At 55.0% G+C, this 51,502-nt stretch carries 48 protein-coding genes and 1 riboswitch; of the genes, 20 read left to right on the top strand and 28 right to left on the bottom strand.

The features are described from left to right. Positions 1-15: 15 nt before the first annotated feature. Together AC2LB6_RS19880 and soxR are read right to left on the bottom strand one after the other, a co-directional pair. Positions 16-681 carry a glutathione S-transferase family protein gene (locus AC2LB6_RS19880; RefSeq protein WP_490094829.1) on the bottom strand — a complete coding sequence of 222 codons (666 nt, stop codon included), beginning with the start codon at positions 679-681 and terminating at the stop codon, positions 16-18. Positions 682-720: 39 nt separating this feature from the next. After that, positions 721-1,206 carry a redox-sensitive transcriptional activator SoxR gene (soxR, locus tag AC2LB6_RS19875; RefSeq protein WP_090963716.1) on the bottom strand — a complete coding sequence of 162 codons (486 nt, stop codon included), beginning with the start codon at positions 1,204-1,206 and terminating at the stop codon, positions 721-723. 100 nt (positions 1,207-1,306) lie between these two features. Here soxR and soxS point away from each other — a divergent pair, with 100 nt between their 5' ends. Next, positions 1,307-1,732, top strand: coding sequence for a superoxide response transcriptional regulator SoxS (gene soxS, locus AC2LB6_RS19870; RefSeq protein ID WP_490094825.1), 426 nt, complete (start codon positions 1,307-1,309; stop codon positions 1,730-1,732). A 253-nt stretch (positions 1,733-1,985) separates the two neighbouring features. Then, entirely contained in the window at positions 1,986-2,267 is a 282-nt protein-coding gene (locus AC2LB6_RS19865; RefSeq protein WP_136197508.1) for a YjcB family protein, read from the top strand. A gap of 66 nt (positions 2,268-2,333) precedes the next feature. On the opposite strand, the gene AC2LB6_RS19860 is transcribed toward AC2LB6_RS19865, so the two are convergent. Next, the gene (locus AC2LB6_RS19860) at positions 2,334-3,284 is read right to left on the bottom strand and encodes an ATP-grasp fold amidoligase family protein (RefSeq protein WP_031591771.1); all 951 of its coding nucleotides are present in this window, start codon (positions 3,282-3,284) and stop codon (positions 2,334-2,336) included. Between the two features lie 8 nt (positions 3,285-3,292). After that, the gene (locus AC2LB6_RS19855; protein ID WP_090963709.1) at positions 3,293-4,549 is read right to left on the bottom strand and encodes an oligosaccharide flippase family protein; all 1,257 of its coding nucleotides are present in this window, start codon (positions 4,547-4,549) and stop codon (positions 3,293-3,295) included. A gap of 526 nt (positions 4,550-5,075) precedes the next feature. Here AC2LB6_RS19855 and AC2LB6_RS19850 point away from each other — a divergent pair. Further along, positions 5,076-5,471, top strand: a complete 396-nt coding sequence (locus AC2LB6_RS19850; protein ID WP_090963707.1) for a transposase — start codon at positions 5,076-5,078, stop codon at positions 5,469-5,471. Between the two features lie 922 nt (positions 5,472-6,393). Here the strand turns inward: AC2LB6_RS19850 and AC2LB6_RS19845 are convergent. Both AC2LB6_RS19845 and AC2LB6_RS19840 read right to left on the bottom strand, forming a co-directional pair. After that, positions 6,394-7,353: a DMT family transporter gene (locus tag AC2LB6_RS19845; protein WP_490094824.1), complete on the bottom strand. Its 960-nt coding sequence runs from the start codon at positions 7,351-7,353 to the stop codon at positions 6,394-6,396. A 78-nt stretch (positions 7,354-7,431) separates the two neighbouring features. Further along, positions 7,432-8,259, bottom strand: a complete 828-nt coding sequence (locus tag AC2LB6_RS19840; protein ID WP_490094823.1) for an AraC family transcriptional regulator — start codon at positions 8,257-8,259, stop codon at positions 7,432-7,434. Positions 8,260-8,382: 123 nt separating this feature from the next. Here AC2LB6_RS19840 and AC2LB6_RS19835 point away from each other — a divergent pair, with 123 nt between their 5' ends. Next, the gene (locus tag AC2LB6_RS19835) at positions 8,383-8,904 is read left to right on the top strand and encodes an isochorismatase family protein (RefSeq protein WP_490094822.1); all 522 of its coding nucleotides are present in this window, start codon (positions 8,383-8,385) and stop codon (positions 8,902-8,904) included. A 70-nt stretch (positions 8,905-8,974) separates the two neighbouring features. On the opposite strand, the gene ssb1 is transcribed toward AC2LB6_RS19835, so the two are convergent. After that, positions 8,975-9,535: a single-stranded DNA-binding protein SSB1 gene (ssb1, locus tag AC2LB6_RS19830; RefSeq protein ID WP_090963699.1), complete on the bottom strand. Its 561-nt coding sequence runs from the start codon at positions 9,533-9,535 to the stop codon at positions 8,975-8,977. Positions 9,536-9,759: 224 nt separating this feature from the next. Here ssb1 and uvrA point away from each other — a divergent pair, with 224 nt between their 5' ends. Then, positions 9,760-12,588 carry an excinuclease ABC subunit UvrA gene (gene uvrA, locus AC2LB6_RS19825; protein ID WP_490094821.1) on the top strand — a complete coding sequence of 943 codons (2,829 nt, stop codon included), beginning with the start codon at positions 9,760-9,762 and terminating at the stop codon, positions 12,586-12,588. A gap of 233 nt (positions 12,589-12,821) precedes the next feature. Continuing rightward, entirely contained in the window at positions 12,822-13,886 is a 1,065-nt protein-coding gene (locus tag AC2LB6_RS19820; RefSeq protein ID WP_490094820.1) for an NAD(P)-dependent alcohol dehydrogenase, read from the top strand. A gap of 51 nt (positions 13,887-13,937) precedes the next feature. Here the strand turns inward: AC2LB6_RS19820 and AC2LB6_RS19815 are convergent, their stop codons facing one another. The 6 genes from AC2LB6_RS19815 to dnaB form a co-directional block, all read right to left on the bottom strand. Next, positions 13,938-14,261, bottom strand: coding sequence for an MmcQ/YjbR family DNA-binding protein (locus AC2LB6_RS19815; RefSeq protein WP_490094819.1), 324 nt, complete (start codon positions 14,259-14,261; stop codon positions 13,938-13,940). Next, a complete protein-coding gene (locus tag AC2LB6_RS19810; protein WP_490094818.1) occupies positions 14,261-14,680 on the bottom strand; it encodes a secondary thiamine-phosphate synthase enzyme YjbQ in 420 nt (139 codons plus the stop codon). The genes AC2LB6_RS19815 and AC2LB6_RS19810 overlap by 1 nt, the downstream gene beginning before the upstream one ends. Before the next feature lie 120 nt (positions 14,681-14,800). After that, entirely contained in the window at positions 14,801-15,994 is a 1,194-nt protein-coding gene (locus AC2LB6_RS19805; protein ID WP_490094828.1) for an amino acid aminotransferase, read from the bottom strand. A gap of 39 nt (positions 15,995-16,033) precedes the next feature. Beyond that, on the bottom strand, positions 16,034-16,648 hold the full coding sequence (locus AC2LB6_RS19800) for a YitT family protein (protein ID WP_490094817.1): 615 nt from the start codon (positions 16,646-16,648) through the stop codon (positions 16,034-16,036). Between the two features lie 241 nt (positions 16,649-16,889). Then, entirely contained in the window at positions 16,890-17,369 is a 480-nt protein-coding gene (locus tag AC2LB6_RS19795) for an Lrp/AsnC family transcriptional regulator (RefSeq protein WP_490094816.1), read from the bottom strand. 129 nt (positions 17,370-17,498) lie between these two features. Beyond that, positions 17,499-18,905 carry a replicative DNA helicase gene (dnaB, locus tag AC2LB6_RS19790; protein ID WP_003855755.1) on the bottom strand — a complete coding sequence of 469 codons (1,407 nt, stop codon included), beginning with the start codon at positions 18,903-18,905 and terminating at the stop codon, positions 17,499-17,501. Between the two features lie 96 nt (positions 18,906-19,001). Here dnaB and AC2LB6_RS19785 point away from each other — a divergent pair, with 96 nt between their 5' ends. Continuing rightward, complete coding sequence (locus AC2LB6_RS19785) at positions 19,002-19,985, top strand: quinone oxidoreductase (RefSeq protein WP_490094815.1); 984 nt, start codon at positions 19,002-19,004, stop codon at positions 19,983-19,985. 211 nt (positions 19,986-20,196) lie between these two features. On the opposite strand, the gene pspG is transcribed toward AC2LB6_RS19785, so the two are convergent. The 3 genes from pspG to AC2LB6_RS19770 form a co-directional block, all read right to left on the bottom strand. Next, positions 20,197-20,463: an envelope stress response protein PspG gene (pspG, locus tag AC2LB6_RS19780; RefSeq protein ID WP_490094814.1), complete on the bottom strand. Its 267-nt coding sequence runs from the start codon at positions 20,461-20,463 to the stop codon at positions 20,197-20,199. 180 nt (positions 20,464-20,643) lie between these two features. Continuing rightward, on the bottom strand, positions 20,644-21,636 hold the full coding sequence (gene dusA / locus AC2LB6_RS19775; RefSeq protein WP_490094813.1) for a tRNA dihydrouridine(20/20a) synthase DusA: 993 nt from the start codon (positions 21,634-21,636) through the stop codon (positions 20,644-20,646). Between the two features lie 106 nt (positions 21,637-21,742). Further along, complete coding sequence (locus AC2LB6_RS19770; protein ID WP_490094812.1) at positions 21,743-22,990, bottom strand: conjugal transfer protein TraF; 1,248 nt, start codon at positions 22,988-22,990, stop codon at positions 21,743-21,745. Between the two features lie 450 nt (positions 22,991-23,440). Between AC2LB6_RS19770 and zur the strand changes: the two genes are divergently transcribed. Further along, positions 23,441-23,962 (top strand): zinc uptake transcriptional repressor Zur, encoded by a 522-nt coding sequence (gene zur, locus AC2LB6_RS19765; protein ID WP_090963681.1) that lies wholly within the window; start codon positions 23,441-23,443, stop codon positions 23,960-23,962. Between the two features lie 86 nt (positions 23,963-24,048). On the opposite strand, the gene AC2LB6_RS19760 is transcribed toward zur, so the two are convergent. From AC2LB6_RS19760 to AC2LB6_RS19745, 4 genes are all read right to left on the bottom strand, one after another. Next, positions 24,049-24,261 (bottom strand): CsbD family protein, encoded by a 213-nt coding sequence (locus AC2LB6_RS19760; RefSeq protein ID WP_090963679.1) that lies wholly within the window; start codon positions 24,259-24,261, stop codon positions 24,049-24,051. Between the two features lie 165 nt (positions 24,262-24,426). Next, entirely contained in the window at positions 24,427-25,749 is a 1,323-nt protein-coding gene (gene dinF / locus AC2LB6_RS19755; RefSeq protein ID WP_490094811.1) for an MATE family efflux transporter DinF, read from the bottom strand. A gap of 98 nt (positions 25,750-25,847) precedes the next feature. Further along, a complete protein-coding gene (lexA, locus tag AC2LB6_RS19750) occupies positions 25,848-26,462 on the bottom strand; it encodes a transcriptional repressor LexA (protein ID WP_010252231.1) in 615 nt (204 codons plus the stop codon). A 105-nt stretch (positions 26,463-26,567) separates the two neighbouring features. Further along, positions 26,568-26,936 (bottom strand): diacylglycerol kinase, encoded by a 369-nt coding sequence (locus AC2LB6_RS19745; protein ID WP_490094810.1) that lies wholly within the window; start codon positions 26,934-26,936, stop codon positions 26,568-26,570. A gap of 128 nt (positions 26,937-27,064) precedes the next feature. On the opposite strand from AC2LB6_RS19745, the gene plsB reads away from it, so the two are divergent. Then, entirely contained in the window at positions 27,065-29,488 is a 2,424-nt protein-coding gene (gene plsB / locus AC2LB6_RS19740) for a glycerol-3-phosphate 1-O-acyltransferase PlsB (protein ID WP_490094827.1), read from the top strand. Between the two features lie 105 nt (positions 29,489-29,593). Here plsB and ubiA read toward each other — a convergent pair whose 3' ends face one another. From ubiA to AC2LB6_RS19720, 4 genes are all read right to left on the bottom strand, one after another. Further along, a complete protein-coding gene (gene ubiA, locus AC2LB6_RS19735; RefSeq protein ID WP_090963672.1) occupies positions 29,594-30,478 on the bottom strand; it encodes a 4-hydroxybenzoate octaprenyltransferase in 885 nt (294 codons plus the stop codon). Between the two features lie 10 nt (positions 30,479-30,488). Then, entirely contained in the window at positions 30,489-31,001 is a 513-nt protein-coding gene (gene ubiC / locus AC2LB6_RS19730) for a chorismate lyase (protein ID WP_490094809.1), read from the bottom strand. 86 nt (positions 31,002-31,087) lie between these two features. Continuing rightward, entirely contained in the window at positions 31,088-31,498 is a 411-nt protein-coding gene (gene psiE / locus AC2LB6_RS19725) for a phosphate-starvation-inducible protein PsiE (protein WP_090963668.1), read from the bottom strand. A gap of 70 nt (positions 31,499-31,568) precedes the next feature. Then, positions 31,569-32,276: a UTRA domain-containing protein gene (locus tag AC2LB6_RS19720; protein ID WP_490094826.1), complete on the bottom strand. Its 708-nt coding sequence runs from the start codon at positions 32,274-32,276 to the stop codon at positions 31,569-31,571. 206 nt (positions 32,277-32,482) lie between these two features. Here AC2LB6_RS19720 and AC2LB6_RS19715 point away from each other — a divergent pair, with 206 nt between their 5' ends. The 6 genes from AC2LB6_RS19715 (at position 32,483) to AC2LB6_RS19690 (ending at position 38,747) form a co-directional block, all read left to right on the top strand. Continuing rightward, complete coding sequence (locus AC2LB6_RS19715; protein WP_490094808.1) at positions 32,483-33,544, top strand: ABC transporter substrate-binding protein; 1,062 nt, start codon at positions 32,483-32,485, stop codon at positions 33,542-33,544. A 20-nt stretch (positions 33,545-33,564) separates the two neighbouring features. Then, a complete protein-coding gene (locus AC2LB6_RS19710; RefSeq protein WP_490094807.1) occupies positions 33,565-34,377 on the top strand; it encodes an alkaline phosphatase family protein in 813 nt (270 codons plus the stop codon). Next, entirely contained in the window at positions 34,374-35,219 is an 846-nt protein-coding gene (locus AC2LB6_RS19705; protein WP_490094806.1) for an ABC transporter permease, read from the top strand. The genes AC2LB6_RS19710 and AC2LB6_RS19705 overlap by 4 nt, the downstream gene beginning before the upstream one ends. Positions 35,220-35,230: 11 nt before the next feature. Continuing rightward, the gene (locus tag AC2LB6_RS19700; RefSeq protein WP_490094805.1) at positions 35,231-36,016 is read left to right on the top strand and encodes an ABC transporter permease; all 786 of its coding nucleotides are present in this window, start codon (positions 35,231-35,233) and stop codon (positions 36,014-36,016) included. Between the two features lie 2 nt (positions 36,017-36,018). Continuing rightward, complete coding sequence (locus AC2LB6_RS19695; protein ID WP_490094804.1) at positions 36,019-37,011, top strand: ABC transporter ATP-binding protein; 993 nt, start codon at positions 36,019-36,021, stop codon at positions 37,009-37,011. A 110-nt stretch (positions 37,012-37,121) separates the two neighbouring features. Continuing rightward, positions 37,122-38,747 (top strand): Na/Pi cotransporter family protein, encoded by a 1,626-nt coding sequence (locus AC2LB6_RS19690; RefSeq protein ID WP_490094803.1) that lies wholly within the window; start codon positions 37,122-37,124, stop codon positions 38,745-38,747. Positions 38,748-38,835: 88 nt separating this feature from the next. Here AC2LB6_RS19690 and panS read toward each other — a convergent pair whose 3' ends face one another. From panS to lysC, 3 genes are all read right to left on the bottom strand, one after another. Next, positions 38,836-39,753, bottom strand: a complete 918-nt coding sequence (gene panS / locus AC2LB6_RS19685; RefSeq protein WP_003855809.1) for a ketopantoate/pantoate/pantothenate transporter PanS — start codon at positions 39,751-39,753, stop codon at positions 38,836-38,838. Positions 39,754-39,936: 183 nt separating this feature from the next. After that, positions 39,937-40,629 carry an aquaporin Z gene (gene aqpZ / locus AC2LB6_RS19680; protein ID WP_490094802.1) on the bottom strand — a complete coding sequence of 231 codons (693 nt, stop codon included), beginning with the start codon at positions 40,627-40,629 and terminating at the stop codon, positions 39,937-39,939. 239 nt (positions 40,630-40,868) lie between these two features. After that, entirely contained in the window at positions 40,869-42,221 is a 1,353-nt protein-coding gene (gene lysC / locus AC2LB6_RS19675) for a lysine-sensitive aspartokinase 3 (protein WP_490094801.1), read from the bottom strand. A gap of 113 nt (positions 42,222-42,334) precedes the next feature. Beyond that, positions 42,335-42,527: riboswitch (Lysine riboswitch) on the bottom strand. Between the two features lie 391 nt (positions 42,528-42,918). On the opposite strand from lysC, the gene pgi reads away from it, so the two are divergent. The 5 genes from pgi (at position 42,919) to AC2LB6_RS19650 (ending at position 49,059) form a co-directional block, all read left to right on the top strand. Next, entirely contained in the window at positions 42,919-44,565 is a 1,647-nt protein-coding gene (gene pgi / locus AC2LB6_RS19670; RefSeq protein WP_090963648.1) for a glucose-6-phosphate isomerase, read from the top strand. Between the two features lie 566 nt (positions 44,566-45,131). Then, entirely contained in the window at positions 45,132-45,389 is a 258-nt protein-coding gene (gene yjbE, locus AC2LB6_RS19665) for an exopolysaccharide production protein YjbE (RefSeq protein ID WP_090963646.1), read from the top strand. Positions 45,390-45,581: 192 nt separating this feature from the next. Then, positions 45,582-46,229, top strand: a complete 648-nt coding sequence (locus tag AC2LB6_RS19660) for a YjbF family lipoprotein (protein WP_490094800.1) — start codon at positions 45,582-45,584, stop codon at positions 46,227-46,229. Beyond that, on the top strand, positions 46,226-46,969 hold the full coding sequence (locus AC2LB6_RS19655; RefSeq protein ID WP_490094799.1) for a capsule biosynthesis GfcC family protein: 744 nt from the start codon (positions 46,226-46,228) through the stop codon (positions 46,967-46,969). The genes AC2LB6_RS19660 and AC2LB6_RS19655 overlap by 4 nt, the downstream gene beginning before the upstream one ends. After that, positions 46,969-49,059 carry a YjbH domain-containing protein gene (locus tag AC2LB6_RS19650; protein ID WP_490094798.1) on the top strand — a complete coding sequence of 697 codons (2,091 nt, stop codon included), beginning with the start codon at positions 46,969-46,971 and terminating at the stop codon, positions 49,057-49,059. Before AC2LB6_RS19655 ends, AC2LB6_RS19650 begins: the two co-directional genes overlap by 1 nt. A gap of 150 nt (positions 49,060-49,209) precedes the next feature. Here the strand turns inward: AC2LB6_RS19650 and metH are convergent. After that, positions 49,210-51,502: methionine synthase (metH, locus tag AC2LB6_RS19645; protein ID WP_490094797.1), on the bottom strand; the 2,293-nt coding region annotated here is incomplete at its 5' end.

The raw sequence follows: 51,502 nt of genomic DNA, 5'->3' as shown, positions 1-51,502 counted from the left end.
CGATAAATGAGGGCATTAGCCAGGCAGCGAAAGCTCACCACCCTGTGCAATCGCGCGTTGCCAGGCGGCACGCTGCTGCACAGTCTGCAGCCATTGCCCGGTGGCGGGCATCTGATCCAGTCCGGCACGTTGCGCCAGCGCCAGCAGCGGAAAGCTCATCTGGATATCCGCAATCGAGAAACGCTGGCCAGCAAACCAGGGATTGGCCGCCAGATGCTGTTCGATCATCTGCATGTGCGGCTTCAGCTGTTTATCAAGGAACGCCTTCTGCACCCCTTTACCGAATGCCGCCCCGACCGGACGCAGCAGCCACGGCACAGGCGCTTTGCCCATCTGACCGAAGATCAGCTTCATCACCAGCAGCGGCATCAGCGAGCCTTCAGCATAGTGCAGCCAGTAACGGCACTGCAGCCGTGAAGCCTCATCACTGACTTTCAGCCGGAACTCGTGATCATATTTCTCTTCGAGGTATTCGAGAATGGCCCCTGATTCTGCCACTACCTGGTTGCCATCGGTAATGACTGGCGATTTCCCCAGCGGATGTACTTTTTTCAGCGCCTCCGGGGCCAGCATGGTCGGTTCGCGTTGATAGCGTTTCATCTGGTACGGCACTTCCAGCTCTTCCAGCAGCCACAGCACCCGATGCGAGCGCGATTTCTCAAGATGGTGAACGGTGATCATCATGATTCCCTGTGTTTTGACCTTCACCAAGTATAGACGTCACTCCACATCCGGATGTTTATCATCCTGTTCCGGGTCGAGCAGCACCGCACCCGAGCCCTGCTGACCCAGCCGGTCACCGGGATTGCGCAGTGGGCAGTCGCGCATCGACAGGCAGCCGCAACCGATGCAGCCATCCAGGTCATTACGCAGGCGGGTCAGGGTTTCAATGCGCTTATCCAGCTCTTCACGCCAGTGCTGAGTCAGCGCATCCCACTCCGGTGCCGACATGCGCTTATTCGCCGGAATATGATCCAGACTGTCACTGACAGTCGCCAGCGGAATGCCGATGCGCTGCGCAATCTTGATAATCGCGACGCGTCGCAGCACATCACGGCTATATCGACGCTGATTGCCGCTGTTACGGGTGCTGGAGATCAGCCCTTTGGTCTCATAGAAATGCAGCGCCGAGACCGCCACACCGCTGCGGCGCGCCACTTCACCCGGTGTTAAAACCGGTTTTGGATAGTTGCGTTCTTTTTTCATCAGGCTCTTTACCTCAAGTTAACTTGAGGAATTATACTCGCTCTCCATCGAAACCCCTAAACTCCCATTACCGCTTATTAAGCACCAGAAGGATGAGGCCATGATGCAAGAAGAGATCATTCATTCCCTGACGCACTGGATTGACCAGCACCTGGATAAGAGCCTGTCTATCGATGAAGTTGCGGCGAAATCGGGCTATTCGAAATGGCATCTGCAGCGTATGTTCCGTTCCGTAACGAAACAGACGCTGGGTGGCTATATTCGTGAGCGTCGCCTGACGCTGGCAGCGGAAGCCCTGTCGCAGACACAGCGCCCGGTGTTTGATATTGCGATGCAGTATGGCTATGACTCGCAGCAGACCTTCTCACGGGTGTTTCGTCGTCAGTTTGCTCAGACGCCTACTGCATACCGCCAAACTATGCGTCGCCAGGCGATTCAGCGTCCTCGCCTGCTGAGTTTTGGCTATAACGATCCGATCAATAGCTTTACCCAGCGTACCACCGGCGAGTGCTGCCCGATTCGCTAATTCTCCGTTGCGCCCGTTCCGGGCGCATCTGACTGATTTTCCCGCCGTTCTTCTTCTGCTGCTTACCCTTCCTTCGTACCATTGCCATAGCCGTGTAAATTTTGTTCAAAATTTAAAATCGAGTGATATAATGTGACCCAAGTCACACTTTGAACCTGGTTTGACGGCGAATAAGTCTCCCCTGACACACTTTTTCGCCGCCGGTGATGTCTGCAGATTGTCAGGATTACCTGTTGATATTGAGGTCCGGCCGATGGCTACGTTAACCACCAGTTTTCTTGTTATGCGTTGGGAATTGCTGAGCGCAATCATGATGTTTTTTGCCAGCACCCTGAAAACTAAACTTCGTCAGGATAGCCGTCATGTGATGGCATTCATGTGTGGCGGAATTGGTTTAGGCATGACCTGCTGGTTTGTTACCGGTCTGATGGGCATTACCCTGAGCATGGAAAACGTGCATAACTTCGTAGAGATCTCAAAGCATGCCTTTATCGATGCGATGAGCCAGGCGCCTGCTGACTGGCCGATGCCCTGAGTGATTCTCTGAATTTTGCGCATAAAAAACCCCGCTAAGCGGGGTTTTTTATATTGCTGTGTGTGCTTAAATTTTCTTTAACATGGCAGGGATATTTACATCCTGCACTGTAACGCCCGGGCTCTGCGTTCCGCGGCGATCCTGAATCCACATATCTCCCATCATCTGATTTAAACCACGATCTAAGCCGGTGACCAGTCCTGCACCTGGGGTGAAGGTCAGTTCGCCAAAGTAGATGCGTTCGTCATGGATATACCAGTCCACACGCACGTAGTCGAAATCGCTGGCCAGCTTCTTGCTCAGTTCGAGCGCATGTTCCAGTGACGGCATAATCGGTGACACATCCAGACCGGTATCGCGAATCTTGTGATAGGCCTCATTGAGGTTATTCACGTAGAAGTTCATCGACAGCAACGGCTGGCAGCGGTTGTAGATCACCTGCAGCACATATTCGAACTTGCCATCACGCTTGTTGAACATATGGAACTTGTAATCAATCGGCGCGCTCTTGCCATCACCAATGTACTTCTCAACCAGGATACGTGGCTTGATGTAACGATAGTGAATCTCACGCGCTTCGTTGGCAAAGTCGGTCTTCAGCCAGCGATAGCAGTCATGAATGATCTGCTGCTTGCGCAGTGCGTCCGGTTCTTCCAGCAGAATCTCAACCATGTTGGAGGCGTGGTTCGGCTTAATCACCGTCCCCTTCCAGCAGGGTAAGCTGTTCAGCGTTGTCGGGTCAGTGGTTTCGTGTACCAGCGGAATCAGGTATTCATTACCGATTTTTTCAGCAATGAATTCGCGCACCGAGTACTTATCTGACAGACGACCGTAATTCTGGTAATCGCCGAAGATAAACTTACGGTACAACACCTTCTCGTTGAACACTTTTGGCTGACGCAGATTGGGCAGCTTTCTGAACTTGTGGAAGTAGTAAATGCGGTCCTGATAAGCCCAGGGCATCTTCTTAATAAAGTACTGCACACTTCTTCTGAGTTCTTCTTTCAACTTGAGCATATCTGACCTCATTTGTATGTTTTGTAGTTGAGTGAGGAAACCTGAATCTTTTGAATGACGCCGTTTTTAAAGAAGTAATTCATTACGGTCAGGGACAAAAGTTCTGAAAGGAAAACGCTCCACGCGGCCCCCATGATGCCGTGACCCTGGATCAACCACCAGGAGAGCGGCAAACTGATGACCATCAGGCAGATGATTTTCCTCAGCAAGTAGTTAAATCCTCCCTCTTTGACCATGTAGCGATACGCTACGGTCCCCATTGCCGAAAAGCTGGTCGCTATCGACAGCAACGTAATGAGACTTCCTGACTGTGTGTATTCCGGTCCGTACAACGCAATGATGATCCGCTCGCCGTACAGCGAAATGACGAGCAGCATCACCAATGAAACACCCATAACGTAACCATTAAGCCGCGCCGCCAGCTTAATGGCGACCTCGCCGCGCTCCCTGAAGATCTCAGTGAAGCAGGAGGTAATGAGCGCCACCGGGATAAAAATCCAGGAGGCGGAAATCGTATTCGCCGCCGCAAACAGGCCAAGGTCGCGGGCAGGAGCCGTGCCTGCCAGGAACATCTGCGCTGCCTTGACCTGCACCGAGATGAAGATGCTGGAGATCGCCAGCGGCAGTCCGGCATACATCAGATAGCGCAGATAAGCGGTGCGCTTTTCGCGCGGCGGCATCTGATCCTGATGGTCCTGATAAAAGTTGTGACGCTTAATCAGGTAAGGCACCAGGGTCACAGCAACAATCGACAGCGTCAGCCACAGCGGATTAAGACGCAGCCAGGCAACGGTGAAGCTGATGCCGAAACTCAGCAGCATGCCCACAGCGTTAGCGATGGTGTTAAGACGCGAGGCAAGACGCGCGTTGTTATAAACGCTGAAGGTGTCCTGGGTGACAAAAACCGAGGCAATAAATGAGGCCAGTGCAAATGCCAGGAAGTTTTCCTGCATGTTGTACCAGACCCAGATTAAGACTGGCACCGAAGTGACCAGCAATAACACCATGCGCATCGTGCGGGCGATGGTCATCAGGCGCAGGCCTTTTGACGCATTTTTGCTGACGCGCTTAAACAGAATGGTTTCGGTGCCAAAGATTGCAACGGTTTGCACCATCGCAAATAGTGAGGTAGAAAACGCCATCTGGCCAAACACCGTTGGGCCAAAGGATTTCGCCACGTAAGACGTCACAAAAATGACGCCAAAAACGGAGATGATCTTCTCAGACATCATCCAGGCGGCATTAGACATTACGCTCAATTTCATCGACTCTTCCTTAGTATTACTCAACTACAACCGCTTCGGTACAACATCCCTGTAACGAATTAATAAGCGCTCAGTGGGCCTGGCGAAAACGTAAGACTTCAGACCAAGCTGGTCCGAAAATTGAGATGCAAATCATAATCCGGAGAGTGAATTCAGGATAATTCTTATTATAAATGGCGCGAATCACTTCAAATGGAAACGATTTCAGGCTGAAAATAAAAACAACCTCAAAGAGCCCTACCCGGCATATTAATCACGTCGGTCAGGCTAAATATCCAGTGCACGGAGTATTTTTTCGTATTTTGGATGCGATGAATTTATAACAAAAATCCCCCTCCAGGAAGGCGCGCCCCCCGGATAAGAATAAAATAAGATTTATCCCATGATGATATTTCTTCTAAATATCTTAATTTAGGCTTCGCAATTCAATTCGCGCACTTTAATACTGCCTTAATAAAATCTTACAGTGCCAGAAATTATTAAAGTCATTCTCATCCATTAATCGATAAGAAAGGTAAGAGCATTTATGAGAAAGTCACGATACAGCGAAGATCAAATCACAAATGCCATTAAAGCTTCTGAATCGGGCGTGAAAGTCAGAGAGATCTGTGAAGAGTTAGGTATCTCTGAAGCCACGTTCTATAGCTGGAAGAAGAAGTTTTCTGGGTTGTCTTCGGAAGAAGGCAGAAAAATCAAGGAGCTGGAAGAAAAACTGCAAAACATCACACGTGAATTGCAGACGCTCAACTCGGATAAAGAGATGCTGCAGAGCGTTCTGAAGCACTTCTTTACGACTAATGAAAAACGTCAGGCTGTGGATTTTCTGCAGACTACCTTCGACATCGGTACCCGTCGTAGCTGCCGCTTATTAGATATCAGCCGCAGCGTATACCATTATCCGTCAGGCACGGAGAACCGCTAAACCCAATGCTACCGCGCTTTTTAGACTTAACGCTGAGATTTGTTCTTACCAGAAGAGATGAAGATCATTTAACAGGACAATTGCGGCACCCTTTTCCGCTCCATTTATAACTAATGAATGGCTTCACGGCTAAGCTTCTTTTTTTGCGGTAAAATTGATTCACAACAGCAAAAGTCTCTCATTATACGGCTATTCTTCCCCTCCCAATCTCGTTTACGCGGGATTGGGCCCTTCATTTTTACGTAAGCCCAGCTAATCGTCGGAACTAATCCCCTTCAATTCTATTAAGCCACTTTAATCATCGCGCGAAAAACAACCATCATACTTTTCAGTTAATGGTGGCACTAACTCAAATTTTACGGCTTCGTTTTAATTCCCGGCTATGGGCTTATTGCATTAACTTACTCCAGGATTAATCCGGGATAGATAGTTTATTACTCCTTATCACTAACGTTAAGTGTCTATCTTGTCACTCTCTTCATTGCGCATCATTGATGCCAGAGATTAATCTTTAATTAATAACGCAGCGGCGGAATTTTCTTACTCATTTATCACTGAGTGAAGTTAATAGTGGTTTCTGGTCTCTCTTTCTCAGGGCCATACCGCATTAAATAGCCGCTGATAAAAGCGTAACGTCCATAATGCTGCGCTATTTTTCCTGATTAATGACGGATATCTGAGCAGTAACTCCCTCCCAGGACTGAAAAGGGCTGCGCTTAGCAGACCCTGAGTGCCGTTTTTTCACTGAAGAATGGGGGATGAGAGAGACAATTGGGGGTGGCGGTACAATCACGCAGCGGTATGAAATCGATTTCGCGGCACAAATCTGCCGGAGAGCGAGCAAATCGGGGTAGGGTTTAATCTTAAAAAGCCGCGCGGCGTGTTATCCGCGCGGCAGAGGTCTTTTGGCGATCTTCGCGGTTTACTCTTTAATCGCGACGACGAGAGGCTGCGGTTTGATACGCATCGCCCACAGGACTCCGGCCATCAGACAAACAATGCCCGTCACGGTGAGCAGGGGTGGCCAGCTTTGATACCAGAGAAAAGTCCACAACAGGCCGAAAAGAATCTCAAAAACAATCAGTGGCCCCATCAGTACGGTGGGCAGACGCTGGCTGGCTGCGTTCCAGCATAAGGTCCCCAGCCAGGAACAGAGCAGACCAATCGCCAGCATCAGGGAGATAAACACCCCAGGACGCGGCCCAAACGGGAGCGAAAAAGTCGGCTGTAGCCAGGCGAGCTGCGCGCTGACCAGCGCGTACATGATGAGCGCCATCGGCAGCGTCACAACTCCCTGTGCTGTTGCCCAGGTCGAGGGTCGCAGTTCGGGATGTGTGCGCAGCCAGCGGGCATTGCGTAGCGGATACCAGGTCCAGCAGACCACAGCCAGCAGCGCCAGTACGATACCGGTCAGATAACGGCTGAGATCAAGCGTGTGGCCCTGACTCTGTAGCTCCGCCGCATTCACGCAGAGTAATCCGGCCGCCATCATGATCAGTGCCGGAAACAGCCGCCGCCACGGCAGGCGTCCTTCAAGATGGCCGTAACAGAGATTGGCAGTGACGGCGATCACCACCGGCAGCGTGCCGATAATCATAGTGGAGACCGGCCCGCCAGTGCGCTGAATGGCATTCGCCAGAAACGCATAGTAGAAGAGGTTTCCCACCAGCGAGAGCTTTACCGCCTCACACCAGTCAGCCCGGGCCAGCTTGCGCAGGCGATGACGACCGTGCCAGGCCAGCGGCAGCGCAATCAGCCCAAACGCAACATAACGTCCCGCCGATTGCAGCGCGCCAGGATAGTCAGGCACCAGCAGCGGCCCGACAAAGATCAGCCCCCACAGCAGCCCGGCGGTGATGGCATACATGACACCAGCAAACATGATTTCTTCCTTAATAGGGTGTTTTAGCGCAGTGTGGCGGGTTCGGTCGGGAAATGCTTGTAGCAGATTGCGGTTGTGTCAGGGCTGGCGCACCTGTTTTTGATAGCGGCCCGGCGTGACGCCATAACGGTTAGCAAAGGCGCGCGTCAGATGGGCCTGATCGGTTAATCCCACCGCCGCCGCAACGCTGGCGGCCGCTTCCCCCTGTGCCAGCCTTTGCTTGGCGTCGTAAAGCCGGAAAGCCATCAGCATCTGATGCGGCGTAACGTGATAGTGCTGGCGAAAGGCGCGTAAGAAGTGCCACGGCGAAAGCGATGCCAGCGCCGCCAGCTCATTCAGCCGCACCGGTTCTGCGAGGTTTGCGCGCAGAAAATCTTTTACCTGATCAAAACGATGCCGGGCATCGGGTCTGCCCTGTGAGGACATGCGTGCCAGCGGACGAATCTGCAACAGCAGTTCAGCGAGCAGGCTCTGCCGCGCCAGTTCAGACTCCGCCTGCCAGAGTGTGGCAAGCAGACGGGAAAGCGGCCGCGCCACGCGTGGATCGGTCAGCAACGCCTCGTTGAACCACCAGCCGCGATCGCCGGTCAGTTCATCCATCAGTTGCGGCTGAATGTAGATCATCTGGTAGCGCCAGCCCTCTTCGCACGCTGACTCACCGGTATGTAGCTCGTCCGGGTTCATCATGACCAGCGAGTTCTCCGGCGCAGTATATTCGGTGCCGCGATAGCGAAAACGCTGCGCGCCGGCTTCGATAGTGCCGATCCCAAAGGCTTCATGGGTATGAGGTTCAAAAGCATAGCGGGAGATGTGGGCCTGATAGAGTTCCACACCGGGCAGCTCAGCGAGTTGCTGAAACCGGGCGCGATCTTTTTCACAGGGGAAACTAGCCGGAACACCTTCCACTTCTCTCTCCTTAATTTAAACGATGGCCTATTTAGCATGCCTGCGACTTGGGTGAAAATGCAAAAGATTGCTATCCGTAGCGCCTCAGGTAACACTGTTTTTTTCTGATTGATGGGATTAAGCATGGCACAGCGCGTGGTATTGGTTATCGATATGCAGAATGGAGTCTTCAGCTCACCACGCTTCGACAAGGCGGGACGGATTGCGCAGATTAACCGGCTGACTGAACGCGCCGATATCACAATATTTGTCCAGCACCGCGAAGGCGTGATGTATGAGGGTAATGACGCTTTTAATCTGCTGCCGGAAATCGCTCAGCCTGATGGCGCGCACTATGTCACTAAAACCGCCTGCGACAGCTTCTGGCAAACTGAGCTGGCCGCGCTGTTAAAGAGGCTGGCAGTTGAGGAATTTGTGGTGTGCGGTTGTGCCACTGACTACTGCCTGGATACCACGATAAAAGTCGGGGCCAGTGCGGGCTATGCCATTACCGTTGCCGCTGATGCGCACACCACGGCAGATCGCCGCTGGGTCAGCGCCGAAGCGCTGATTAACCAGCACAATGAGGTGTGGGCCTCACTGCTGATCCCCGACAACGTGCCACGGGTACTGAACACAGACGAGATTGTGGCTGAATGGTCGTAACCGACAGCGAAAGCCGCGCATAAAAAAAGCCCGCATAAGCGGGCTTTTTTGCACTCTCTGGTCAACGGAATCAGAATGGAATATCGTCGTCGAAATCCATTGGTGGTTCGTTGTTGTTGCTGGCCGGAGCGCTCTGTGGCTGCTGCTGCGGACGAGACTGCGCGCCGCCACTGAACTGGTTGTTGTTGCCCTGCGGCTGCTGCGGCTGACCCCAGCCATTGTTGCCGCCGCCCTGCGCGCCGCCACCTGCTGGTGCACCCGCACCGGCGTTACCGCCCTGCTGACGGCCACCCAGCATCTGCATGGTGCCACCAACGTTAACCACGACTTCGGTGGTGTAACGTTCCTGGCCACCCTGATCCTGCCATTTACGGGTGCGTAGCTGGCCTTCGATGTAGACCTGCGACCCTTTTTTCAGGTATTCGCCTGCGACTTCAGCCAGTTTGCCAAACAGCACCACACGGTGCCACTCAGTGATCTCTTTGTTTTCACCGGTCTGCTTGTCGCGCCAGCTTTCAGAAGTAGCCAGCGTAATGTTGGCAACAGCGCCACCATTTGGCATGTAACGTACTTCCGGATCCTGACCCAGATTCCCGACAAGAATCACTTTGTTAACGCCACGACTGGCCATGTTGCTGTCTCCCGATGAGTTAATGCATACAGTCTAATCTATCAATTCTAACACGTCCTGCGGTCTGTTTCCCACTTTCGAGCGGGGTTCCAGTTTTAATCCTCTGCGCTCCCGAGGCCGAGAGTACTGGATATTTATTCAGTCTATTTTTTGTGCCATAATGACACGTTTATTCTGGCCGTGTCGGCAAGGCGCGGTGAGTGCTGCTAATCCGGGAAAGGTGAATGGATAAGATCGAAGTTCGTGGTGCCCGCACCCATAATTTGAAAAACATCAACCTGACCATCCCACGCGACAAACTCATTGTGGTGACCGGCCTGTCAGGTTCAGGTAAATCCTCACTGGCGTTTGATACGCTGTATGCGGAAGGTCAGCGCCGCTATGTAGAGTCGCTCTCTGCGTATGCGCGCCAGTTTCTTTCGTTAATGGAGAAGCCGGACGTCGATCATATCGAAGGTTTGTCGCCCGCCATTTCCATCGAACAGAAATCCACCTCGCATAACCCACGTTCGACCGTGGGAACCATCACTGAGATCCACGATTATCTGCGTTTGCTGTTTGCCCGCGTAGGCGAACCGCGCTGCCCGGATCATGATGTGCCGCTGGCGGCGCAGACCGTGAGCCAGATGGTGGATCAGGTACTTTCCCAGCCTGAAGGCCGTCGCCTGATGCTGCTGGCACCGGTGGTGAAAGATCGTAAGGGTGAGCACACAAAGACGCTGGAGAATCTGGCGACGCAGGGCTATATCCGTGCGCGTATCGATGGCGAAGTGTGTGACCTCTCCGATCCGCCAAAACTTGAACTGCAGAAGAAGCACACCATTGAAGTGGTCATTGACCGCTTTAAAGTGCGTGAAGATCTGGCGACCCGTCTGGCGGAATCGTTTGAAACCACGCTGGAGCTCTCCGGCGGCACGGCTATCGTGGCGGACATGGATGACAGCGCTGCAGAAGAGCTGCTCTTCTCGGCTAACTTCGCCTGCCCAATCTGTGGTTACAGCATGAGCGAGCTGGAGCCGCGCCTGTTCTCGTTTAACAACCCAGCGGGTGCCTGTCCAACCTGCGATGGTCTGGGCGTGCAGCAATATTTTGATCCTGACCGCGTGGTGCAGAATCCCGAGCTTTCGCTGGCGGGCGGTGCAATTCGCGGCTGGGATCGCCGCAACTTCTACTACTTCCAGATGCTGCGTTCGCTGGCGGAACACCTCGATTTTGACATCGAAGCGTCGTTCGGCAGCCTGCCAGAAAACGTGCAGAAAGTGATTCTGTACGGTTCAGGCAAAGAGAGTATCGAATTTAAGTACATCAACGATCGCGGCGATACGTCGGTTCGCCGTCATCCGTTTGAAGGCGTGCTCAATAACATGGAGCGCCGCTACAAAGAGACCGAATCCTCAGCGGTACGCGAAGAGCTGGCGAAATTTATCAGCAACCGCGCCTGTGCCAGCTGTGAAGGTACCCGTCTGCGTCGTGAAGCGCGCCACGTTTTCGTAGAGAACACCACGCTGCCGACCATCTCTGAGATGAGCATCGGCCATGCAATGTCCTTCTTTGAAAACATGAAACTCAGCGGCCAGCGTGCGCAGATCGCCGAGAAAATCCTGAAAGAGATTGGCGATCGCCTGAGCTTCCTGGTCAACGTCGGCCTGAACTACCTGTCGATGTCACGCTCTGCTGAAACCCTGTCCGGCGGTGAAGCACAACGTATCCGTCTGGCCAGTCAGATCGGTGCCGGTCTGGTTGGAGTAATGTATGTGCTGGATGAGCCTTCAATCGGCCTGCATCAGCGCGACAACGAACGTCTGCTTGGTACCCTGATTCATCTGCGCGACCTCGGTAACACGGTGATCGTGGTTGAGCATGATGAAGACGCGATTCGTGCCGCTGACCATGTGATCGACATCGGTCCGGGTGCAGGTGTGCATGGCGGACAGGTCGTCGCTGAAGGAACTGTTGATCAGATTATGGCGGAAGACGCGTCTCTGACCGGCCAGTTCCTGAGCGGCAAGCGCGGCATTGTGGTGCCAGAGGAACGCGTCAAAGGCGATCCGGCCAAAGTGCTGAAGATTACCGGCGCACGTGGCAACAACCTCAAAGATGTCACGCTGACGCTACCGGTCGGGCTGTTCACCTGTATTACCGGGGTTTCAGGCTCGGGTAAATCCACCCTGATCAACGATACGCTCTTCCCGATTGCCCAGCGGGCGCTGAACGGCGCGACTATCGCCGAACCGGCACCTTACCGTGAGGTGATGGGACTGGAGCACTTCGACAAAGTGATCGACATCGACCAGAGCCCGATTGGCCGTACACCACGCTCCAACCCGGCCACCTACACCGGCATCTTCACCCCGGTGCGTGAACTGTTTGCGGGCGTGCCGGAAGCGCGTTCGCGCGGCTACAATCCGGGCCGCTTCAGCTTTAACGTACGTGGCGGACGCTGTGAAGCCTGTCAGGGCGATGGTGTGCTGAAAGTCGAGATGCACTTCCTGCCGGACATTTATGTGCCGTGCGACCAGTGCAAAGGCAAACGCTATAACCGTGAAACGCTGGAAGTGAAATACAAAGGCAAGAGCATTCACGAAGTGCTGGAAATGACCATTGAAGAGGCACGTGAGTTCTTCGATGCGGTGCCAGCGCTGGCGCGTAAGTTGCAGACGCTGATCGATGTGGGTCTCACCTACATTCGCCTCGGTCAGTCCGCCACTACCCTTTCCGGCGGTGAAGCCCAGCGTGTGAAGCTGGCGCGTGAGCTGTCGAAGCGTGGCACTGGTCAGACGCTCTACATTCTGGATGAGCCGACCACTGGCCTGCACTTTGCCGATATCGAGCAGCTGCTGGAAGTGCTGCATAAGCTGCGCGATCAGGGCAACACCATCGTAGTGATTGAGCACAACCTCGATGTGGTCAAAACTGCAGACTGGATTGTGGATCTCGGTCCGGAAGGCGGCAGCGGCGGCGGTGAAATCCTGGTGGCGGGTACGCCAGAAACCGTGGCGGATTGTGAGAAATCACATACCGCACGCTTCCTGAAACCTCTGTTACAGAAGTAATTTTTTCAGGCCCGCCACGTGCGGGCCTTTTACTCTCCTCTGCCGATTCAGCCAGAAAAATGCAGAATCAGGCAAGATTCAGACATGTATAGGCATATACGCTTTTCCCCACGCTGACTATCCTTAAGCGGTTCCTCTTCGGCACGCCCGTGGCGTCGCCCTGTTTTCGCAGCACATCAACGCTGCTGCACATCATCGAATAACACTCACGACACATCGAAACTGGAGACACCATGAATATTACGCATGCGTATGCTGCTCAGGATGCAAAATCCAAACTGGCACCGTTCGATTTTAAGCCGCGTGAGCTGCGCGCCCATGACGTTCAGCTTGAAGTGCTGTTCTGTGGCGTTTGCCACTCAGACCTGCACCAGGCCCGAAATGAATGGAAAAACACCATTTTCCCTGTGGTTCCGGGTCATGAAATCGTCGGTCGCGTGACTGCCGTTGGTCCGCAGACGCAGAAATACAAAGTCGGCGATCTGGTCGGCGTTGGCTGCATGGTCGATTCATGCCGCGGCTGTCCGAGCTGTCAGCAGGGTCTGGAGCAGTATTGCGAAAACGGCTTTGTCGGCACCTATAACGGCGAAGATCGCGAAACCGGCGCCATTACCTACGGCGGATACTCAACGTCGATGGTGGTTGATGAAGGTTTTGTACTGCGCATTCCGGAGAACCTGGAGCTGGCAGGCGTGGCACCGCTGCTGTGTGCCGGTATCACCACCTATTCGCCGCTGCGTCACTGGAATGTCGGTCCTGGCAAGAAAGTAGGTATCGTAGGCTTAGGCGGCCTGGGCCATATGGGCGTGAAGATTGCGCATGCCATGGGCGCGCATGTGGTGCTGTTCACCACCTCACCATCCAAAATTGAAGATGGCAAACGTCTGGGTGCCGATGAAGTCGTGATCTCCAAAGATCCGGAGCAGATGGCGCAGCACGCAAACAGCTTTGACTTCATTCTGAATACCGTGGCGGCTCAGCACGATCTCAACCCGTTCATCACCCTGCTGAAGCTGGATGGCAACATGACGCTGGTGGGTGCACCGGAACACGATCACCCGGCACCGCAGGTATTTAACCTGATCTTTAAACGTCGCAGCCTTGCCGGTTCACTGATCGGCGGCATCGCAGAGACCCAGGAGATGCTCGATTTCTGTGGTGAGCACGGCATTACGTCAGACATTGAACTGATCGCGATAGACCAGATCAATGAAGCCTATGAACGCATGCTGAAAAGCGATGTGAAATACCGCTTCGTTATCGACATCAATACCCTGCGCGAGCAGCCTGCCGCGTAACCCACTGCCTCTGAACCCTCTTACCCAGGTAAGAGGGTTTTTTATTGCCGTTTAGCGGGCAGCTGCAACCTGCTGGAATGAGGCATCCACCAGATAGTAAATCTGCGAATCTTTCAGCGAACCGTCCAGGAACAGCGTGCTCCAGTGTGACTTGTTCAGATGCTCGCTGGGAATGATGTCGCTATGCTCTTCGCGCAGTAATTCGGCCAGCGCAGGCGTCGATTTCAGCGAGACCGCTGGCCGCCCTTTGACTTCATGTACCATTGCAAACAGCACACCGTTGCTTTTGATCTGCGTGGCTTTCCAGTCACTATGGACGCTCTGCTCCGCGCCCGGCTTGCTCATGCAATAGGTCAGTAAGTCTGAGTTATTCATTACGATTCCCCTTGTAAAGTGGCGACAATCCGCCTGGCACCGCCCTCAATGCGATGCTCGCCCAGCCAGATACCCTGCCAGGTGCCCAGCACCAGACGTCCCCGCTGAACCGGTAATAACAACGAAACCCCTAAGGTCGACGATTTGATGTGCGCCGGCATATCATCCCGCCCTTCGTAGTCGTGCTGATAAGGCGCATTCTCCGGCACGTGCCGCATGAAATGCTGTTCCATGTCGCTGCGCACTGTCGGGTCGCAATTCTCATTTAAGGTTAACGACGCCGAGGTGTGCTGCAACAGCAGATGCAGCAGACCGGTTTTGATATCATGCAGTCCGGAGAGCGCGTTCACGATCTCATCGGTGACCAGATGAAACCCGCGCGGCTTCGCGCTCAGCGTAATAGTTTGTTGATGCCACATAGCTTATTCCTGAAACGGTTACCCCGTTTAAGTGTGCAGCATGTCGCCGAAAGGTAAACCCTGACCCATAAAAAAACCGCCAGAGATAACCCTGACGGTTTTTTAACAGCCTGGCTGCCTTTACATCACGGCGGCAAAGGCTTCAGCGACCTGATGCACATTTTTGCTGTTCAGACCGGCCACACACATGCGGCCGCTGCCCACCAGATAGATGCCAAATTCGTTACGCAGACGATCGACCTGCTGCACACTCAGGCCGGTATAGCTGAACATGCCACGCTGCTTCAGCAGGTAGTCGAAGTTTTTACCTGGTAGTGCGGTGCTCAGCACGTCCACCAGCGACTGACGCATGTCCAGAATGCGTAAGCGCATCGCTTCCACTTCAGCCAGCCAGCTGGCTTTCAGCTCGTCATCGTTGAGTACGCGCGCGACAACCTGCGCACCGAAATTCGGCGGACTGGAGTAGTTGCGGCGAACCGTAGCTTTTAACTGGCCCAGCACACGCGCTGACTCTTCGGCGCTGTCACAGACGATAGAGAGACCGCCCACGCGCTCGCCATAGAGCGAGAAAATTTTGGAGAAGGAGTTGCTCACCAGCGCAGGCAGGCCCGCCGCCGCGACTGCGCGCAGCGCATAGGCATCCTGCTGCATGCCGGCACCAAAGCCCTGATAGGCGATATCCAGGAAAGGAATCAGCTGCTGTGCTTTCAGCACCTCAACGGTCTGATCCCACTGTGCATCAGTCAGGTCAGCGCCGGTCGGGTTATGACAGCAGGGATGCAGTAGCACGATGCTCTGCGCTGGCAGGGTTTTCAGGGTGCTGATAAAGGCATCAAACCGCACACCGTGGGTCTCTGCGTCATACCAGGGATAGGTATTAACCTCAAAACCTGCGCCATTAAAAATCGCAACGTGGTTTTCCCAGGTCGGATCACTGACCCAGACCGCAGACTGCGGGAAGTAACGCTTCAGGAAATCCGCACCCACTTTCAGCGCACCAGAACCACCCAGCGTCTGAATAGAGGCGATTCGGCCTGCGTTTAACACCGGATGATCGGCACCAAACAGTAGCGGTGCAATCGCACTACGGTAGCTGTTCAGTCCTTCCATCGGCAGATAGAGCGATGCCTGATGTGGCTCAGCATAGAGCTGCTCTTCGGCAGCCGCTACGGCCTTTAGCTGCGGGATGATGCCCTTTTCATCATAATAGAGCCCGATACTCAGGTTAACTTTGTGCTCGCGTGGGTCTTGTTTGAAAGCTTCCATCAACGACAGAATCGGATCGCCAGCATAGGCATCAACGTTTTGAAACACGGTGTAGGTCTCCATGATTGGTCCAGAGGTAAGATACGGTTAAACCCGATATCGTCCCGGACGGTGGTTCATTGCAATAATCAGATTCAGGATCACCGCACCCGCGATCGACGCGAGCAGGATGGGGCCACTCACCACAAACAGTGACGCCAGCACGACGCAGGTATCAACCGCCATCTGCAGTTTACCCGCGCGGATCCCAAAGCGATCCTGTAGCCACAGGGCCAGAATATTGATGCCGCCCAGACTCGCCTTATGACGAAATAACACTATAAACCCGATTCCCATGATGACGTTACCGAACAGTGTCGCATAGAAGGGGTTAATAGCAGAAAAGTGGACGAACAGCGGGTGCAGCTGGGTGAACAGCGAAACCAGCCCGACGGCACAGAAGGTTTTCAGGGTAAATTCCCAGCCCATGCGTTTTACCGCCAGCCAGTAAAAAGGGATGTTGATCAGGAAGAACGCGCTGCCGAACGAGAGCGGCGAGAGATAGCTGATCAGAAAGGCGATGCCTGCGGTGCTGCCGGTCAGCGCGCCCGCCTGTTTCAGCATAATGACGCCGAATGAGACCATCAGGGTGCCAAGCACCATCGCCAGCGCATCTTCAATGCGCGAATGCGGGACGCGGGAGGGTTCTGCGATGTTATCCATAGGGGTTTTCTCAGTGCAAATGATGCGGTCCTGATGCAAAAAACGCACCATCGCCACAGCATTGAACGACTGTAAACCCGATGTCCACGATATCCTGTTGATATCTAAGGCGCTTAATAAAAGAACTTTGTGCATCAATTGCGGATGATACCGTCAACCTATGCGTTAAATTCCGTTACGATGCGTGTTAATTGCACTTATTACCGAAAGTGTGCACCAAAACCGCACAGCATGCACCTTTTTAGCGCGTCTTCTGCTCAGGCAGCATCATCAGCCCGTTCTCTTTCATTCTTCCCAGCACCACCGAGGTTTTCACATGGGAAACGCTCTGGTGGCCCGCGACTAACTGGCTGATTAACGCACTGAGAGAATTGAGATCGGCCACCGCCACTTTGAGCAGATAGTCAGCGTCGCCGGTAGTTTTATAGGCATCCACGATCGCCTGCTCCTGCTCCACCATGCGGTGAAAACTCTCAACATATTCGGCGGTGTGGTTGATTAAGCGCACCTCTATTAATCCCACCATGCCAAGCCCGATGGCATCGGGCGATAGCCGGGCGTGATAACCCAGGATGAGTTTAGCCTGTTCCAGATTGATACGGCGGCGGGAACATTGTGAGGCGGAAAGGCCAACCAGATCGCTGAGTTCCTGATTGGTCAGACGGCCGTTAGATTGTAATAAAGTCAGGATTTTAAGGTCGTAATCGTCTACGTGAGTCATTCCGTTTCCACAGCGTGATGGGCGTCGCTTTGTTACAGATAACCCGATAACCCGAGAGGTTGTCCAACACTATTTTCAGATGATGGGGGCTGTCATGCACAGATCGTGCATGACAGCACAAACCGGGGATTATTCGTCGTCGTATTGCGGGCCAGCGTAGTTATCAAAGCGCGACCACTGGCCGTTAAAGGTCAGGCGCACTGTACCGATTGGGCCGTTACGCTGTTTACCCAGAATGATCTCGGCGATCCCTTTGAGATCGCTGTTTTCGTGGTAAACCTCATCGCGATAGATAAACATAATCAAATCCGCATCCTGCTCGATCGAACCCGATTCACGCAGATCCGAGTTGACCGGACGCTTGTCAGCACGCTGTTCCAGTGAGCGGTTAAGCTGCGACAGCGCCACTACCGGCACATTCAGCTCTTTGGCCAGTGCTTTCAGCGAGCGGGAGATCTCCGCAATTTCCAGCGTACGGTTGTCCGAAAGCGCCGGGACGCGCATCAACTGCAAATAGTCGATCATGATCATGCTCAAGCCACCGTTTTCACGGTAGATGCGCCGGGCACGCGAACGTACTTCGGTAGGCGTCAGGCCAGAAGAGTCATCAATGTACATGTTCTTCTTCTCCAGCAGGATGCCCATGGTACCGGAGATACGCGCCCAGTCCTCATCATCCAGCTGTCCGGTTCGGATGCGAGTCTGATCGACGCGGGAGAGCGAGGCCAGCATACGCATCATGATCTGCTCGCTGGGCATCTCCAGACTGAAGATCAGCACCGGCTTCTCCTGCAGCATGGCGGCGTTTTCGCATAGGTTCATCGCAAACGTGGTTTTACCCATCGACGGACGTGCGGCGACAATAATCAGGTCAGAGCCCTGCAGGCCCGCGGTCTTTTTATTCAGATCCTGATAGCCGGTATCGACGCCAGTGACGCCATCGTGCGGGGTCTGATAGAGCGATTCGATACGGGAGACTGTCGATTCCAGAATCTGCTCAATGTTTTTCGGGCCAGCATCTTTATCCGCGCGCGCTTCCGCAATTTTAAAGACGTTCGACTCCGCGAAGTCGAGCAGTTCTTCGCTGTTACGTCCCTGCGGATCGTAACCGGCATCGGCAATCTGGTTGGCGACGGAGATCATCTCGCGCACCACCGCACGTTCGCGCACGATGTCAGCATAAGCGCCGATGTTCGCCGCGCTCGGGGTATTTTTCGCCAGTTCAGCCAGATAGGCAAAGCCGCCCGCCATCTCCAGTTCGCCACGGGTTTCCAGCGATTCGGAGAGCGTAATCAGGTCAATGGGCTTGCTGTTTTCCAGCAGCCGCTGCATCTCGGAAAAAATCAGCCGATGCGAGCGGTTGTAAAAGTCATTCGCGACGACGCGCTCAGAGACGTTATCCCAGCGCTCGTTATCCAGCATTAACCCACCGAGCACCGACTGCTCCGCTTCCAGAGAATGCGGGGGCATTTTCACGCCTGCGAGCTGGCGATCCTGCGTTTCGTTCGATTTGTTGGTGGGTTTATTTCCTGCCATAGTGAATGCATTACCGATCTTCTGTGGGGACGCGCAAGTATACCTTAGTTGGGGTGCGTGCCTCACCCTCATGATGAAACAATCACAGGAGTCAGAATGGCAAAGCGTATTCAGTTCAGCGCGCATGGCGGCCCGGACGTTTTAGAGTGGACGGATTTCGAACCTGCTGACCCCGCTGAACATGAAGTGCAGGTTGAGAATCGCGCTATCGGGATTAATTACATCGATACTTATGTTCGCAGCGGGCTTTATCCGGTTGCCGGTTTTCCCTCTGGTCTGGGGACGGAAGCCGCGGGTGTCGTGTCGCGCGTAGGCCGTGGTGTGGCCCAGTTTAAACCCGGCGATCGCGTAGTCTACTGCATGGCGGCTATGGGTGCCTATAGCGAAGTGCACAACGTGGCAGAAGATCGCCTGATGCATCTTCCGGAAGCAATCAGCTTTGAGCAGGGTGCAGCCAGCTTTCTGAAAGGACTGACCACGCAATATCTGCTGCGCCAGACCTATAAAATCAGCGCCGGTGAAACCTTCCTGTTTCATGCTGCCGCTGGCGGCGTCGGGTTAATCGCCTGTCAGTGGGCAAAAGCGCTGGGCGCGCATTTGATTGGTACCGTGGGCTCAGCAGAAAAGGCCACGATGGCGAAAAATGCCGGTGCCTGGGCGACCATTAACTATCGCGAAGAGAATATTGCGCAGCGCGTCAGCGAACTGACGGAAGGGAAAAAAGTGGCAGTGGTGTATGACTCCGTGGGCAAAGATACCTGGGAAGCGTCGCTGGACTCGCTGCGTCGTCATGGCCTGATGGTGAGTTTTGGTAATGCTTCTGGTCCGGTGACCGGCGTTGATCTCAGCATTCTGAATAAGAAAGGCTCGCTGTTTGTGACTCGTCCTTCACTGTTTGGCTATGTCACCAACCGTCAGGAGATGGAAACCGCCAGCGCCGAATTGTTCTCGCTGCTGGCAAGCGGCGCAATTAAAGTGGATGTGCCGGAGCAGCAGAAGTTTGCGCTGAAACAGGCCAGTAAGGCGCACCAGATGCTGGAGAGCCGCGCCACCCAAGGATCCTGTCTGTTAATTCCGTAATCGCAGGCAACAAAAAGGGCTTCCGGTGGGAAGCCCTCTTCTTTTTTTTATTTTTTGTTCGCGCTGGTGTAGGGACAGCGGCGATGAATTCATGTCGAGTCGATGGCACATCGATTTGACGACAGGCATCCTGCCAGAAAACATAAGTAAAAAATATGTTTAATTGCAGATCAGCCCTGAACAATCTCTCACACTGTGATCGCTACCGCATTTAGCGCCAGCCTTTGCGGTCTAACCTGTTGATCTTACTTCTCAGCTTACGACGCGCTCGCTCATCGCTGTCGCCAAAAAAGGCACGATGCAGCCACACAGCAATCACCGCCAGCACCAGCCATGGCAACACTTTAATAACAATTGCAAACAGTCCACCGACAAACATCACGATGGTTGCGACCACCAGTGCCGCCAGCACGCCTAACAGCGAAACGCCGGTCAGCAACAGCATCAGGAAAAACCCTAATACGAATAATATTTCCACGTCAGCGCTCCTTTTTGAGATTGATTGTTATCGTTATTACAAAAAGCGTGCCAATAGTTAAATCATTGATTTTTAGCAAATAAGTGATAATCAGGAAAGAGCAACCTGGTGAGAAAAACCACAAAATGGCGTAAAAAAAACCAGCCTTCAGAGCTGGTTTTTTTGGGTTCCGATGAGGCGTCAGGCTTCCTGAGGGATCTTATCGGCGACCAGCGCCAGCGCCGCTTCAAGCACACGGACATCAGCACCCGGCTTGTGGGCGTTTTCACTCAGGTGGCGTCGCCATTGGCGGGCACCCGGAATACCCTGGAACAGGCCCAGCATATGGCGTGTAACGTGTCCCAGATACGTGCCCTTCGCCAGTTCCGCTTCAATATAGGGATACATGGCGCGTACCACTTCCACCGGGTTAGCCGGCGGATGCTGACGACCAAACAATGTCTGATCGACCTGCGCCAGAATGCCGGGGTTTTGATAGGCTTCACGTCCCATCATCACGCCATCGAGGTGCTGCAGATGAGTCTGTGCCTCTTCAAGCGTTTTCACGCCGCCATTAAGCGCGATCGTCAGTTGCGGAAAATCGCGTTTCAGCTGATAGACGCGGGGGTAATCCAGCGGTGGAATTTCGCGGTTCTCTTTGGGGCTGAGGCCGGAGAGCCAGGCTTTGCGCGCATGGATGATAAATGTCTCGCACTCACCGCGTCCCGCCACCGTGCCGATAAAGTCGGTCAGGAATTCATAGCTGTCCAGCTCATCAATACCGATACGGGTTTTCACCGTGACCGGAATGGAGACCACGTCGCGCATCGCTTTAATGGCATCTGCGACCAGATTCGCCTCAGCCATCAGGCAGGCGCCGAAACGGCCATTCTGCACCCGATCAGAGGGACAGCCGACATTAAGATTCACTTCATCGTAGCCGCGCTGCTCTGCCAGCTTCGCACACTGCGCCAGCGCCGCCGGATCGCTTCCGCCAAGCTGTAAGGCGACCGGATGTTCAGCCTCACTGTAAGCCAGGTAATCCCCTTTGCCATGAATGATCGCGCCCGTGGTCACCATTTCGGTATAGAGCAGCGTGTCACCGGTCAGCTGACGATGAAAATAGCGACAGTGACGATCGGTCCAGTCGAGCATAGGGGCGATAGAGAAACGTTGCGAAGAGAAATTAGGCATGAAGCGCAGACAATCCGGTAATTAAAGGTGATGGAATTCTGTGCAAGGATAACACAAGGGCGGGCGATAGTGCATCGCCCGCCCCCGAACAGCCTGAATAACGCGCTTAGAAGTTAAAGCCCAGCTGCATCATCGCGCCCCAGGTGTTGTTAGCACCCACTGAGCCAGCCAGATCCAGATGGACGGCTTTGTTAAACGGTGACACACCGAAACCTGCCGTGACGACATTCTCGTCATGAGAACGCATATCCGCACGATAACCGCCACGCAGCTGCAGCCAGTCAAGTACACGGTATTCCGCGCCCACAGCCGCATACTGGCTGTTATCCTGGCTTTTGAAGCGTTTGGTTTCAGTCAGATCCACATCGCCCGCCACAGTAAACGGACCTTTATCCCAGGACAGACCAGTGGTGACCAGCGGGCGAATCTGGTAGGTGTCGCGGTAACCGTTGACCTCTTTGGTCTGCAGATCGCGCGAAACCAGGTTCTGTCCGGTCAGACCCAGCGTCCAGTTTTCAGCAAAGGTGGTCGCCAGACCGGCATCAACGTTAAAGCCAGTGTCGGTGCTGCGATACTTACTATTGTTGATGTCGTTCTTGTCGTAGTTGTAGATGCTGGCGGTGTAGTTATAGAGCCAGGTTTTCTGCACTTTCGGCGTCACGCCTACTGATACCGGCTGACCGCCGATGGTGAACTCATGCGCTACCGCTACACCGTAATCGGTGGTCAGCGCCGCTAAGCCATTCGCGCTGGAGCGCAGGTTATTTTGATCGCCAGGACGAGGAAACGCCCCGTTTTCTATACTGCGCAGGTAGTCAATATCACTCTGTACCACGTTAGCGCGGACGTGCGCTGTCCCGTAGGCTTTGGTGATAAAGGCGAAAGGCAGAGTTTCATTAGGGATGGTAACGGCAACAGCCGCGCCGGCAGTACCGTCTGCTTTGTTACCGCGCAAATCGCTTAGCTTATCAGCAACATCACCTGAGGCAGCGCGCAGTTCAGAGTTAACACGGAAAAAATCTGCAAAAGTGAGGTTGCCAACAACGTCGCGGTAGCGATCAACGGTATCGGTGATGTCATCCACTTTGTCGATCAGCTTATCTTTGTCAGTAACCTGAATACCGGCTGAGGGAATAATAATGCTGACGTTATCGTCGGGTTTAGCACGCGTCATCAATGCCGGGTTCGCCAGCACTGCGGAGCCGTAAAGAGAAGATGCTACGCCGGTACCGCCCATGGCGTCATTACGTGCATCATACCAGGTCCCTGCCGCCATGGCGGAAGAAGAAAGGAAAAGCGCGGTCGCTACAGCGGAGTACTTCAGCGCTGAGCGTTGTGCGGGTTTTTTCACCATTTGCCTGCCATCACCTGAGAAATTGCCATTGAAACATTCAACGACTGAATAGTTTGTTAGCCCTATTGTGAACCCTGGCTAACGCGTTATTGCTGTGAATTCAAAGGAAACAGTGCCTTAATTCAAAGGATTGGACGTTTTCCAATCAAAAAACCGTTGTAATAGTTCAGACTGCGCCTGGAAATTTCAAATAATGCCAGACTTTTATTAAGTCTTTCTGAACATTACTTCTTAACTCAGTGAGATGCAAAGCAAAATGCCAACCAATTCCGCTTCAGGTCGATTCAGAATGGATCTGATTTGTCGTCAGATTTGAGATTAAAGGCGGCTTAAATTCTAATTATGCTGCTTTATCAGGCAAATAATGCTGTTCTTTCAGACGAAAACCCACCTCAGCACCGCGAAACTATATGTGATAAAATAACATCACTTATCCAGCGGAGAATTTTCATGACTAACATGACGTCGCAGCAAATTTTGATTCAGGCCGAAAAAATGTGCCTGCAGCGCGGTGTGCGTCTGACTTCACAGCGTGCTGAAGTGTTGCGCCTGATGGCTGAACAGCCCGGCTCAATCAGCGCCTACGATCTGCTGGATCAGCTTCGCGTCAGCGAACCGCAGGCTAAACCACCTACCGTCTATCGTGCGCTGGATTTCCTGCTTGAGCAGGGTTTCATTCATCGGGTGGAATCCAACAACAGCTACGTCATGTGTCACCACTTTGAAGCACCAGCTCATACGTCGGTGATGCTGGTCTGTGACCGCTGTGCCGCCGTTACAGAAAAGCAGGCGCAGGGGGTGGAGAAGATTATCGCGACGCTGGCGGGTGAGGCGCAGTTTGCATTACGCCATAGCGTGATTGAAGCACATGGTTTATGTGAAAGTTGTGCCGCCGTTGAAGCCTGTACGCATCATGAAAGCTGCGAACATGATCATCAGGATGAAGGTAAAAAGCGGGGAAAACGCGGGTAATCTGCACATCCTTGTGCGTTTCCATCCCTGTACCCTCCGGTGCGGGCACACCGAAGCGGTTTCAGCTGATTAACGGGATACCCTGATTACCAGCGGTGATCTTTGTTCTTGCCTTCCCAGTCCGTCACTTCGCGCTCTGCTTCATCTTTCGCATAGCCGTAACGTTCCTGGATTTTACCGACCAGCTGATCGCGTTTACCTTCGATAACCTGCATGTCATCGTCGGTCAGCTTGCCCCATTTCTCTTTCATTTTGCCTTTGAACTGCTTCCAGTTGCCGCTCGCTTCGTCTTTATTCATGGCAGACCTCCAATCCTCGGGTTTAATGATTATCTTGCTGCTTAACAAAATAACGATATAAATCGCTAGTTAACTGCGATGCTTAAAGTTAAATATAGCAGACAGTTTAATAACTGTAGAATAATACGGAATAATCTGTATCAACCCCGAGTCAACCCTGCAGGATCAGGCATCAAACCAGCTGTTCTGACGCCAGTGCTTACGCCAGATGAGCCACAGTGACAGGCCGCGCAGCGCCAGGAAAACCGTCACCGCCAGCCACAGGCCGTGGTTGCCCAGCACCGGTACACTGAGCAGCGTCAGAAAGTAGCCTGCCGCCGCCACGACCATGCTGTTACGCATCTCGCGTCCGCGCGTCGCTCCGATGAACATCCCATCCAGCAGATAACACCAGACGCCGATCAGCGGCATGATTATCTGCCAGACCAGATAGCGATCAGCTGTCTGCTGCAGTGACTCAAGAGAGGTCAGCAGGGTGACAATCTGCGGGCCAAAAATGGCATAAACCAGCGAGAAGAACAGCGCTACCACCACCGCCTGCCGACAGGCGGAGTGCCAGACGTGCTGCAATTTACTGCCATCTTTTGCGCCATGCGCTTCGCCGGCAAAAGCTTCAACCGCGTAGGCAAAACCATCCAGCGCGTAGGCAGTAAAGGTAATGAACATCAGTAATACCGCGTTAACTGCTACCACATCCGGACCCAGCCGTGCGCCCAGCACGGTCAGCGAGGCGAAACAGAGCTGCAGCATCAGGGAGCGCAGCATGATGTCCCGGTTCAGTCGCAGCAGCCGGCCGCTGTCACCGCGCCAGCTCTGCTTCAGCAGGTTTAGCGTAATACCGCGCAGCTTTAACACCCGCCAGACCATGATGCCGCCGACGCCCAGCGTGATGTACTCCGCCAGCGCCGTGGCGGTTGCTGCCCCCGCGACACCCCAGTGCAGCCCCATCACCAGCCAGAGATCGAGCACGATGTTAACCAGATTGCCTACCACCAGCAGGATCACCGGCGCGCGTGCATACTGCACACCCAGCAGCCAGCCCAGAATCACCAGGTTGGCCAGGGTGGCAGGCGCACTGAGCCAGCGAATCTGAATAAACAGCGCCGCCTGTTCCAGAACATCAGGATTGCCGCCAACCAGATGGGTCGCCAGCTGAATAATCGGATAACGTAAAGCGATGAACAGGATACCTGCCAGCAGCGCAATAATCAGCGGCTGCGTCAGCGCACGTGCAAGAGCGGTTTTATCGCCCGCACCAAACGCCTGTGCCGTCAGGCCAGTGGTACTCATTCGAAGGAAAAGCAGCAGCATAAAGAGGAAGCTGGTCACTGTGGTCCCGACCGCAACCCCGCCAAGATAGACAGGGCTGTCGAGATGACCAATAACTGCAGTATCGACCACTCCCAGTAAGGGAACGGTGATATTTGAAAGGATCATCGGCAGCGCAAGCCGCCAGAGATTTTTATCCGTTGCCGTGATAAAGCGCATTCGCCGTTCCGTGCTCAGTGTCGCTGCAGTAAAGCAGGCGACAAAATTAGGGCAGACAGAATAGCATCAGAAAAGGCGAATGCACGTAGCCCTCACAATCAGAGCCACTCGCCGTTACGGACCACGCCAACCGCCAGACCTTCAATAGTCAGCGACTGAGCACGGGTATCGACAACAATCGGGTCGAAATCGCTGTTTTCGGGCAGCAGATGCACGATAGCACCCTGCTTTTTCCAGCGTTTAACGGTGACTTCATCATCAATGCGGGCAACGACAACCTGGCCATTGCGCACATCCTGGGTTTTATGGACCGCGAGCAGGTCGCCGTCCATAATCCCGATATCTTTCATCGACATTCCACTGACGCGCAGAAGGAAGTCAGCAGACGGCTTAAACAGGCCCGGATCCACTTTGTAATGGGTTTCGATATGTTCCTGCGCCATGATCGGCTCACCGGCAGCAACCCGGCCAATCAACGGCAGCCCTTCAGAGGCTTCTTCTTCCATTAACAGACGAATGCCACGCGATGCACCGGAAACGATCTCGATGACGCCTTTGCGCGCCAGCGCTTTCAGATGCTCTTCTGCCGCATTCGGCGAGCGGAAGCCCAGCTGCGCGGCAATCTCTGCACGCGTAGGCGGCATGCCCGTTGAAGAAATATGGTCGCGAATCAGGTCATAGACCTGCTGCTGTCTGCTGGTTAATGCTTTCATCCCGCCCCCTGGTTGTTTATACAGTCGCTGTGAGTATATACAGGTATTGGCGAAATGGAAACCGATTGTCAGGGAAAACGCGCCCTCAGGCGCGTTATGGAAGGCTTATCGCAAATGTGTCCAGAGGAGCGCGATCCACACAAACAGGGCCAGTAAGATGCTGATCAGTACCGCCGCAGAGCCCATGTCCTTTGCCCGGCCCGCCAGCGGATGATGCTCCTGGCCGATGCGGTCAACCACCGCTTCAATGGCGCTATTGAGGATTTCGACAATGACCACCAGCACCACCGCCCCAATCATAAGGATGCGGGAGATCACATCGACATCCAGCCAGCACGCGATAATAATAGCGACCAGCGCAGCCAGTGCTTCCTGGCGAAACGCCGCTTCATGTTGCCAGGCGGCTCGCAGTCCCTGCCATGAGTAACCTGCGGCTTTTACAATTCTGATAAGTCCGGTGGCATTATTTGCCATGATGTGGGAACCCTTTCATCGGATTGACGTCAATGTCTGGGCTGCGTGCAATTGGCACCACCACAGATATTCGCTGCGCTTTCTGCTATGCTTGCGGCGCTTTGCTAACAAGAGGCTTCATGTTGTCTATGTCAGGTTGGCGTAAACTCTATTACAAATTGCTTAATTTACCACTCTCCTTTTTGGTAAAAAGTAAGGCCATTCCGGCCGATCCTGTGTCTGAACATGGTCTGGATCCGACCCGACCTATTATGTATGTTTTGCCTTACGATTCGAAGGCTGACTTACTGACTTTACGTGCACAGTGTCTGCGGCATCATCTGCCCGACCCGCTCTCTCCACTGGAGATTGATGGTTCACTGCTGCCGCGCCACGTGTTTATTCACAATGGCCCGCGCGTATTCCCCTATTTTGTGCCCAGTGTGGAATCGGTGAAAATCTTTCACGATTACCTCGACCTGCATCGCAATAATCCTAAGCTCGATATTCAGATGCTGCCGGTCACCGTGATGTTTGGCCGCGCGCCAGGACGTGAAGTCCAGGGCGAAGCTACGCCACACCTGCGGGTGCTGAACGGGGTGCAGAAGTTCTTTGCGGTTATCTGGCACGGGCGCGACAGTTTTGTCCGTTTCTCGCCTACCGTTTCGCTTCGCCGCATGGCAACCGAACACGGTACGGATCAGTCGATCGCCCAGAAGCTGGCTCGCGTGGCGCGCATCCATTTTGCCCGTCAGCGCCTGGCGGCAATCGGTCCGCGTTTACCGGCGCGTCAGGATCTGTTTAATCGTCTGCTGCAATCCAAAGCCATTGAAAAAGCCGTCGAAGATGAAGCGCGCAGCAAAAAAATCTCCCATGAGAAAGCGCAGCAGAATGCCGTCGAGATGATGGAGGAAATTGCCGCTAACTTCTCTTATGAAGCGATTCGCGTCACCGACCGTGTGATGGGCTGGCTCTGGAGTCGTCTCTATCAGGGCATCAACGTTAATGGCGGTGAAAAAGTTCGCCAGCTGGCGCAGGATGGCCACGAAATTGTCTATGTGCCGTGCCATCGCAGCCACATGGATTATCTGCTGCTCTCCTATGTGCTCTATCACCAGGGGCTGGTGCCACCGCACATCGCTGCGGGTATCAATCTCAACTTCTGGCCAGCCGGCCCGATTTTCCGTCGTCTGGGCGCTTTCTTTATTCGTCGTACCTTTAAGGGCAACAAGCTCTACGCCACGGTGTTCCGCGAATATCTCGGCGAGCTGTTCACCCGGGGTTATTCGGTTGAGTACTTTGTCGAAGGAGGCCGTTCACGTACCGGTCGCCTGCTTGACCCTAAAACCGGCACCTTAGCCATGACGCTGCAGGCAATGCTGCGCGGCGGCAATCGTCCAATCACGCTGGTGCCGATCTATATCGGCTATGAGCATGTGATGGAAGTGGGTACTTACGCCAAAGAACTACGCGGCGCGGCGAAAGAGAAAGAGGGCTTCATGCAGATGGTGCGCGGCTTACGCAAGCTGCGCAACCTCGGTCAGGGTTACGTTAACTTTGGCGAACCGCTGCCGCTGGTTAACTATCTCAACAAGCGGGTTCCGGAGTGGCGCGATGCGATCGATCCGATTGAGCCGCAGCGTCCGAGCTGGTTAACGCCGACCGTCAATGATATCGCGGCCAGCCTGATGGTGCGTATTAATGAAGCGGGCGCGGCCAATGCCATGAACCTCTGTGTGACGGCGCTGCTGGCGTCACGTCAGCGCTCACTAACCCGTGAACAGCTGATAGAACAGCTGGAGTGCTATACCCAGCTGCTGCGCAATGTGCCCTACTCGCCAAACGCGACCGTACCCGATCTCACCGCGGAAGCGCTGCTGGATCACGCCCTGGGTATGAATAAGTTTGAGAGTGAAAAGGACAGCATTGGCGACATCATCATTCTGCCGCGCGAGCAGGCGGTGCTGATGACCTACTATCGCAACAACATTCATCACATGCTGGTTATGCCGTCGCTGATTGCCGCCATTGTTCAGCAGCATCAGACGCTGAGCGAAGCAGAACTGCTACGTCAGGTAAGCCTGATTTATCCGATGCTGAAGAGTGAACTGTTCCTGCGCTGGCAGACCGATGAACTGCCACAACTGCTCACTGATGTGAGTCAGGAGCTGGCGCGTCAGGGCCTGATTACATTCGAAGCGGGTGAGTTGCGCTTTACCGCAGCACGCTATCGCACGCTGCAACTGCTGGCTGCCGGTGTGCGCGAAACGCTACAGCGTTATGCCATTACCTTCTCCATTCTCAGCGCCAAGCCGACGATTAACCGTGGCACGCTGGAGAAAGAGAGCCGGACGCTGGCACAGCGTCTGTCGGTACTGCACGGGATCAATGCGCCGGAGTTCTTCGACAAAGCAGTCTTTACCTCGCTGGTACTGACGCTGCGCGATGAGGGGTATATCAGCGACAGCGGTGATGCCGATGTCGCGCAGACTCTGGCGACCTGGCATATCCTGGCTGACCTGGTCACCAGTGATGTCCGCATGACGATTGAAACTGCGGTAGCGCACGACTGACACCCGCTTACAGTAAAAAGGCGACCTCATGAGGTCGCCTTTTTTATAGGTCAGGTCTGGTCTGGTTCGATTCGCAGTGAGACGGTGCCTGCTCAGGGGACACGGTCAGAACAGCTGACTGAACGGCGGCGTATTCATCAGTACGCCCAGGAACAGCACCATTCCGACATAGTTGTTATTCAGGAAAGCCTGAAAGCAGGGCTGGCGTTCACGCCCGGCGATCAGCTTCTGCTGATAAACAAACAGGGCAGCCGCCAGTAGCAGCGTCCAGTAGAAGGCACCATTCAGATGCAGCATCATGCCCACCAGCGCCATCAGCAGCAGGGTCGCCAGTTGCAGCAGACCAATGATCAACTTGTCGAAGCGACCAAATAAAATCGCGGTCGATTTCACGCCAATCTTCAGATCATCATCCCGGTCCACCATCGCATACTGCGTGTCATAAGCGACCGTCCAGCAGATGTTAGCGATAAATACCAGCCAGCAGACCAGAGGTAAGGACTCACTAACTGCGGACCAGGCCATAGGAATCGCCCAGCCAAACGCGGCCCCCAGCACCACCTGCGGCAGATGGGTATAGCGCTTCATAAAGGGATAGACCCAGGCCAGCGCCAGCCCCACGACGGAGAGCATAATCGTCATCAGGTTCATGGTCAGCACCAGCGCAAAAGCCACCAGCGCCAGAATCACGAACAGCAGCTTAGCCTCTTTTGCACTGACCACGCCGCTGGCCAGTGGGCGGTGCTTCGTGCGCTCTACATGACCATCGACTTTGCGATCGGCGTAGTCGTTGATCACACAACCGGCCGCACGCATGACAATCACTCCGGCCACAAATACCGCCAGCACCGGCAGCGGCGGAATCGACATATCCGCCAGCCATAATGCCCAGAGCGTTGGCCACATCAGCAGCAGCGTACCGATGGGTTTGTCGATACGCATCAGGCGAGCATAGGCCCGCCACTTATTCATACTTAAGCTATTTTGCACCACAGGATCCTCAGACCAGATCGCGATAAAGCGGCGATGCCGGTAAAAACAGTTCAGTCAGCAGCAGCGGTTTGCCGGAGAGACGCAGGCGCGAACGCCGACCCCACAATCCCTCTACCTGGCCCGGATCAATAAAATCGCGGGTCAGCGTCGACGAGGAGAAGAGATAGCGACCCAAAGGACGGGTGCCCAGCTGTTGCAGCATCGCCTCTGGCCCATTGAGAGTGCTTTCCGGCACCAGCGTGCGGCCAGCCAGCCAGGGCTGATCGTCGCCGAAAAGTAGCACTTCACGCAGCCAGAAGCGTTCATCGTCTGGCAATAGCGCCCTTTCCTCATCCAATTCGCTGGCGTCGATAAAGCCTTCACGCAGCGGCTGAACCGTGACCCGCTGGCAATGCTGTTCAAAACGGCGCGTCATTGAATCCTCCTCCATCAGCCAGCCAAGCAATGGTGGCGCAAGGGTGGCGTGCGACGGAGAAAGCCAGTTGAGCGAACGTAATAAGCTGAGTGCGTCTTGCGACATAGCACCACTCCCGATAATTTTCAGGTCGCTAGTTTAGCGCAGAGAAGCGATGCGAACACCTGCCGTCGTGTCAGACGGCAGGAGGATTACTCGCGTTTCAGCCGGTTGCTGTTTGCCAGCCACAGGGTGATCACCAGAATCAGAATCGCCGCAGAGTAGCAGAGCGTATCGAAGGGATTTTTATGGTCGACGATGATCAGGCGGATAATGGCCGTGATCCCGATATAGACAAAATAGCGCAGCGGGAAGTGATAGCCCGACTGAAAGTACTTAACAATCAGGGCGATAAATTCGAAGTAGAGGAAATAGATGACGATTCCATCAATCAGCAGATAGGAGGAAGCCTGCTCGCCGGTGTTAAACAGCACGTTTGCCAGATGGATAGTTTCTTTGCCTAAAAAGACGATCAGGATGATCGCCAGACTCAGCAGACCCAGATTCAGCACCCATTGCAGTACCGTTGCAAGGTGGCGGGCCAAAGGATTTTTATCACTCATGTTGCGCCTTTAAAAGGAGTTATTAGCGCGCGGTATCATGCGCGAGTGTGACGCAAATCACAATAACTCCTCAGGCCTCCACATCAACACAGAGCGCATCGTAGCGCCAGTATTCACAGTCGCAGTCAATTACCTCTTTTTGCTGGTTGCGGTTGATGCGGGTAATCAGCAAGCCGGGGCTGCCCGGTGCCACATTCAGCGTGGGTGCAGCAACCTCCGGCAGCGGACCAGGAAGAATCGTGAAGCGCGCGCCGCCGTATCGAATACCGTAGCGCTGGTCATAGAGATCGGTCAGGGAACGGGTCAGATCTTCATTGAGCAGCCCAGGGAAAAAACGCGGATTAAGGTAGTGTTCAACATAGAGCACCGCGCGCCCATCGATGCGCCGCAGGCGGCGGATGCAGTAAACCGCCGAACCGGGAGCCAGCCGCAGCGCCGTCGCTACGCTGTCGTGCGCTGCGACCTGCTCTGCGGCGATGACTTCGGTGGTCGCCTGCCGTCCCTGCTCCATCGCCATAGCATGAAAGTGGCTGTGATGCAGCGGGTTGTAGATCAGGCGAGGCGGCGCGATAAACCAGCCACGACGCAGTTCCCGGTAGATCATCCCCTGCGCCTCCAGGTTGCCCAGCGCTTCCCGCAGGGTAATCCGCGTGGTACTGAACGCCTCGCTTAAGGCACGCTCCGACGGCAGTCGCCCGCCGCTGAATTCACCCGCCTGAATGCGCGTCAGCAGTGCGCTGGCAATCGCATCCGCCGTTTTGAGTGCTATCGACTCCACAACAGTAGCCTCATTTTGGTGCGACTCCGCACTCTGACTGATCAGGTAAACGCGCCAGTGACGGGCAAACGGGTCACGTCTCTTGTCGCCCATCCCCCGCACCGCACCGCCTTGTCATAAATCGTTCATATACAGGGGCTACATTGGCTCGGTTCTTGCTGGACTAGACCAGCCAGGCTCATCAACTTACACCCGGAGCAACTGAGATGAAAGCGTTTATCGCCTCTGTAGTAGCCAGTGCTGTAGTCCTCACCCTGCCCGTTGCGCAGGCCGCCGATAACGATCTCGCCGCGCTGGAAAAAGCCGCGCGCAGTGAAGGTCAGGTCAACAGCGTCGGGATGCCGGACAGCTGGGCCAACTGGAAAGATACCTGGAACGACATCAGCACCAAATATGGCCTTAAGCACAGCGATACCGATATGTCATCGGCGCAGGAGCTGGCGAAATTCGATGCAGAGAAAGACAACGCCAGCGCTGACATCGGTGACGTGGGCGCCGCCTTTGGCCCGATCGCCGTTGCTAAAGGTGTCACCCAGCCCTACAAACCGACGCACTGGGATCAGATTCCAGCCTGGGCAAAAGACAAAGACGGTCACTGGGCGCTGGCTTATACCGGCACCATCGCCTTTCTGATCGACAAGCAGCAGGTTAAAGATATCCCCCACAGCTGGGCCGATCTGAAGAAAGGTAAGTATGTGGTTACTATCGGTGACGTCGGCGTGGCTGCTCAGGCGGCTAACGGCGTGCTGGCTGCAAACTACGCTTTAGGCGGTGATGAGAAGAACCTGAAACCCGCGCTGGCGTTCTTTGCCGATCTGGCAAAACAGGGGCGTCTTGGCGTGACCGATCCGGTGATTGCTAACATCGAAAAAGGCGAAGTGCAGATGGCGGTGGTATGGGACTTTAACGCCCTTAACTACCGTGACCAGATCGACAAAAACCGCTACGAAGTGGTGATCCCATCTGACGGTTCAGTGACCTCCGGTTACACCACCCTCATCAACAAATATGCCAGACACCCTAACGCCGCAAAACTGACGCGCGAATATATCTTCTCAGACCAGGGACAGATCAATCTGGCGAAGGGCTATGCCCGCCCGATTCGTGCCGAGCATCTGACGCTGCCAGCGGACGTTCAGGCTCGCCTGCTGCCGCAGTCAGAATATAAAAATGCCCGTCCGGTTAAGGATCAGGCTGCATGGGATAAATCGTCGAAAATGCTGCCGCGCCTGTGGCAGGAAAACGTCATCATTAACATGCAGCAGTAATTCGCGGCAGGGAGAACGGAATGAAAACCATCCTGGTAGTGCTGGACGGCCTGAGCAATCAGGTCGCACAACATGCAATGGGTTACCTGCATGCCGAATGTTCGCAGGGCAACGGGTTCTATTACCGTATGACCTGTGAATTACCCTCACTGTCGCGCCCGCTTTATGAGTGTATTCTGACCGGGGTTCCGCCGGTCAGAAGCGGAATTATTCATAATGGCGTCAGCCGGTTAAGTCGCGAACGCAGCGTGTTTCACTTTGCGCGAGCGGCGGGACTGACGACAGCGGCGGCAGCCTACCACTGGGTGAGTGAACTTTATAACCGCACACCGTTCGTTCCGGCGCGCGATCGTCACACCGACGCGCCGGACCTGCCCATTCAGTTCGGCCATTTTTATTCTGACGATAGCTATCCCGACTCGCACCTGTTTGAAGATGCAGAGAGCCTGCGGCTGCGTCACGATCCCGATTTTCTGCTGATCCACCCGATGAATATTGATGATGCCGGCCATAAATCGGGGCTCTCCTCGCCGCAGTACCGCAACCGGGCGCGCATCGCCGACGGCCTGCTGTCGCAGTGGATGCCGCTGTGGCTGGCCGAGGGCTACCAGGTGATGGTGACCGCCGATCACGGCATGAATGACGATCGCTCCCACGGCGGCATTCTGCCGGAGGAGACCACGGTGCCGCTGTTTGTCTTTGGCCGTGCTTTCTCGCTGCAGCCTGACCTTGCCCCACAGCAGACCGACCTGTGCGGCACGCTGTGTGAACTGCTTGAAGTGGCGCATGACAAGCCGGTCTGTCGCGGCCTGCTGGCGGAGTTACAAAGATGAAGGGAAAAGGATTCGCACTGCTACTGCTGTTACCTTTCACCCTGTTCTGGGTCGCCTTTCAGCTGGCACCGCTGTTGTGGATTGCCATCAACAGCTTCTGGAGTGACATGAACAGCCAGTGGGGTTGGGATAACTATCACGACATCCTCACCTCACCGTTCTATCAGCAGGCATTTCGCTTTTCGCTGGATATCTCGCTCTGGTCCAGCGTCTGGGGATTACTGATTGCGCTGATCACCGGTTATTCGCTGCATCAGCTCGGCGGCGGACGACTGCAGCGTTTTCTTATCTCTTTTACCAACATGACCAGCAACTTTGCCGGTGTCCCGCTGGCGTTTGCCTTTGTGATTCTGCTGGGGCTGAACGGCTGCCTGACACTGCTGCTGCGCCATTATGGTGTGATTGAGAGCTTCAGACTCTTCTCGCGCAACGGCATGGTGCTGGTTTACACCTGGTTCCAGATCCCGCTGGGCGTGCTGCTGCTCTACCCGGCATTCGACGGGCTGAAAAAAGAGTGGCAGGAGTCCGCTGCACTGCTGGGTGCCAGCCGCTGGCGCTACTGGTGGCATATCGGCCTGCCGATTCTGTTCCCGGCGCTGCTCGGAACCTTTGTCATCCTGCTGGCGAATGCGCTGGGCGCTTACGCCACGATTTACGCCCTGACCACCGGTAATTTCAACGTGGTGCCGGTGCGCATCGCCGCGCTGGTCTCGGGTGATATCTCGCTTGATCCCAACACTGGCAGCGCGCTGGCGATGCTGCTGGTGGCCATTATGGCGCTCATCACCCTGGTGCAGCAGTATCTGGTGCGCCGCAGCTATCTCAATGCGAAACAGCCATGAAAGGAGCCGTCATGTCGCGTGCTGAGCACCTTTATCACCGGATCATGGTCGGGTTCCTTTTTATCCTGCTGGCGCTGCCGTTGCTGGCTACGCTGCTCTATGCGATCTCGTCCGACTGGAGTAACACCATTCTGCCGCAGGGCTACAGCCTGAAGTGGTTCATCCAGCTCTGGAGCGACCCGCGTTTTCTGACAGCGCTGGGTCATTCGCTGCTGATTTGCTTTGGTGCGCTGCTGTTCTCGCTAGTGCTGGTATTACCTGCCATGTTTGTAATCGCTTACTATTTTCCTCGACTGGATGCGGTGATGAACATCCTGATCCTGATGCCTTTCGCCGTGCCGCCGGTGGTGTCATCCGTGGGATTACTCCAGCTCTACTCTTCGTCACCGCTGATGCTGACCGGCACGCCGTGGATCTTAATCGGCTGTTATTTCACTATCGCACTGCCCTTTATCTACCGGGCGCTGGCAAACAATATGCAGGCAATCAACCTCAAAGAGCTGATTGATGCTGCACAGCTGCTGGGTGCCAGCACCTGGCAGGCGGCGGTCTGGGTGGTGCTGCCCAACCTGCGCAAAGGGATGCTGATTGCCGTGCTGCTCTCTTTCTCCTTCCTGATTGGTGAGTTTGTTTTCGCTAACCTGCTGGTCGGCAACCGCTATGAAACCCTGCAGGTTTACCTCTTCAACATGCGTAACGGCAGCGGTCACTTCACCAGCGCGCTGGTGATCTCCTACTTCTTTGTGGTGCTGCTGGTCACCTGGCTGGCCAACGCCCTGAATCCCGAACGAGGCTGAATATGAGTTACCTTGAGGTCAAAGAGCTGAACAAGTCCTATGGACCGACGCCCATTTTCGAGCAGATCGATTTCAGCGCCGCCGAGGGAGAATTTGTCACCCTGCTCGGCCCCAGCGGCTGCGGCAAATCAACCCTGCTGCGCTGTCTGGCGGGATTAACCGGCGTTGATAGCGGTGAAATCCGGCTGGAGGGCAAAGATATCGTGCCGCTGGCCCCGCAGAAGCGCGCCATCGGCATGGTGTTCCAGAGTTATGCGCTGTTTCCCAACATGACGGTGGAGAAGAACGTCGCGTTTGGCCTGAAGATGCAGAAACTGCCCGAAGCGCAGATCCGCCAGCGGGTGCTGGAGGTGCTGGAGCTGGTTGAACTCAGTGACTATGCGCGCCGTTATCCGCATCAGCTGTCAGGCGGACAGTGTCAGCGCGTGGCGCTGGCGCGTTCGCTGGTCACCCGGCCGCGTCTGCTGCTGCTGGATGAGCCGCTGTCGGCGCTGGATGCGCGTATCCGTCGCCATTTGCGCGATCAAATCCGGCGCATCCAGCGTGAGCTGAATCTCACCACCCTGTTCGTCACCCACGATCAGGAGGAGGCGCTGACGCTCTCCGATCGCATCGTGCTGATGAACCGGGGCAAAATCGTGCAGAACGGCGATGCCGAAGCGCTTTATACCCAGCCAGTTGATCTGTTCGCCGCCGGATTTATCGGCAACTACAACCTGCTCAGCGCTGAACAGGCGACGCGCCTGATTGGCCAGCCTTTCAATAGCCAGGTGGCCATTCGCCCGGAGTCGATGCTGTTCACCGCACCGGGCCAGGGCATTCCTGCCGAAATCCTCAGTCACAGCCTGCTGGGCAACGTGATCCGCTATCGTATTCGGGCCCATGACGTAGAGCTTTCGGTGGATGTGCTTAACCGATCGGCGGCGGATTTGCATCCCGCTGGCAGGAAGATTGGTCTACAATTAGAAATGTCGACTTTGCGCCAGGTTGCTTAAAACACAGGAAAAAATCACGCATAGCACGGCAATCCCCTTCACAGATTGCTCTCTCTGTCAGGCTGGCAGTCTGTGCTGCTTGAAGCCTGACGAACGAGGAGCGACACCACGTGTTAACCCTGCTTAATCTACTCTCTGCGGTGGCCCTGCTGGTCTGGGGCACGCACATTGTGCGAACCGGCATCATGCGGGTCTACGGTGCCGATTTGCGCCGCGTCCTGAGCCGCAGCATCGAAAAAAAACCGATGGCGTTTCTGGCGGGCATTGGCGTAACCACGCTGGTGCAGAGCAGTAATGCCACGACGTTGCTGGTCACCTCTTTTGTGGCGCAGAATCTGGTCAGCCTGACACCCGCGCTGGTGGTGATTCTGGGCGCGGATGTCGGTACCGCCATCATGGCGCGTATCCTGACCTTTGACCTCTCCTGGCTTTCTCCGCTGTTTATCTTCTTTGGCGTGGTGTTTTTCCTCAGCCGCAAGCAGACCCGCGCCGGTCAGCTAGGCCGCGCCAGTATCGGCCTGGGCCTGATATTGCTGGCGCTGCAACTGATAGTCGAAGCGGCTCGCCCGATTACTCAGGCCGCCGGTGTCCAGGTGCTCTTCTCCAGCCTGACCGGTGACGTGATGCTCGATGCGCTGCTGGGCGCGGTGTTCGCCATTATCAGTTATTCCAGCCTGGCCGCGGTGCTGATTACTGCGACGCTGACCGCCACCGGCGTGATTTCGTTTAAGGTCGCGCTCTGTCTGGTGATTGGTGCCAATCTCGGTAGCGGCCTGCTGGCGATGATCAACGCCAGCGGCTCCAATGCGGCGGGCAAACGCGTGGCGCTCGGTAGCCTGCTGTTCAAGCTGATCGGCTGTGTGCTGATCCTGCCGTTTGTCGATATTGTGGCGGAGTGGCTCGACAAGCTGCCGGTCAACGACGAAGAGTTAGTGATTTTCTTCCATGTGTTTTACAACCTGATCCGCTGCGTGGCGATGGTGCCGTTTGCTGACCTGATGGCGCGCCTCTGCCGTCGTATGATCGCCGACGACGTGGATAACGCGCTGCACCTCAAGCCGAAGCACCTCGATCGCAGCGCGCTGGATACGCCGGCGCTGGCGCTGGTGAATGCTGCCCGGGAAGCGTTGCGCATGGGTGACGTGCTTGAGCAGATGCTGGAGGCGTTTAATAAGGTGGTGCATGGCGAATCCCGCGAGGAACGCACGGTGCGCAGGCTGGATGATGATGTCGATGTGCTTTATACCGCCATCAAGCTCTATCTGGCGCGGATGCCAAAAGAGGATCTGCCCGAAGAGGATTCGCGCCGCTGGGGCGAAATTATCGAGATGTCGCTGAATCTGGAGCAGGCCGGGGACATCATTGAGCGGATGAGCGGCGATGTGGCTGACAAGTCGCTGGCAGCGGGCCGCGCGTTTTCTGCCGAGGGATTAAAAGAGTTGCAGGAGCTGCACGAGCTGTTGATTGCCAATCTCAGAATGAGTCTGTCGGTATTTCTGTCGCACGATGTCACCAGCGCCAAACGGCTGCGGCGCGCGAAACATCGATTCCGCCTGATGATTCGCCGCTATTCTCACGCCCATGTTGATCGCCTGCACCAGCAGAACGTGCAGAGCATTGAGACCAGCTCGCTGCACCTCGGTTTACTCGGCGACATGAAGCGCCTGAATTCCCTGTTCTGCAGCGTGGCCTATACCGTGCTGGAACAGCCCGACGATGAGCGTGATTACGAATAAGGTGTGTGAACAGACAGTTGCGCCAGGCTGAAAACGCCCGGCGCAGCTGCAGTGAGAAGCGGCGCATCAGAATAATACGCCGCCACGGTTACTTCTTCTTAATCGGCTTTCCGGACCAGTAACCCGCCAGCAGTGAACCTGACAGGTTGTGCCACACCGAGAACAGCGCGCCCGGCAATGCCGCCAGCGGCGAGAAGTAGAGTTTGCCCAGCGTCGCCGCCAGACCGGAGTTCTGCATGCCGACTTCCAGCGCCAGGGTGCGGCAGGTTGACTCATCGAAGCCAAACAGTTTGCCGCCCCAGTAACCGCCAAGCAGGCCAATCGCGTTATGCAGTATCACCGCCGCGATCACCATCAGACCCACGGATCCGATAAAGCCCTGACTGCCCGCCACCACCGCGCTGATGATCAGCAGAATGCAGACCATCGAAAATGCTGGCAGCCAGGGTTCCACCCGGCGAACCACGCTGTTCATGCTGTGATGAATGATCAGTCCAAGGCTAATCGGGATCACGACGATCTTCACGATGCTCAGCAGCATGCCCACCACATCAACCTGAATGTGGGTATCAACATAAAAGCGGGTTAACAGCGGCGTGGCGAACACGCCCACCAGCGCGGAAACGGAAGAAATGGTCACCGACAGCGCCACATCTCCTTTCGCCAGATAGATCATCACGTTGCTGGCGGTGCCACTGGCAACTGAGCCGACCAGAATCATACCGGCTGCCAGATCGGGCGGCATATGAAACAGTTTTGCCAGTCCCCAGGCGGCTAACGGCATCACCAGATAGTGCAGGAAAGTTCCGGCAATCACCGGCGCAGGCCGGGTCAGCACCCGTTTGAAATCGTCGATATTCAGGGTGACACCCATGCCGAACATAATCAGCATCAGCAGATAAGTGACCCAGGGACCGATGCCGAGAAAGGTACCAGGAGAGTAATAAGCGGCGACAGACAACAGCACGGCCCAGAGCGGGAACAGGCGGGTTAACGTGGCGAGCATAGCCAGACTTCCTTATAAGAATGTTATGTTTTATGCAGATTTGCCATAGAGATACGCCATGCAGGAACGACTGCCGTGACGAAGGCGGGATCATAACATTTCATTATCATGGCGTAAGGCGAAGATGGGCCGAGGCGGGAAAATGCGGATCGACTGCTGCCGATCCGCTGCATATCGAAGAAATTACGCTGCTTTTTCCTCTAAACCGCGGTAGATCAAACCACCAATCACGGCACCGATAATCGGCATCAACCAGAACATCCACAGTTGAGAGATCGCCCAGTCACCCTGGAAGAGGGCTGCTGCGGTGCTACGGGCCGGGTTAACGGAGGTGTTGGTCACCGGAATACTGATCAGGTGGATCAGGGTTAATGCCAGACCGATCGCGATCGGCGCAAAACCTTTCGACGCGCGTTCGCTGGTGGCACCCATGATGACAATCAGGAAGATTGCTGTCATCACCCCTTCGGTGATCATGCCCGCCTGCAGGCTGAAGCCACCCGGCGAGTGTTCGCCGTATCCGTTCGCCGCAAAGCCGCTGGCCGCTGCACTGAATTCGCCTTTACCGCTGGCGATCAGATAGAGCACTGCGCCCGCGACGATGCCACCAGCCAGTTGCGCGATGATGTAAGGGATGGCCTGTGATGCGGGAAAACGTCCGCCTGCCACTAATCCCAGGGTCACGGCCGGGTTAAAGTGACCGCCCGAAATGTGACCGACCGCATACGCCATGACCAGCACGCTCAGCCCGAAAGCCAGCGCCACGCCCATGAAGCCAATGCCCAGTTCCGGGAACGCAGCTGACAGTACGGCACTACCACAACCGCCTGCGACCAGTACGAAAGTACCCAGCGCCTCTGCGACTAACCTTTTCATGATATTTCCTAAATTTGGGTGAATTGATTCAGCGGCGGGATTATAAATCTGAGGAAAGGGAGCGCAACGCAACTACACAACATGCGCAGAGAAGGGGTTGCCATTTGGCAATGACATGAGTTAATGGCTTGTATTTATGTAAATTAGTGGAAGTCGCGTAACGGGAAGCTATCGGGGAAAGGTGAACCGTTTTTGCCGCTTTTCAGGCCGCGCTGAGGCGGCCTGAACGGCAGAGATGCTTACTCGAACAGATTGCGATGGAGCGTACGCACCACACTTTCCGCATCGTTGCCCGGCACCAGGAAGCAGAGATTGTAGCTGCTGGCACCATAGCAAATCATCCGCAGGTTGAACGGGTCGAGTACACCAAATACCTCTTTGCCGACGCCGCACGCTTTTGACAGCTGGTTGCCGATAATCGCCACCAGCGCCAGATCTTCTTCCACTTCTACCCGGCACAGCGACGAGAGTTCAGTCAGCAAAGCCTGAGTCAGCAGACTGGCGCTGGTTGAGGTTGAACCGGTCGTATCCAGGGTCAGCGCCACGCTCACTTCGGAGGTGGTGATCAGGTCAACCGACACATTGTGACGCGCCAGAATGTTGAACAGTTCGGCGAGGAAACCAAACGTATGCAGCATGTTAAGGCTGTGCAGCGTTAACAGCGTCTGCTTACGGCGTAAAGCCAGCGCCCGGAACAGCGGCGGGTTGCGGGTTTCGTTGCAGACGCGGGTACCGCCCGCTGCCGGATCCTTGCTGGAACCGACGAATACCGGAATACCCCGGCGCACAGCGGGAAGCAGCGTCGCCGGGTGCAGCACTTTCGCACCGAAGGTCGCCATTTCGGCGGCTTCTTCGAATGTGATTTCATCAATGCGCTTCGCCGTCGGCACCACGCGCGGATCGGTGGTGTAGATGCCCGGCACATCTGTCCAGATATCCACACGCGCCGCGTTCAGCGCTTCGCCCAGCAGCGCAGCGGTGTAATCACTGCCACCACGGCCTAAGGTAGTGGTGCGCCCTTCGCTTTCACTGCCAATGAAACCCTGAGTAATGACCAGCGCCTGCTCAATGCGCGGCTGCAACTGCACCGTCGCCTGCTCCGCCAGCACCTGAACATCCGGAACCGCCCGGCCAAAATGATCGTCGGTACGCATGACCTTGCGGACATCGAACCACTCCGCGTTAATCTGACGTTCACGCAGAATTTCCACAAACAGCAGTGATGACATCAACTCGCCGTGGCTGACCAGTTCATCGGTCAGGGCATTCGAGGTGGCCAGTGAAGCAGCTTCGGAGAGCATGCTGATGTTGTCGATCATGCGATCGATTTCATCGCGGATCACTTCCGGACGCTGCAGGCGATCAACAATGGCGTACTGGATACGGCGGATATCATCAAGCAGCACAGCGCGCTGAGGAGCCTGCTGGCCTTCAGCCAGCGCAACCAGCAGATTAGTAATGCCCGCCGAAGCAGAAAGCACGACCAGACGCGTGCTGGCGTCCTGCAACACCACATCGGCGCTGCGGTTCATCGCTTCAAAATCGGCTACGCTAGTGCCGCCGAATTTTGCCACTATCAGTGTTTGAGACATGTAGGACCTCGTGTCAGGTTATCTTGTTCTCGCCGATGAAAGGGTCGAGAAACATTCTTTCAGCCAGGCACAAGGAAAGAGCAGAAACGGGCGGACAAGATCGGATAGACGAGTCACCCAGAAGCGCCCCACCTTGCGAAACGTCGACTGCAGACGTTTCTGGTGACAACCCAGAGGATTCAGCCCCTGTAGCCGACAGGCAACACACCGCGTGCTGACCCACCTCGGCGTCGCTCCCCATGATGTGTTTTCACCGGATACGGTTCCTCCAACACACTGCCTGGGCGACGCGCCTCTTCTGGCTTGCGCACAGGTGCGCAAGTAGGCGCATAGATTTAGCCTTTTCTGGACCTGCTGTCAATGTCAGCGATGGCCGGAGAGCCGCATCAGAAAACAAATTAACCTGCGCCGCAGCGGCTACAGTGCTTAATGGGTTCAGCCCCTGCAATAATCCCTGACACGGCACAACGTTTTATGCAGACTTTCGCGTCACACTTTGTCGCGCGTTGCTTCTGCGACCCGCGGGCTGTCCGCGCCAGTGAATGCTGACGATAAACCGTCGCGTTGAAATCGCCTGCCCGACGCGCGCTGACAAAATTTTTCCTTTCAGTTACAACTGTGGTCATACTGAAACGCTAAACGGGCATGATGTGCCTCCGATGGAATGACGGTTCTTAATATCAACAAGAGTGTTGCCATGAAAAATATCAATCCGACACAAACCGCAGCCTGGAAAGCGCTGCAACAGCATTTTGAGCAGATGAAATCGGTAGAAATTGCCGATCTGTTCGCCCAGGATGCCGATCGTTTTGCCAAATTCTCTGCCACCTTTGATGATCAGATGCTGGTGGATTTCTCTAAAAACCGCATCACCCAGGAAACCCTCGATAAGTTACAGGCGCTGGCCAAAGAGACCGATCTCAGCGGTGCCATTAAGTCTATGTTCTCGGGTGAGAAGATTAACCGCACCGAAGATCGTGCGGTGCTGCATGTCGCACTGCGTAACCGGAGTAACACGCCGATTCTGGTGGATGGCAAAGATGTGATGCCTGAAGTCAATGCGGTGCTGGACAAGATGAAAGGCTTCTCCGAACGCATCATCAGCGGCGAATGGAAAGGCTATACCGGTAAAGCGATCACTGACGTGGTGAACATTGGAATCGGCGGCTCCGACCTCGGCCCGTTTATGGTGACTGAGGCGCTGCGCCCTTACAAAAACCATCTGAATATGCATTTTGTCTCCAACGTTGACGGCACCCACATCGCCGAAACGCTGAAAGACCTCAGCCCGGAAACCACTTTGTTCCTGGTTGCATCCAAGACCTTCACCACTCAGGAAACCATGACCAACGCCCATAGCGCGCGCGACTGGTTCCTGAAAACTGCAGGCGATCAGCAGCACGTAGCGAAACACTTTGCTGCGCTGTCGACCAACGCCAAAGCGGTGGGCGAATTCGGTATCGACACCAATAATATGTTCGAATTCTGGGACTGGGTTGGCGGCCGCTATTCACTGTGGTCAGCCATCGGCCTGTCGATCATTCTCTCGATTGGCTTTGAAAACTTCGAGCAGCTGCTGAGTGGCGCACATGCCATGGACCAGCACTTCGCAACCACTCCAGCTGAGCAGAACCTGCCGGTTCTGCTGGCGCTTATTGGCATCTGGTACAACAATTTCTTTGGTGCTGAAACCGAAGCGATTCTGCCATACGACCAGTACATGCACCGCTTCGCCGCCTATTTCCAGCAGGGAAATATGGAATCAAACGGCAAGTATGTGGATCGCGCCGGTCATCCGGTGGACTACCAGACGGGCCCAATCATCTGGGGCGAACCTGGCACCAACGGTCAGCACGCGTTTTATCAGCTGATCCATCAGGGTACCAAACTGGTTCCGTGTGACTTCATTGCCCCGGCGATTACCCATAACGCGCTGACAGATCACCATCCGAAGCTGCTCTCTAACTTCTTTGCTCAGACCGAGGCGCTGGCGTTTGGTAAGTCACGCGACGTCGTCGAGAAAGAGTTTACCGATGCCGGTAAATCTGCAGAGTCAGTAGCCCATATCGTGCCGTTCAAAGTGTTTGAAGGTAACCGCCCGACTAACTCCATTCTGCTGCGTGAGATCACCCCATACAGCCTGGGCGCGCTGATTGCCCTGTATGAGCATAAAATCTTCACTCAGGGTGCCATCCTGAACATCTTCACTTTCGATCAGTGGGGTGTGGAATTAGGTAAGCAGCTGGCGAATCGTATTCTGCCGGAACTGGAAAACGAGGACGAAATTACCACTCATGACAGTTCCACTAATGCCTTAATTAACCGCTATAAATCCTGGCGTTAATCGGTATTAATTTAATCGGGCGGCAACTTTGCCGCCCTTTTTTTGTCTGTTTTAACGCCTTATTGGGCAATTTTTGGATTAAGCGATAAACCCTGACGCGGGAAAAGTCCTAAAATACCCTAAGATAATTCTGAACATCGGCCTGCGGAATAGAGAGACATCCAGTATAAAATGGATCTGAAAAGCCAATGCTTATTGGTTTAGCCGTTGATTCATAATCATATTTAATTTTAGCCGGCCTGAGTAAATTCTGATTATTCTTATTCCGTACCAGATATTAATAAAAAAGAACATTACGCTTTGCATTCCACTTAGCTACAGCGAAATATAGGGTATCAACCGGAAATACTCCGATATAAAAAGCAGTTATCCCCAATTTTACTGATTAAATCACGCAATCACCCCGCCATTTGCCCTGGTTTTTATAGCACTGAACTCTGATATTTTGTTGCCCTATAATGAACGCGCCCGCAATGGGACTGTCCGTCGCACTGGTCGCAGCCTGTCTGCATAGCCATTGTCGCCGGTCAGAGATCCTTCATTCACTCAATGCAGGAAACGTTGTTATGAAAAAAACTATGGTTGCCGGTGCAGCCTTGATCCTCGTTGCCGCCTCCTCCAGCGCATTTGCTGCGCCGCAGGAAGCCGGTGAAGCAGGTACTGCAGCAGGCGCGCAGGCGGGAGCAATCTCGTCCGGCACGTCCACCGCTGTCGGTATCGGCGCACTTGGCGCGTTGGTCGGGCTCGGTATTGCCGCTTCTGGCGGTGGTGACGGTGCAAATACCGGTACAACAACCACAACCACGACGAGCACCACTCGTTGATGGATGCCCGATACGCGTCTGATGACTGAACGGTGACAAACGGGCGAGGCTGAAATTCACTACGGTGAGGACTTCAGCAGAGCAACGTAGTCTGCCGCTTTGCTGCCAGACGGGACGGGCAGAGCACCTTTAAACATAACCACACGCCTGTGTGGTTATTTTTACTTTGGCATGACTTATCAGGGACACACAGTGCGCCAACTTCCTCTGCTGCTCGCTTGCCTGCTGCTGCAGGCCTGTACACAAACGCAAAAAGGTCTTGAACAGACTTTGCTGCTCGCGGTTAACGGTCCGGATGACGTCACCGTTACCGATCAACAGGTCAATAATCTTCCTTATGCCAGTCTCTATGCTCGTCTGAATGAAGGTCCGCGCATTTTTGTGGTGCTGGGCTACAGCGAGAAGGGGCAGCAGAAATGGGTCACTCAGGATCAGGCGATGCTGGTGACACAGCATGGCCGCCTGGTTAAAACCCTGGGCTTACCCGATAACCTGCTGAGCGTCAGCAATCTGCAACAGGATCCACTCGCTGACAGCCTGCATATCAGCAACGGCGCAGGCTGGACCCGCATCGTGCAGTGGACCGAGCAGGGCAAGGTTCGCGGCGCGACCGTGCGTTCAACCTTCCAGCGTGGCACCGACGAAGTGCTGACCGTGGCGGGCAACCATATCCCGTGCCGGGTCTGGCATGAGCAGGTGAGCATCGACAGCAGTAACCGCGAGTGGGAAAACACCTTCTGGATCGATAACAGCAGCGGTGATGTGGTGCAGGCCCATCAGATGCTGGCGGCCGATGCCTTCCCTGTCGATATCACTATTCTGAAGCCGGCGAAATCATGAAAAAAATCACTATTTTGCTGGCCGGGCTGAGCCTGTTCAGCGCCGCAGGGGCGCAGGCAGCTGCGCAGGTTATTGTCCATGCACCGCACAACAGCGGTCAGGCTGAGCTGAGCCAGGTCGCGGATCTGTCCCAGCTGGTGACCCTGCCTCCGCTGCAGGTCAATACGGACTGGCGCAGTACCTTTATTGCCGAGCGCAGTGCCACCGCAGTCGCAGAGCAGCACTACCAACAGACGCTGGGCGCATTACGCGCCTGGCGTGCCGACAGCAGCGGCGATCGGGCGGCAGCCATTGATGAGGTGATCCGCCAGCTGAGCGCCATCAAAGTGACAGGTCGCCAGTTTACTTCGCTTGACCCGGACTGGATCCGTCTGCATCCGGCGGATAACCGTCGGCTGGAAGGCAGCTATGACCTCTATCTGCAGGCACCCTCCGACTCGGTGCTGCTGCTCGGCGCACTGAGTGGTGCAGGTAAGGTGAGCTGGCAGCCGGGTAAATCAGTACGCGACTATCTGGATGGTCATGACGCACTTTCCGGGGCTGAACGCAATTTTGTCACGGTGATTGCCCCTTCGGGTGCCACACAGCAGGTGCCGGTTGCCTACTGGAATCATCGCCACGCGGAAGTAGAACCCGGCAGCGTTATCTGGCTCGGCTTTTCGTCATGGAGCCTGCCAGGCAGCGATGAAGACCTGAATGATCGCATTCTTTCCGTACTGACTCACCGGATACCAGACTGATGAAAAAACGTTATCTCTTCAGCCTGTTGGCTGTTTCTGTGGCGGCAGCCTGTCAGGCGCAGGCTGACACTTTCCCTGCGCCGGTGGGGCCTTCACAATCCGATTTCGGTGGCGTGGGCCTGATGCAGGTGCCGACGGCGCGCATGGCCAGAGAGGGCGAATTCAGCCTCAACGCGCGCGACAACGATCAGTACCGCTACTACTCCGCGTCACTGCAGCTCTTTCCCTGGCTGGAGACCACCGTGCGTTATACCGACGTGCGAACCCGTCAGTACAGTGCGGTGTCAGAATTCAGCGGCACGCAGAGCTATAAAGATAAAGCCTTCGACCTGAAACTGCGTCTGTGGCAGGAAGGCTTCTGGCTGCCGGAAGTGGCGGTAGGAACCCGCGACCTCGGCGGTACTGGCCTGTTCGACAGCGAATATCTGGTAGGGACCAAAGCCTGGGGGCCGTTCGACTTCACTCTGGGCATCGGCTGGGGCTATCTCGGCAACAGCGGCACACTGAAGAACCCCTTCTGCTCATATAGCGACAGCTATTGCCAGCGTCCGAAGGTGGGCGAAGCGGGTTCAATCAATGGTTCGCAGATGTTCCACGGTCCGACGGCGCTGTTTGGCGGCGTGGAGTATCAGACGCCCTGGCAGCCGCTGCGTCTCAAGATGGAATATGAAGGCAACGACTACCAGAATGACTTTGCTGGCCGCCTTGATCAGCGCAGCAAGCTCAACGTCGGGGCAATCTATCGCGTGACCGACTGGGCTGACATCAATGCCAGCTACGAACGCGGTAACACCTTTATGTTTGGTGTTACCATTCGCACCAACTTCAACGATCTGCGTCAGGCGCACATCGACAGCGAGAAGCCTTCCTATAATCCGCAGCCGCAACCTAAGTTGCTGGAGCCGACGGTGGTGGGCACTCAGCTGACCGATCTAAAATACAATGCCGGTCTCGATGGTCCGCGTATTCAGACTCAGGGTCATACGCTGTATGTGTCAGGTGAGCAGACGAAGTATCGCGATACCCGTGAAGGAGTGGATCGCGCTAACCGCATCATCATGAACCACCTGCCTGACGGCATCGACACGATCAATGTCACCGAGTCGCGCTTTAACATGCCGCAGGTAACCACTGAGACGAAAGTCGCCAGCCTGCGTAACGATCTGGAAGGCTATCCACTGGGCCATGAGCAGCCGCTGCAACAGACCCGCAACGAACCGGTCGATCCGGGTACCACTGAGCAGGGGATGTTTATCCGTAAAGATCGCCTGAACTACAGTCTGTCGCCAGTGCTGAATCAGTCGGTGGGCGGCCCCGAAAGCTTTTATATGTATCAGGTCGGCGTGATGGCCAGCGCTGATTACTGGCTGACGGATCACCTACTGGTGGGCGGTAGTCTGTTTGGTAACCTCGCCAACAACTACGACAAGTTCAACTACAACGGCGCACCGGCGGACTCTTCGCTGCCGCGTGTACGTACCCATATCCGCGACTACGTTGAGAATAACGTCTACGTCAACGATCTGCAGGCGAACTACATGGGCCAGCTCGGTAACGGCTTCTATGGTCAGGTCTACGGCGGTTATCTGGAGACGATGTACGGCGGTGTGGGTGGCGAGCTGCTCTATCGCCCGGTCGATGCTAACTGGGCGGTGGGCGTTGATGCCAACTATGTCCGTCAGCGTGACTGGGACAACATGATGCAGTTTAACCGCTATAAAGCGACCACCGGCAACCTGACGGGTTACTGGCGTCCGTGGTTTATGCAGGATGTGCTGGTAAAAACCAGCGTAGGACAGTATCTGGCGAAAGATAAAGGCGTGACGGTCGATGTGTCGAAGCGCTTCGACAGCGGCGTAATGGTCGGTGTTTATGCCACCAAAACCAACGTTTCGTCTGAAGAGTATGGCGAAGGCGACTTCACCAAAGGCTTCTATATCTCTATCCCGATGGATCTGTTCACCGTGACGCCAACACGCGGTCGCGCGCAGGTGAACTGGGTGCCGCTGACGCGTGATGGCGGTCAGATGCTGGGTCGTAAGTACCAGCTGTATGATCTGACGTCGGATCGCGACGCTCGCTTCAACTAAGCAGAGGCGGCCTCCGGGCCGCTTCATGCTGATAAGAGAAAGCTGTCTCAGGATGAATCTGGCCGTGTTTACTGCACTGGCTCGATATCACAGCTGACAGCGCTGGAGTTGATTCCCTCCCTTCAGGCGGCCCTCTGGCCGCTTTTTTATTTAGTCCGCATCGTAGCCGAGATTCGGCGCCAGCCAGCGTTCCACCTCTGTAACTGACATTCCTTTGCGTGCCGCATAATCCTCCACCTGGTCACGCTGAATCTGCGCCACGGCAAAATAGCGGCTGTCAGGATGACTAAAGTACCAGCCAGACACCGCCGCACCCGGCCACATCGCATAGGATTCGGTGAGTTTCATGCCGGTCTGCTCTTCCACTGCCAGCAGACGCCAGATAGCGGCTTTTTCGGTATGCTCCGGGCAGGCCGGGTAGCCGGGCGCCGGACGAATCCCCTGATAATTTTCGCGAATCAGCTCTTCATTGCTCAGATTTTCGTTGGGCGCAAAGCCCCAGATCACCTTACGCACCCGCTCGTGCAGATATTCAGCAAAGGCTTCCGCAAGACGGTCAGCCAGCGCTTTCACCATGATCTTGTTGTAGTCATCGTGCTGACGATCGTAGGCCTCCGCCAGCGCATCCTCCTCCAGTCCGCCTGTCACTGCGAACGCGCCGAGATAATCCGCTTTTCCGGCGGTTTTTGGGGCGACAAAATCCGCCAGACAGTAGTTGGCGAAGTCCGTTTTCTCTGTCTGCTGACGTAAGTGATGACTCACACACAACACATCATCGCGCCGCTCATCACTGTAGATATGAATATCATCGCCGACCCGGTTAGCCGGGAAAATACCGACCACACCACGCGGCTTCAGCAGTGACTCCTCACTTAATCTGTCGAGCATAGCATTGGCATCGGCAAACAGACGCTGCGCCTCTTCACCGACCACTTCATCCTCCAGGATGCGAGGATATTTACCCGCCAGCGACCAGGTCATAAAGAATGGCGTCCAGTCGATATAATGGCGCAGCGTGGCAATGCTGGCTTCCACCTGACTGACACCAGGGCGATGCGGCACCGGCGGCGTGTAACTCTCCCAGTCAAGTGAGGTGGCGTTATCGCGCGCCACCTGTAGCGAGACCGGCGGCGTGCGCGGCTTTTTACGTGCATGCTGGATGCGCACGGTTTCGTACTCTTTGCGCGTTCGGGCGACGAAATCGTCTTTTAACGTGGTGGAGAGCAACGACGACACTACGCCAACAGTGCGAGAGGCATTCTGCACGTAGACCGTCGGACCGCTGTAGTGCTGCTCAATTTTGACGGCGGTATGCGCCTTCGAAGTGGTCGCGCCGCCAATCAGTAGCGGTAAGGTAAAGCCCTGCCGCTCCATCTCTTTCGCCATATTGACCATCTCATCCAGCGACGGCGTAATCAGGCCTGACAGGCCGATGATGTCCGCATTCACTTCGCGCGCCGTTTTAAGGATTTTTTCGCCCGGCACCATCACGCCAAGGTCGATAATTTCGTAGTTATTACACTGCAACACCACGCCGACAATGTTTTTGCCGATGTCATGCACGTCGCCTTTAACGGTGGCCAGCACGATTTTACCGTTGCTGCGCCCCGCCTCTTTGCTGGCTTCGATAAAGGGCTCCAGATAAGCCACCGCCTGCTTCATCACGCGCGCCGATTTCACCACCTGCGGCAGGAACATTTTGCCTTCGCCAAACAAATCCCCGACGACGTTCATGCCAGACATCAGCGGGCCTTCAATCACTTCTATCGGACGTGGCACCTGCTGGCGCGCCTCTTCGGTATCCTGCTCGATAAACTCCGTGATCCCTTTGACCAGCGAATACTCCAGCCGCTTCACCACGTCCCAGCTGCGCCACTCCGCGAGCTGTTTTTCCTGCGCACCATCGCTTTTGCCGCCACGGTATTTTTCCGCCAGCGCCAGCAGCCGCTCGGTGCCATCATCCCGGCGGTTAAGAATCACATCCTCTACTGCGTCGCGCAATTCTGCTGGCAAATCGTCATAGATGGCCAGCTGGCCTGCGTTGACGATGCCCATATCCATGCCTTTTCGGATGGCGTAATAAAGAAAAACGGCATGTATCGCTTCACGAACCGGATCGTTGCCACGGAATGAAAACGACACATTGGAGACGCCGCCAGAGATCATCGCATGCGGCAGTTCACGCTTAATGTCTTCACAGGCACCGATGAAATCCATGGCGTAGTTGTTGTGTTCGTCAATACCGGTGGCGACCGCAAAGATGTTGGGATCGAAGATAATATCTTCCGGTGGGAAACCGACCTGTTCGGTGAGGATCTGGTAGGCACGCCGGCAGATCTCAATTTTACGGGCGCGGGTATCCGCCTGGCCCACTTCGTCAAATGCCATGACCACCATCGCCGCGCCATAACGCCGGACCTGGCGCGCATGGTGGATAAAGGCC

The sequence above is a fragment of the Pantoea sp. RCC30.1 genome (genome assembly GCF_058148845.1).
This window is presented reverse-complemented; position numbering and strand designations above follow the sequence as displayed.

Excerpts from the sequence above, each read along its gene's own strand:
- AC2LB6_RS19845 (WP_490094824.1), bottom strand. The coding sequence starts at position 7,353 with ATGTTTGCTGGTGTCATGTATGCCATCACCGCCGGGCTGCTGTGGGGG.
- psiE (WP_090963668.1), bottom strand. The coding sequence starts at position 31,498 with ATGAGTGATAAAAATCCTTTGGCCCGCCACCTTGCAACGGTACTGCAA.
- uvrA (WP_490094821.1), top strand. The coding sequence starts at position 9,760 with ATGGATAAGATCGAAGTTCGTGGTGCCCGCACCCATAATTTGAAAAAC.
- ubiC (WP_490094809.1), bottom strand. The coding sequence starts at position 31,001 with ATGTCGCAAGACGCACTCAGCTTATTACGTTCGCTCAACTGGCTTTCT.
- AC2LB6_RS19855 (WP_090963709.1), bottom strand. The coding sequence starts at position 4,549 with ATGAAATTGAGCGTAATGTCTAATGCCGCCTGGATGATGTCTGAGAAG.
- AC2LB6_RS19700 (WP_490094805.1), top strand. The coding sequence starts at position 35,231 with ATGTCGCGTGCTGAGCACCTTTATCACCGGATCATGGTCGGGTTCCTT.
- AC2LB6_RS19710 (WP_490094807.1), top strand. The coding sequence starts at position 33,565 with ATGAAAACCATCCTGGTAGTGCTGGACGGCCTGAGCAATCAGGTCGCA.
- panS (WP_003855809.1), bottom strand. The coding sequence starts at position 39,753 with ATGCTCGCCACGTTAACCCGCCTGTTCCCGCTCTGGGCCGTGCTGTTG.
- AC2LB6_RS19770 (WP_490094812.1), bottom strand. The coding sequence starts at position 22,990 with ATGGTGAAAAAACCCGCACAACGCTCAGCGCTGAAGTACTCCGCTGTA.
- AC2LB6_RS19785 (WP_490094815.1), top strand. The coding sequence starts at position 19,002 with ATGGCAAAGCGTATTCAGTTCAGCGCGCATGGCGGCCCGGACGTTTTA.
- dinF (WP_490094811.1), bottom strand. The coding sequence starts at position 25,749 with ATGCGCTTTATCACGGCAACGGATAAAAATCTCTGGCGGCTTGCGCTG.
- yjbE (WP_090963646.1), top strand. The coding sequence starts at position 45,132 with ATGAAAAAAACTATGGTTGCCGGTGCAGCCTTGATCCTCGTTGCCGCC.
- AC2LB6_RS19815 (WP_490094819.1), bottom strand. The coding sequence starts at position 14,261 with ATGAATAACTCAGACTTACTGACCTATTGCATGAGCAAGCCGGGCGCG.
- AC2LB6_RS19820 (WP_490094820.1), top strand. The coding sequence starts at position 12,822 with ATGAATATTACGCATGCGTATGCTGCTCAGGATGCAAAATCCAAACTG.
- AC2LB6_RS19695 (WP_490094804.1), top strand. The coding sequence starts at position 36,019 with ATGAGTTACCTTGAGGTCAAAGAGCTGAACAAGTCCTATGGACCGACG.
- AC2LB6_RS19865 (WP_136197508.1), top strand. The coding sequence starts at position 1,986 with ATGGCTACGTTAACCACCAGTTTTCTTGTTATGCGTTGGGAATTGCTG.
- AC2LB6_RS19850 (WP_090963707.1), top strand. The coding sequence starts at position 5,076 with ATGAGAAAGTCACGATACAGCGAAGATCAAATCACAAATGCCATTAAA.
- AC2LB6_RS19795 (WP_490094816.1), bottom strand. The coding sequence starts at position 17,369 with ATGACTCACGTAGACGATTACGACCTTAAAATCCTGACTTTATTACAA.
- AC2LB6_RS19715 (WP_490094808.1), top strand. The coding sequence starts at position 32,483 with ATGAAAGCGTTTATCGCCTCTGTAGTAGCCAGTGCTGTAGTCCTCACC.
- zur (WP_090963681.1), top strand. The coding sequence starts at position 23,441 with ATGACTAACATGACGTCGCAGCAAATTTTGATTCAGGCCGAAAAAATG.
- lysC (WP_490094801.1), bottom strand. The coding sequence starts at position 42,221 with ATGTCTCAAACACTGATAGTGGCAAAATTCGGCGGCACTAGCGTAGCC.
- ssb1 (WP_090963699.1), bottom strand. The coding sequence starts at position 9,535 with ATGGCCAGTCGTGGCGTTAACAAAGTGATTCTTGTCGGGAATCTGGGT.
- AC2LB6_RS19705 (WP_490094806.1), top strand. The coding sequence starts at position 34,374 with ATGAAGGGAAAAGGATTCGCACTGCTACTGCTGTTACCTTTCACCCTG.
- soxR (WP_090963716.1), bottom strand. The coding sequence starts at position 1,206 with ATGAAAAAAGAACGCAACTATCCAAAACCGGTTTTAACACCGGGTGAA.
- dusA (WP_490094813.1), bottom strand. The coding sequence starts at position 21,636 with ATGCCTAATTTCTCTTCGCAACGTTTCTCTATCGCCCCTATGCTCGAC.
- lexA (WP_010252231.1), bottom strand. The coding sequence starts at position 26,462 with ATGAAAGCATTAACCAGCAGACAGCAGCAGGTCTATGACCTGATTCGC.
- pgi (WP_090963648.1), top strand. The coding sequence starts at position 42,919 with ATGAAAAATATCAATCCGACACAAACCGCAGCCTGGAAAGCGCTGCAA.
- plsB (WP_490094827.1), top strand. The coding sequence starts at position 27,065 with ATGTCAGGTTGGCGTAAACTCTATTACAAATTGCTTAATTTACCACTC.
- AC2LB6_RS19760 (WP_090963679.1), bottom strand. The coding sequence starts at position 24,261 with ATGAATAAAGACGAAGCGAGCGGCAACTGGAAGCAGTTCAAAGGCAAA.
- AC2LB6_RS19655 (WP_490094799.1), top strand. The coding sequence starts at position 46,226 with ATGAAAAAAATCACTATTTTGCTGGCCGGGCTGAGCCTGTTCAGCGCC.
- dnaB (WP_003855755.1), bottom strand. The coding sequence starts at position 18,905 with ATGGCAGGAAATAAACCCACCAACAAATCGAACGAAACGCAGGATCGC.
- AC2LB6_RS19810 (WP_490094818.1), bottom strand. The coding sequence starts at position 14,680 with ATGTGGCATCAACAAACTATTACGCTGAGCGCGAAGCCGCGCGGGTTT.
- aqpZ (WP_490094802.1), bottom strand. The coding sequence starts at position 40,629 with ATGAAAAGGTTAGTCGCAGAGGCGCTGGGTACTTTCGTACTGGTCGCA.
- AC2LB6_RS19800 (WP_490094817.1), bottom strand. The coding sequence starts at position 16,648 with ATGGATAACATCGCAGAACCCTCCCGCGTCCCGCATTCGCGCATTGAA.
- AC2LB6_RS19835 (WP_490094822.1), top strand. The coding sequence starts at position 8,383 with ATGGCACAGCGCGTGGTATTGGTTATCGATATGCAGAATGGAGTCTTC.
- AC2LB6_RS19880 (WP_490094829.1), bottom strand. The coding sequence starts at position 681 with ATGATCACCGTTCACCATCTTGAGAAATCGCGCTCGCATCGGGTGCTG.
- soxS (WP_490094825.1), top strand. The coding sequence starts at position 1,307 with ATGATGCAAGAAGAGATCATTCATTCCCTGACGCACTGGATTGACCAG.
- AC2LB6_RS19650 (WP_490094798.1), top strand. The coding sequence starts at position 46,969 with ATGAAAAAACGTTATCTCTTCAGCCTGTTGGCTGTTTCTGTGGCGGCA.
- AC2LB6_RS19860 (WP_031591771.1), bottom strand. The coding sequence starts at position 3,284 with ATGCTCAAGTTGAAAGAAGAACTCAGAAGAAGTGTGCAGTACTTTATT.
- AC2LB6_RS19745 (WP_490094810.1), bottom strand. The coding sequence starts at position 26,936 with ATGGCAAATAATGCCACCGGACTTATCAGAATTGTAAAAGCCGCAGGT.